40 protein-coding genes and 1 tRNA gene (1 of these 41 running past the window's edge) are annotated in these 57,671 nt (G+C 72.9%); 15 read left to right on the top strand and 26 right to left on the bottom strand.

Annotated elements, in window-relative coordinates; genetic code table 11:
• From WME89_RS04435 to WME89_RS04385, 11 genes are all read right to left on the bottom strand, one after another.
• Positions 1-239, bottom strand: partial view of a hypothetical protein gene (locus tag WME89_RS04435; protein WP_438008012.1) — the start only. It extends 1,351 nt beyond the left edge of the window; only the first 239 of its 1,590 coding nucleotides appear in the window; the start codon lies at positions 237-239; its stop codon lies off the left edge, out of view.
• 20 nt (positions 240-259) lie between these two features.
• Entirely contained in the window at positions 260-1,453 is a 1,194-nt protein-coding gene (locus WME89_RS04430) for a PEGA domain-containing protein (RefSeq protein ID WP_438008011.1), read from the bottom strand.
• 349 nt (positions 1,454-1,802) lie between these two features.
• Positions 1,803-3,377 (bottom strand): hypothetical protein, encoded by a 1,575-nt coding sequence (locus tag WME89_RS04425; protein ID WP_438008010.1) that lies wholly within the window; start codon positions 3,375-3,377, stop codon positions 1,803-1,805.
• Positions 3,378-3,409: 32 nt separating this feature from the next.
• A complete protein-coding gene (locus tag WME89_RS04420) occupies positions 3,410-4,531 on the bottom strand; it encodes a PEGA domain-containing protein (protein WP_438008009.1) in 1,122 nt (373 codons plus the stop codon).
• Between the two features lie 14 nt (positions 4,532-4,545).
• Positions 4,546-5,094 (bottom strand): hypothetical protein, encoded by a 549-nt coding sequence (locus WME89_RS04415; protein ID WP_438008008.1) that lies wholly within the window; start codon positions 5,092-5,094, stop codon positions 4,546-4,548.
• 236 nt (positions 5,095-5,330) lie between these two features.
• Entirely contained in the window at positions 5,331-6,035 is a 705-nt protein-coding gene (locus tag WME89_RS04410) for a PP2C family protein-serine/threonine phosphatase (RefSeq protein WP_438008007.1), read from the bottom strand.
• Between the two features lie 908 nt (positions 6,036-6,943).
• On the bottom strand, positions 6,944-8,422 hold the full coding sequence (locus WME89_RS04405; RefSeq protein WP_438008006.1) for a PGRS family protein: 1,479 nt from the start codon (positions 8,420-8,422) through the stop codon (positions 6,944-6,946).
• Between the two features lie 125 nt (positions 8,423-8,547).
• The gene (locus WME89_RS04400) at positions 8,548-9,651 is read right to left on the bottom strand and encodes a PEGA domain-containing protein (protein WP_438008005.1); all 1,104 of its coding nucleotides are present in this window, start codon (positions 9,649-9,651) and stop codon (positions 8,548-8,550) included.
• Positions 9,652-9,668: 17 nt separating this feature from the next.
• Entirely contained in the window at positions 9,669-10,640 is a 972-nt protein-coding gene (locus WME89_RS04395) for a hypothetical protein (protein WP_438008004.1), read from the bottom strand.
• Positions 10,641-10,663: 23 nt separating this feature from the next.
• Positions 10,664-12,913, bottom strand: coding sequence for a protein kinase domain-containing protein (locus tag WME89_RS04390; protein WP_438008003.1), 2,250 nt, complete (start codon positions 12,911-12,913; stop codon positions 10,664-10,666).
• Positions 12,913-14,214, bottom strand: a complete 1,302-nt coding sequence (locus WME89_RS04385; protein ID WP_438008002.1) for a serine/threonine-protein kinase — start codon at positions 14,212-14,214, stop codon at positions 12,913-12,915. Before WME89_RS04385 ends, WME89_RS04390 begins: the two co-directional genes overlap by 1 nt.
• Positions 14,215-14,520: 306 nt before the next feature.
• On the opposite strand from WME89_RS04385, the gene WME89_RS04380 reads away from it, so the two are divergent.
• The 6 genes from WME89_RS04380 (at position 14,521) to WME89_RS04355 (ending at position 22,074) form a co-directional block, all read left to right on the top strand.
• Positions 14,521-14,841 carry a hypothetical protein gene (locus WME89_RS04380; protein ID WP_438008001.1) on the top strand — a complete coding sequence of 107 codons (321 nt, stop codon included), beginning with the start codon at positions 14,521-14,523 and terminating at the stop codon, positions 14,839-14,841.
• The gene (locus WME89_RS04375) at positions 14,838-15,527 is read left to right on the top strand and encodes a sigma-70 family RNA polymerase sigma factor (RefSeq protein ID WP_438008000.1); all 690 of its coding nucleotides are present in this window, start codon (positions 14,838-14,840) and stop codon (positions 15,525-15,527) included. Before WME89_RS04380 ends, WME89_RS04375 begins: the two co-directional genes overlap by 4 nt.
• A 238-nt stretch (positions 15,528-15,765) precedes the next feature.
• Positions 15,766-16,590 carry a hypothetical protein gene (locus tag WME89_RS04370; RefSeq protein ID WP_438007999.1) on the top strand — a complete coding sequence of 275 codons (825 nt, stop codon included), beginning with the start codon at positions 15,766-15,768 and terminating at the stop codon, positions 16,588-16,590.
• 709 nt (positions 16,591-17,299) lie between these two features.
• Positions 17,300-18,127, top strand: a complete 828-nt coding sequence (locus WME89_RS04365; RefSeq protein WP_438007998.1) for an electron transfer flavoprotein subunit beta/FixA family protein — start codon at positions 17,300-17,302, stop codon at positions 18,125-18,127.
• 45 nt (positions 18,128-18,172) lie between these two features.
• The gene (locus WME89_RS04360; RefSeq protein ID WP_438007997.1) at positions 18,173-19,144 is read left to right on the top strand and encodes an electron transfer flavoprotein subunit alpha/FixB family protein; all 972 of its coding nucleotides are present in this window, start codon (positions 18,173-18,175) and stop codon (positions 19,142-19,144) included.
• A gap of 182 nt (positions 19,145-19,326) precedes the next feature.
• Positions 19,327-22,074 carry an ATP-binding protein gene (locus WME89_RS04355; protein ID WP_438007996.1) on the top strand — a complete coding sequence of 916 codons (2,748 nt, stop codon included), beginning with the start codon at positions 19,327-19,329 and terminating at the stop codon, positions 22,072-22,074.
• 429 nt (positions 22,075-22,503) lie between these two features.
• On the opposite strand, the gene WME89_RS04350 is transcribed toward WME89_RS04355, so the two are convergent.
• Positions 22,504-22,577 (bottom strand) — tRNA-Pro (locus WME89_RS04350).
• Between the two features lie 434 nt (positions 22,578-23,011).
• On the opposite strand from WME89_RS04350, the gene WME89_RS04345 reads away from it, so the two are divergent.
• The gene (locus WME89_RS04345; RefSeq protein WP_436625099.1) at positions 23,012-23,620 is read left to right on the top strand and encodes a response regulator; all 609 of its coding nucleotides are present in this window, start codon (positions 23,012-23,014) and stop codon (positions 23,618-23,620) included.
• A gap of 201 nt (positions 23,621-23,821) precedes the next feature.
• Here WME89_RS04345 and WME89_RS04340 read toward each other — a convergent pair whose 3' ends face one another.
• On the bottom strand, positions 23,822-24,496 hold the full coding sequence (locus WME89_RS04340) for a thioredoxin family protein (protein ID WP_438007995.1): 675 nt from the start codon (positions 24,494-24,496) through the stop codon (positions 23,822-23,824).
• A gap of 77 nt (positions 24,497-24,573) precedes the next feature.
• On the opposite strand from WME89_RS04340, the gene WME89_RS04335 reads away from it, so the two are divergent.
• Positions 24,574-25,785: a chorismate-binding protein gene (locus WME89_RS04335; protein WP_438007994.1), complete on the top strand. Its 1,212-nt coding sequence runs from the start codon at positions 24,574-24,576 to the stop codon at positions 25,783-25,785.
• A 118-nt stretch (positions 25,786-25,903) separates the two neighbouring features.
• Here the strand turns inward: WME89_RS04335 and WME89_RS04330 are convergent, their stop codons facing one another.
• The 4 genes from WME89_RS04330 to WME89_RS04315 all read right to left on the bottom strand — a co-directional run bounded on the left by WME89_RS04330 (position 25,904) and on the right by WME89_RS04315 (position 30,074).
• Positions 25,904-27,364 carry a protein kinase domain-containing protein gene (locus tag WME89_RS04330; protein WP_438007993.1) on the bottom strand — a complete coding sequence of 487 codons (1,461 nt, stop codon included), beginning with the start codon at positions 27,362-27,364 and terminating at the stop codon, positions 25,904-25,906.
• Between the two features lie 156 nt (positions 27,365-27,520).
• The gene (locus WME89_RS04325) at positions 27,521-28,678 is read right to left on the bottom strand and encodes an AgmX/PglI C-terminal domain-containing protein (RefSeq protein WP_438007992.1); all 1,158 of its coding nucleotides are present in this window, start codon (positions 28,676-28,678) and stop codon (positions 27,521-27,523) included.
• Positions 28,650-29,621 carry a DnaJ C-terminal domain-containing protein gene (locus WME89_RS04320; RefSeq protein WP_438007991.1) on the bottom strand — a complete coding sequence of 324 codons (972 nt, stop codon included), beginning with the start codon at positions 29,619-29,621 and terminating at the stop codon, positions 28,650-28,652. Before WME89_RS04320 ends, WME89_RS04325 begins: the two co-directional genes overlap by 29 nt.
• Positions 29,622-29,771: 150 nt before the next feature.
• The gene (locus tag WME89_RS04315) at positions 29,772-30,074 is read right to left on the bottom strand and encodes a hypothetical protein (protein WP_438007990.1); all 303 of its coding nucleotides are present in this window, start codon (positions 30,072-30,074) and stop codon (positions 29,772-29,774) included.
• A gap of 62 nt (positions 30,075-30,136) precedes the next feature.
• Between WME89_RS04315 and WME89_RS04310 the strand changes: the two genes are divergently transcribed.
• The 5 genes from WME89_RS04310 (at position 30,137) to WME89_RS04290 (ending at position 34,922) form a co-directional block, all read left to right on the top strand.
• On the top strand, positions 30,137-30,925 hold the full coding sequence (locus WME89_RS04310) for a rhomboid family intramembrane serine protease (RefSeq protein WP_438007989.1): 789 nt from the start codon (positions 30,137-30,139) through the stop codon (positions 30,923-30,925).
• 136 nt (positions 30,926-31,061) lie between these two features.
• On the top strand, positions 31,062-31,616 hold the full coding sequence (locus WME89_RS04305; RefSeq protein WP_437653875.1) for a hypothetical protein: 555 nt from the start codon (positions 31,062-31,064) through the stop codon (positions 31,614-31,616).
• Entirely contained in the window at positions 31,606-32,565 is a 960-nt protein-coding gene (locus tag WME89_RS04300; protein WP_438007988.1) for an MlaE family ABC transporter permease, read from the top strand. Before WME89_RS04305 ends, WME89_RS04300 begins: the two co-directional genes overlap by 11 nt.
• Positions 32,566-32,592: 27 nt before the next feature.
• On the top strand, positions 32,593-33,039 hold the full coding sequence (locus tag WME89_RS04295) for a hypothetical protein (RefSeq protein ID WP_438007987.1): 447 nt from the start codon (positions 32,593-32,595) through the stop codon (positions 33,037-33,039).
• A gap of 188 nt (positions 33,040-33,227) precedes the next feature.
• On the top strand, positions 33,228-34,922 hold the full coding sequence (locus WME89_RS04290) for a phytoene desaturase family protein (protein WP_438007986.1): 1,695 nt from the start codon (positions 33,228-33,230) through the stop codon (positions 34,920-34,922).
• A gap of 18 nt (positions 34,923-34,940) precedes the next feature.
• On the opposite strand, the gene WME89_RS04285 is transcribed toward WME89_RS04290, so the two are convergent.
• The 5 genes from WME89_RS04285 to WME89_RS04265 form a co-directional block, all read right to left on the bottom strand.
• Positions 34,941-35,357 carry a YkgJ family cysteine cluster protein gene (locus WME89_RS04285; protein WP_437508988.1) on the bottom strand — a complete coding sequence of 139 codons (417 nt, stop codon included), beginning with the start codon at positions 35,355-35,357 and terminating at the stop codon, positions 34,941-34,943.
• 178 nt (positions 35,358-35,535) lie between these two features.
• Entirely contained in the window at positions 35,536-41,385 is a 5,850-nt protein-coding gene (locus tag WME89_RS04280; protein WP_438007985.1) for a hypothetical protein, read from the bottom strand.
• Positions 41,382-46,121 carry a hypothetical protein gene (locus WME89_RS04275; RefSeq protein ID WP_438007984.1) on the bottom strand — a complete coding sequence of 1,580 codons (4,740 nt, stop codon included), beginning with the start codon at positions 46,119-46,121 and terminating at the stop codon, positions 41,382-41,384. The genes WME89_RS04280 and WME89_RS04275 overlap by 4 nt, the downstream gene beginning before the upstream one ends.
• A gap of 429 nt (positions 46,122-46,550) precedes the next feature.
• Complete coding sequence (locus tag WME89_RS04270; protein ID WP_437623700.1) at positions 46,551-46,847, bottom strand: polyhydroxyalkanoic acid system family protein; 297 nt, start codon at positions 46,845-46,847, stop codon at positions 46,551-46,553.
• Between the two features lie 54 nt (positions 46,848-46,901).
• Positions 46,902-47,498, bottom strand: a complete 597-nt coding sequence (locus WME89_RS04265; protein WP_437623699.1) for a peptidylprolyl isomerase — start codon at positions 47,496-47,498, stop codon at positions 46,902-46,904.
• 363 nt (positions 47,499-47,861) lie between these two features.
• On the opposite strand from WME89_RS04265, the gene WME89_RS04260 reads away from it, so the two are divergent.
• Both WME89_RS04260 and WME89_RS04255 read left to right on the top strand, forming a co-directional pair.
• Positions 47,862-52,172, top strand: coding sequence for a tetratricopeptide repeat protein (locus WME89_RS04260; protein ID WP_438007983.1), 4,311 nt, complete (start codon positions 47,862-47,864; stop codon positions 52,170-52,172).
• Positions 52,173-52,210: 38 nt separating this feature from the next.
• Entirely contained in the window at positions 52,211-52,699 is a 489-nt protein-coding gene (locus WME89_RS04255; protein ID WP_438007982.1) for an N-acetyltransferase family protein, read from the top strand.
• A gap of 156 nt (positions 52,700-52,855) precedes the next feature.
• On the opposite strand, the gene WME89_RS04250 is transcribed toward WME89_RS04255, so the two are convergent.
• The 4 genes from WME89_RS04250 to WME89_RS04235 all read right to left on the bottom strand — a co-directional run bounded on the left by WME89_RS04250 (position 52,856) and on the right by WME89_RS04235 (position 57,592).
• Positions 52,856-54,985, bottom strand: a complete 2,130-nt coding sequence (locus tag WME89_RS04250) for a DUF4082 domain-containing protein (protein WP_438007981.1) — start codon at positions 54,983-54,985, stop codon at positions 52,856-52,858.
• 113 nt (positions 54,986-55,098) lie between these two features.
• On the bottom strand, positions 55,099-56,145 hold the full coding sequence (locus WME89_RS04245) for a glycoside hydrolase family 26 protein (RefSeq protein ID WP_438007980.1): 1,047 nt from the start codon (positions 56,143-56,145) through the stop codon (positions 55,099-55,101).
• Positions 56,142-57,035: a hypothetical protein gene (locus WME89_RS04240; RefSeq protein ID WP_438007979.1), complete on the bottom strand. Its 894-nt coding sequence runs from the start codon at positions 57,033-57,035 to the stop codon at positions 56,142-56,144. The genes WME89_RS04245 and WME89_RS04240 overlap by 4 nt, the downstream gene beginning before the upstream one ends.
• Positions 57,032-57,592, bottom strand: coding sequence for an RNA polymerase sigma factor (locus WME89_RS04235; RefSeq protein WP_438007978.1), 561 nt, complete (start codon positions 57,590-57,592; stop codon positions 57,032-57,034). The genes WME89_RS04240 and WME89_RS04235 overlap by 4 nt, the downstream gene beginning before the upstream one ends.
• Positions 57,593-57,671 lie beyond the last annotated feature (79 nt).

The raw sequence follows: 57,671 nt of genomic DNA, 5'->3' as shown, positions 1-57,671 counted from the left end.
CTCGCGCTCGCGAACACCGCGCACTCGTCGCTCACCGTGCTCGCAGCCTTTGTCGGATCCGCCTCGCACGCGGGGTTCGGGATCCCGCCGCCCGTACCTTCCCACAGCCCCCGGTGGTGCTCACACGTGAGCGTGAACTCGCAGTCCTCCGCGACGTTGCTCCACACCGTATCGCAACCGGCGGAGCAGAGGACGAACCCCAGGGAGCACAGCTTCCAGCGCAATCGATTCTTCTTCATCGCATCCTCGTATCGGCTCTTCACCATGCCCCCTGCACCGTGATCCCTCCGTAACCGATACGCGCTTCGGGCAGAGCACGCACCTTGCCCGACGCCACGGTCGCCGAACGCGGCCACAGCGCGTAGGTCACGGCTGCGATGGCCAGCACGCCCGACGCCGCGTAGGCCACGGTGGCTGCACGTCCGAACGTGTCGACGCGCGATGCCGTCTCCCGCAGCTCAGAGCACGCTTGTTCGTAGGCGGGCGGCGCATCCGGGCAGCCACCGCCGGCCTTGAGGATCGCATCTGCCTGCGCGCGCCCATCGGCGCTCGCATCGTTCGACGCCACCGTCATCCCGATCCCCACGCCGAGCCCCACCGCGCTCGCCGCCCCCAGCGCGATCACCGGCACCCAGTTCCGCTCTTGCGGCCGAGGTGGTGGTTCCACCGGCGCCCCGGGCGCCAGCCCTGCCGCAGGTGCGCCGGCCCCGGTCCCCGCGCCGGGCGCGCTCCCCTCCGCCGCCCTCGCAACCGGCGCGCCATCCCGCGCTTCGCTCTTCGCCGCCGCCATCGCCAGCGCCACTTCCGCCGACCCTCCCTTCGCCACCTTCACCGTCTCGTTCGCCGGCGCGTACCCCTCCAGCCTCGCCTCCACACGGTGCTCGCCGGCATCGACAAACACCTCTCCTTCCAGCGGCGCCCGGCCCACGGCCTTGCCGTCCACCAGCACCTCCGCTCCCGCCACCCCCACCGTCACCCTCACAGCGCCCACCTGCGCTCGCGACTCCGCCAGCCTCTGCTCCGCCGTCACTTTCAGCTTCGCTGCCGCCTTCATCAACGGCCAGTGCCTCAGCGCGAACGAGAGGTACTGCGCCGCTTCCCTGTGCTTCTTCAGCTTGTATTCCGTGTTCCCGAGGTTGTACGCCACGTCGAACGTCGGGTTCAGCTCCCACGCCGACTCAAGCGCCGTTTCGACCTCCAGGAGCTTCCTCGACCCCACGAAAAGCGACGAGCTACGTTGCTCGCACCACGCAGCTCGCGCTGGTGTGAAGAAGAAGCAGAACAGAAGCACGGAGAGAAGATGGCTGCCCACCCCCGGCCCGTGCTCGGCCCTTCGGGCCTGCGCGCGGTCCGCCCCTCCCACGCCCCGCGCGTAGCGCGGGACGGGAGGGGTCGCCTGAGCACCGGCGGCTCCCCAGACGGCGCTGCGGCGCGTCCGCTCGGCCGCGGCCATGGCTGACATCTCTCGTACATCCCAAAAGCGATCTGCTGCCGGGCTGCCTTCAGCGACCGTCGGATAACATCCGCAATCGCGGCCCGACGCAGATGGGTGCAGCAGATCGACGGTCCGTCCGCCCGCGCCTTGGGCATTCCACACCATGGTGGAAAAGTTGTAAGCGCCGAGCAGCCCACCGTGCCGCGTCTCCGCGACAAACCGGTCCCTACCACCCCGGCGCGGGGTGCGTCCATTCATTTCTTGTTCTCTCCTTCAGCTCAGCAGCTCACGGACCGTCGCTCTCGTTCTGCGGCCGATTGCATTCCGATGAACGCTTCGGAATTACCTCGCAACAGCACAACGTGACTCACTGCCCGCAGCTCGCATTGGCGGCGAAGTCCCAGCATTCGCCGCTCTCACCAGATTTGCCGGCGTTCCCGCCCGGCGCCGTGCTGCCGCCATCGCCGGCTGTGCCTGCGATGAAGTTTGCCAGTTCCACGGCCGCGCCCAGCGCCGCGACATAGGCGATACCCACTGCATGCCCGCCTCGCCCGCCGCCGCCGGGGCCGCCGGCTCCGCCTCGGCCACCGTCGCCTCCCTTGCAGCCGGGGATCGAGGGGGGGTTATCCGACGCTGCGCCGCCTGCAGCGCCGGCGCCGCCATTGGCCCCGTTCTGCCCGACCACTCCGCCTCCGCCCTTGCCCGCCGTACCCACCTCGACCGTCACCTCCGTCAGCACAAGCTTCGTCCCCAGGCTCACGATCCCGATGCTCGACCCGCCGGCCTTACCGCCGCCTCCACCCCTGCCGCCGCAGCCACCGGCGCCGCCGCCGCCGCCGCTCGCGCCCACTCCATCGACGAAAGTCGAGTTGAGCGAGCAGAACATCCCCGCCTTGGCTCCGCCGCCGCCACCGCCCCCTTGACCACGACCGCCCGTCATGCCTTGGTCGCCGTCTCCGCCGCTGAGCCCGGCGAGCGTCAACGTCGTGTCGTTGCTCGCGGGGCCGGGCGCACCGGGCGCACCGGACGCACCATCTTCTCCACGCCGGCAGTTGCCCGCTGCATCCGTCTGTCCAACCCCACCGAGCCCGTACTCCTCGGGGGTTTCTTCCGGCAACGGTGCGCCGTCCTCCCCGCGCTCTCCGTTCCCCTCCTCTATCCCCGTGATGCCCCCGGTCCCACCGTCTCCGCCGCGCGTCTCGCCGTCCTCGCACGTCGTCGCGCCCGCGGTCCCGCCAATGACCAGGTTGGTCGCCGCGCACGCATCCGACGCGCTCATCGCCTCCGCGCTCGCGCCCGCCACGGGCGCTTCCGTCGGTGCTGTCCCGTTCTCGCCTGCCATCCCATCGCCCGCGATCACGTCCACCTGTGCCAGTTCCGCTTCGACGTCCGCCACCGCCACCCCGATCGACGATCCGCCCGCCACCGTCGCGCTCGCCGCGCGAATCGCGAAGCTCCGCACCTTCGCTCCGCTCGCGGCCTCCGACATCGTGAGCGCGATCTGGTTCGCAGGCGCTTCGATCGCGCTCCGCGCCCCCTCGCTCCACGTCCACCCCGCCTCGCAATTGAAGCCCCCGATTACCTCCACCCCGGCCTCAACCGTCACGCTCTCCGCGAACGCCCCGCTCGTGCACGCCAGCACCCGCTTGCCGTTCGCCTTCGCGACCGCTTCCCCGAGCGACGCGTACGGACTCGCCTTCGTCCCGTCTCCCCCAGGCGTCGCGCTCGCGCTCGCGAACACTGCGCACTCGTCGATCACCGTGCCCGCGTTCTGCGTCGGGTCCGCCTCGCACGCAGGGTTCGGCGTGCCGCCTCCCGTGCCTGATGGATAGAAATGATCACAGGTGACCAGGAGTTCGCAGTCTTCCGCCAGATGGCTCCAGAAGCTATCGCAACCGCCGACCGCCAAGACGAACGCCAACCCGCCGAATGTTCTGCGCATGTTCCGCATGTGCCTTGCCTTCCGGAAGTCCATCACCAAGCCCCCGTCACTGCGAAGCCCGCTCCATCGGGATGCACGACGGGCAGCGCCGTGGCGTATGCAGAGGGTTTCGGCTTCGGCCAGAGAACGTACGTTGCCGTAGCGATCGCCAATGCGCCCGACGCGATGAACGCCACGCGTGCGACGTTCCCCAGCGTGTCGGCGCGCGATGCATCGTTCCGGACCTGTTCGCATGGTCCAGACCACGACGACTCCGGCTTCACGCACTGTCCGCGGCCCTGAATGATCGCAGCGCTCTGCTTGTGGGCGTCATCGCTCGCAGTATTCGACGCAACCGTCGTCCCGATCCCCACCCCCAGCCCCACGGCGCTCGCCGCGCCCAGCGCGATCATCGGCACCCAGCTTCGCTGTTGCGGCGGCGATGCCGGCTCCACCGGCTCCACCGGCGCTACCGGCGGCTTCTCTGCCGCGCTCGCACCAGCCCCCGCGCCCGGCGCCCCCCTCTCCGGCGCCTGCGCGACCGGCGCGCCCTCCCGCGCATCGCTCTTTGCCGCCGCCATCGCCAGCGCCACTTCCGCCGACCCTCCCTTCGCCACCTTCACCGTCTCGTTCGCCGGCGCGTACCCCTCCAGCCTCGCCTCCACACGGTGCTCGCCGGCATCGACAAACACCTCTCCTTCCAGCGGCGCCCGGCCCACGGCCTTGCCGTCCACCAGCACCTCCGCTCCCGCCACCCCCACCGTCACCCTCACAGCGCCCACCTGCGCTCGCGACTCCGCCAGCCTCTGCTCCGCCGTCACTTTCAGCTTCGCTGCCGCCTTCATCAACGGCCAGTGCCTCAGCGCGAACGAGAGGTACTGCGCCGCTTCCCTGTGCTTCTTCAGCTTGTATTCCGTGTTCCCGAGGTTGTACGCCACGTCGAACGTCGGGTTCAGCTCCCACGCCGACTGGAGCGCCGCCTCTGCCTCCGCGTACTTTCCGTCCGAGTACAGGCGCAAGCCTTGTCGGTACGATGCATCGGCGCGCTTCGCCGCTTCGGCGGCGCTGGCAGGCGCTTCCTGCGGCGCCGCAGGCTGCGCGACGGCGATGTCGGGGGCGGCGATCAGGGTCGCGGCAGTGAACAACACAGCAAGCGATCGGCAGTTCATCATCATGGCTCCACGCGGTTTCACTCCATCACGTCATCGGCGAGCGGCCGTTCGGTCGGCACTGGGGCGACCGGCGCGGGCGGCGCCGAGTCTGCCGCACGCACCGGTCGCGCGGGTGCCAGCGGCGCGGGCGCAGGCGGTTCGCTCTCCGCCGGGGTATCTTCAAGGCCTGGCTCGATCGCCTCCGGCGGTGCCGGCGCGGCCGCCGGCGGGACCTCCGTGGCGACCGGCGGCGCCAGCGCGCTCCGCGCCGGTGCCCCGCTCGACGGCGGCGCTGGCTCCTGCTCTCTCGGCGGCGTCTCTCGCAACAGGAGCGCCGCCAGCACGAACGGCATGCTCACCGCGAGCACCGCAAGCAACACCATCAGCCATGTCGGCATCCACGGACGGCGCCTCGCGGTCGCCTGCGCGCTGGCCGGCGTCTTCGGCGTCGCCACCGGCGGCGGCGTAAGCGGCAGCAACGACGACGGCAGCAGCGCCTTGTCGATGTCGATCGGCGGCAGCGCTCGATCCGCCCACTGGCTCGGCGCCATCGCCCCCTGCTGCGCCGCCGCGCTCCGTGCAACCACGGCACCAGGCATCGCCGCTCCCTGTGGCGCCGCCGCGCCACAGGAGAGAGAACACGAAGAAGAACAACAACAAGCAAGCGAGGATGCCCACCCCCGGTCGGTGCTCGGCGCTTCGCGCCTGCGCGCCGCCCGCCCCTCCCAGGTCCCGCGCTACGCGCGGGACGGGAGGGGTCCCCCGCCTCCGCCTCATTGCCCTCTCATGCTTGCACACCGCTCCTCCTCGTGGTTTCCACCCCTCAGCGGTCGCCGACACGCGCCAGGATGCATGTCACCTGATCGGGCTCGCCGTGCTCATGAGCACAGTCCATCAGAAGGCTCGCCGCGAGCCGCAGCTCATGCTGCGCCGCAAGGATGCCGGAGATGCGGGGCTCCGGCACCGAGCCCCAAAGACCGCCCGAGCACACGAAAAAGATGTCGCCTGGCTCGGTGCTCTCGACCTGGGCTTTGGTTTCCACCGCAGCCTCGCATCCGAGCGCGCGCGTCGCTTCATTCGCGTGTTGGATTAACATGGCCAGCGCATCCGGCGAGATGGATCTGTCCAACATTCCACCGTCAACAGCGGCGTTCTCATACATTCGCCGCTCCAGCTTCCCGCCTCGGAATCGGTAGACGCGCATATCACCAAGATGCGCCATGTACGCCGCTCCCGGCACGAGCAGTACACCGACAAAATCCGTTCCCACGCCACTCCGTCCCGGCTCCGGGCAAGCGCCCTCCAGACGGGAATGGCTTGTCCGACGCGGGCTCATCATCAGCCGCACTTCGTCCCAGCACCGCGGCGCAGTCATCTCACCAGCACACATGCCGTCCACACTGCCTGCCTCGGCAACTGCATGCACCACCTCAATGGCAGTACGGGAGGCGACCTCTCTGCCAACCCTACCAGAAACCAGGAACATCCCCAGACAAGGCAACGCACCAAAGCTCTCCTCGCTGCTCATACGGCGCCTCGACACAGGGGCTTCCGCTCCTGCCTCGATGGCGAGCGTTGGGCACACCATCCTCCACCTCGCACGCTCGCCACAGGGACGAGTCGAGTCAGGGCGCGCCACGCCCGCGGTGCGCCCAATCCTGATCTGTCGCCCAGCATACGGCGCCCCCGCCCGTGCGTCGTGAGCGCGCCTGGGTCATCAACGTCTGCTCGCTCGCCCCGGCACTTCGCGACGGCGCCTTTGCTCACGCGCTCATGATTCCTTGCGCTCGACACGCGGCGAGCGCAAGAGCTTCAGCACCTTCAGCTTGCCGCTGCGCTCGCTCCGCGCTTTTCGACCACCCGCCCTGGGTGGGGTCTTCGCCCAGCCAGCGCTCCGCAACAGCTTCGGTCGGGCCCCCGACGGTGGCGCGAGATCCTCCACCGCCTCTTCGCGCACCGCTCGCTTCGCGATGCAGTGCTCGCAGCACCGCTCTGGATCCCACGGGATGTCATCGAGGCCGAGCTTCCGTACCCACTTCCGCTCCCACTCCCCGAGCCCGCTCAGGCTGGGGCGCCTGCGAGAGGGAGGGAGGTCATCTTCGCGTGACTTCCGGCGCATGGGCAGGCGGGCTCCATCGGATCGGGCAGCGCCGATTCTGCCGATGTTAGAAGAGCTCGCCAAGCGTTTCTTCCAGAAATCGATACCCTTTCACTGGTTTACAGTCATCCATTAGGAATTGTCACAGAATCGCACGGGTATCCTCACTTTCCACAGCCCTTGCCTTTGCCAGACATCCAGCGCCCCTTGCTCCCGCCATGCACGCCACCCGGGGATGGCACCTCTCCCCTGCGATCTCGTCTCCTACGACCACCATCTTCTCCCTCGGCGGCGCGGGCGGCGCTCTCGACGACGCCGCCCGCTACCTCACCGCGCGCTCACGGAAACTCCTGCTCCGCCGCCGTTACGCCGTCGGCGCCCGCATTCTCCGCAACGTTGCTGCTTCCGCCGGGTCCCCCCGCCCCTTCCGTGCCGGGTGTCAGCGTCGTCTGCCCCTGCTGCTTCACCCCCTCGCCTCGGTACGCGATCGCTAGCGACGGCCCGCCGAGGCCCCCTCCTCCCGGGCCACCGTTGCCTCCCTGGCCTCCCTTCCCTCCGTCGCACGCGTTCTTCGAGCCGCCGACGCCCATGCCGCCAACGCCGCCAACGCCGCCGGCTCCGCCCGGTTGAAGGTCGCCGCCGGCGCCTCCCTTGCCTCCGTTGCGCGCCTTCAGCACGCAGTCCTTCAGCGTCACCTTCCCCTCCACACTCGCCAGCGCAATGCTCGCCCCGCCGGCTCCACCTCCTTGCCCCGGCAACCCGCCGCAGCCGCCAGATCCACCGCTGCCCCCGCTCGCTCCGGCACCTTGCAAGCTGCCGGGGCAGATCGCCGCGCCGCCTCTCGCACCCCCTCCTCCGCCGCCGCCTTGCCCGGGTGTGCCAGTTCCACCGACGCCGCCGCTCACGCCCGCGTAGCCAGACGAGCTCAGCGTGCCGAGGCCGCTTGCGGCGACACCGGCTTCGCCGGGAGGGCCGTTCGCGCCCGCATTGCCGCCCCCCTTGCTCGCGTCGCCAGGCGTCACCCCGCAACTCCAGCTAAGGCTCATCGTCGCTGGTTCTCCGGCACCACCTTGCCCCTCGACCCCAACTTGGCCAACGTCGCCGCCGCCTCCGTTAGTTGCATTGCCATCACCGCCGCTGCCCCCGATCGACAATTCCCCGCCGCACTCGTTGACCACTTGGGCGCCGCCGGACAGAGTCACGTCTGGTCCGGGCGTGCCATCAAGATCGCTGCACGCATCTCTTCCGGCGTTCCCCGGGGGCGCCTGCGCCGGCACCTCGCTCGGCGCATCCTCTCCCTCCGCGCCGTCCGCTCCGTTGCCGGCGATCAGCTCGCACCGCACAAGCTCCGCCTCCGCACCATCGACCAGGATCGCGATCGACGACGCTCCCTGCGCCTGCGCATCCGCCGCGCGCACCGAGACGTCCTCGATCCTCACCGCCCCCTCGCCTCGCATCACCTTCAGCGCGATTGCCTCCTCGCCGGGCGTCACGACCGTCTTCGCCGTCTCGCCGATCCAGCGCCACCCGTTCGCGCAGTCGAGCCCGCCGAAGAGCTTGGTACCAGCCGGGAATTCGACTGCTTCCTTGAACGTTTCGGCGCACGCGTAGACCCCCGCGCCCTTCTCGACAGCGCGCCGGAGCGCTTCGGCGAGCGTTGCGACGGGCTCGGCCTGGGTCCCCGCACTGCCGTCGTCACCAGTCGAAGCCACAAAGACGCCGCACGCGTCATCCACGGTGCCGTCGATCTCGCTCGGGACGCACCCGGACGGCACGACCTCGCTGCCCCTGCCCCGGTACTTCTCGCAGGTGAGCATGAGCTCGCAGTCGTTCTCGATGTGGTACCAAAGCCCATCGCAACCACTTGACACCAACGCAGCAGCGGCAGTTGATCCAAGCAGGACTCGCCCAACCCTTGTCATCGATCGTCCTCCGGCTCGGCTCACCATGCGCTCACCATTACAAAGCCGACACCATCGACGCGCGGCTCCGGAAACACAAACAGTGCTGTCGCTTTCTCCGCACTTTCCCCTGGCCATAGGGCATACGTCACCGCGGCGGCTGCGAGCACGCCCGACGCAATGTAGCTCCCCAGCGCGATGTCCCCCAGGCGACCGGCGCGCTCACCTTTGCGATGAAGCTCGGCGCATTGTCCTGCGAAGGACGGTGATGCCAAGCACCCGCCGCCCGCCGTGAAGATCGCGTCCTGTTGAGCGCGAGCTTCCGAGTTCGCACTGTTCGACGCAACCGTCGTCCCCACCCCCACGCCGAGCCCCACCACGCTGGCCGCACCCAGCGCGATCACTGGCACCCAGCTCCTCTCTAGCGGCCGCTGTCGCTGCGTTTCCGACGGCGTGCGCGGCTGCTCCGCCACAGGCGCACCGGTCGCCGCGCTCCCCCCTTCGATCCCGTTCGCGACCGGCGCCGCCTCCTTCACATCGCTCTTCGCCATCGTCATCGGCAGCCTCACCTCCGCCGTCCCTCCCTTAGGCACACTCACCGTCTGGCTCGCCGGCGCATACCCCTCCAGCCTCGCCTCCACGCGGTGCTCGCCCGGCTCTACGAACACCTCTCCTTCCACCGGCGCCCTGCCCACGGCCTTGCCGTCGACCAGCACCTCCGCTCCCGCCACACCGACTGTCACCGTCACCGCGCCCACCTGCGCTCGCGACTCCGCCAGCCGCTGCTCCGCTGTCGGCTTCAGCTTCGCTACCGTCTTGAGCAGTGGCCAGTGTCTCAGCGCGAACGAGAGGTACTGCGCCGCTTCCCTGTGCTTCTTCAGCTTGTGCTCCGTGTTCCCGAGGTTGTACGCCACGTCGAACGTCGGGTTCAGCTCCCACGCTGACAGCAGTATCTCCTCCGCTTCTTCGTACTTCCCGTCCGAGTAGAGGCGGCCCGCCTTCTGGACGAGCGTGTCGGCGCGCCTCGCCGCATCGGCGCTCGCAGAGGCTTCCTGCGGCGCCGCAGGCTGCGCGGCGGCGAGGTCAGGGGCGGCGATCACAGTCGCCGCAGTGAGCAACAGACCAAGGGTTCGGCAATTCATCATCACGGCTCCACTCGGGTTCACTGCATCCAATCTTGGTCGAGCGGCTTCTCGGCCGGCAGCGGCGTCACCGGCGCCTGCGGCAGTCGCGGCGCCGCACGCGCCGGCCGCGCAGGTGCCGGCAGCGCAGGCGCCGGCGGACCGCTCCCGGTCGCCACATCGTCGAGGCTTGGCTTGACCTCCTCCGGCGGTGCCGGCGCTGACGGCGGCAACAGCTCCGAGGCTTCCGGCGGCGCCTGCGTGCTCCTCGCGGGTGCCCCGCTCGACGGCGGCGCTGGCTCCTTCTCGTTCCCCGGCGTCTGTCGCCTCATGATCGCCAGCGTCACGAACGGCATGCTCAGCGCCAGCACGGCGAGCAGCGCGATCACCCACCACGGCATCCCCCGCCGCCTCCCTGGTGTCGCCTGCGCGCCGGCCGGCGGATCCGGTGTCGCCACGGGCGGCGGCGTGACCGGCAGCAACGACGACGGCAGCAGCGCCTTGTCGATCGGCGGCAGCCCTCGGTCCGCCCACTGGCTCGGCGCCATCGCGCCGCCCTGCGGCGCCGCCACGCTCTGCGGAACCACGGCACCACGCGGCACCGCCGCTCCGTGCGGCGCCGCCGCCGCCGCGCCACCGTACAGCGGCACCGCCGCTCCGTGCTGCGGGGTGATCGCGCCGTGCTGCGAGGTCATCGCTCCTTGCGGCACCGCCGCTCCGTGCGGCAGCGGCGGCGGCCCTGCGCCGCGCGGCGCCGCCGCTCCGTGCTGCGGGACCACCGCGCCCGGCGCCACCGCCTGCCCCCTGGCCAGCGCCGGCACCACCGGGAACTGGAACAGCGGCTGCCCCGTCGGCTTCTGCTGCTGCATCTCGGACAGCGCCCGGTCCAGTTCCGGGTTGTTCAGCGCCTGCTGCAGCTTCCGCTCCGCCACCGCCGGATCCGCCTCGCGCCGGATGCTCTCAAGATCCGGCAGGTACTGCCGGATGTCGTCGCTGTCCTTGTTGCTGCTCATATGAAGACCTCTCTCCTCAGCGACTAGAACGGCCTGCACCCGGCGGCCGGGCACGGGCCTGCTGGCTTCGCGCCCCCTGCATTCGCAGGCGCTGCCTTCGGCCCCGGCGCCGCCTGCTTCCGCCGCTCGGACAGCACCCGCAGAAACGATGGCTTCTGCCGCGTCGGCATCGGGTAGATGTCCTCGTCGTCCTCCGCCTCCGCAGGTGCAGGTGCAGCCTTCACCAGCGCAGCCTTCCCCGGTGGCGCCTTCGCCCCCTGCTGCTCCTTGGAAGGCGCCTCGGCTTCCGCAGCCGGCCCGGCCTTCCCAGGTGCTCCGGCTTCCGCAGCTTCCTCGGCCGCGCTCACCTTCGCCGCGCTCGCCGTCGCCTCCGGCGCCGGTGCTGCGGGCACCGCCACCGGCGCCGGCGCAGCGGTGCTCGCCGCGGACGTCCCGCTCATCGACACGCTCCCGGCCGGCACCGCGGAGGCCGCCGGCTCTCCCGTGGACGGCTCCGATGCTCCGCCGCTCATCGCTCGGATCCCCAGCGCCGCGCCCACGCCCACAACCGTGATCCCCAGCGCCAAAAGCGGCGCCAGCACGTACACGCGCATCGCTCGCCGCGGCTGTGCGATCATCGCCGCCGGCGTCTCTGTCTGCAACGACCCCGCCGGTCGAGCGCTCGGTGCCGTCACCGCGCTCGGCGCTGGCGGCGGCGCTGCAGCCGGCAGCGGCGCCGATGCCGCTCGCTGCGTTCCCATCAGCGCCAACGGCGGCGTGACGTGCTGCGCCGCGACCTCCAGCGGCGGCATCGCCCTCGGCGTCTCCATCACCGGCAGCGGCGCCGGTGCCGCCCTCTGCGACTCCATGACCGGCAGCGGCGGCGGCCCGGCATACGCCTGCGCCCTCACCTCCCGCAGCGGCGGCGGCTCCGCGTACGCCTGCGCCCTCACCTCCCGCAGCGGCGGCGGCCCTCCTCGGGGCGCCATCCTCTCCGCCCACGTCCCTGCCAGCCTCGCGGTCGCCTCCCGCGGCCTCAGCGGCGGCAGCATCGACGGCAGCGGCTCGGTGTACCCCACCCCGCGCCCGCGCGGCACACGCGCCGGCTCCCGCGACGCCGGCGCGAACGGCAGCGGGCTCGCCGGCGCAACGAACTGCTCCAGCGGCGCCGTCTCTCCGTGCACCACCCGCCGCGCCCTCTGCTCTTCCCGCTCCCCGCTCGCTCGCCCCATCCCGCCCCCCTCGCTCTCACCGCGCGCCCGCGCCTCGTCCGTCTCCTCCTCCCCCGCCTCGCCCGCCGTCGGCGCGCTGTCCTCCAGCTCCACCCCGGCGAACGCCGCCTGCCGCTCCGCCTTCATCCGCTCCTGCGCCAGCCGCCGCGCCAGCACGTGCCCTGCCGGCACCGTGTCCCTCAGCAGCGACCGAAGGTCCCGCGCCACCTCATCGAACCTCGCATACCGCTCCTCTCGGTCGATCGCGATGCACCGCGACACCACCGGCCACACGAACTCGGGGCAATCCGGCACAATCTCGTGCACCGGCTCCGGCGCCGCCACGAGGTGCCCCGTCAGCGTCTCCTCCGCAGTCGCTGGCTCGCTGTCGTCCAAAAACAGGTGCTTCCCCGTCAGCACCTCGTAGAAGATCGCCCCGAACGCGTAGATGTCCGTGCGCCCGTCCGGCTTCGGGCGCTCCGCCTTCCTCGACGTCGCGTACAGCATCTTCACCTGCTCCGGCGAGATGTACCTCACCGTCCCGACGTCCGGCAGGTCGTCCGTGTTCATCCCCCCGTCCGCGAACTTCGCTATCCCGAAGTCCAGGAGCCACACGTGCCCCTTCGCCTCCTCCTTGGCCCCCACCATGATGTTCTCGGGCTTCAGGTCACGGTGCCATATCCCCTTCGAGTGCACGAACGTCATCGCGTCCGCCACCTGCAGCATCACGTGCATCGCGCTCAGGAAATCGAGCCGGTACGCCTTGTTCAGCAGCTTCCTCAGCGTCCGCCCCTCGAGGTAATCCATCACGATGTACGCGACATCGGCCGGCGACACGCCCGCCTTCCTCATCCTCACGATGTTCGGGTGCTTCAGCTTTGGATAAAACCGGCACTCCTGACGGAACCGTATCGCGAAGTCCTCTCTCTTCACATGCCGCGGCGACATGCACTTGATCGCCACAACGTCTTCCGAGTAGTCCTCCACCGCCTTGTACACTTCACCCATCCCACCCGCGTCGATCACCTCCGTGATCCGGTAGTCCAGGAACACGTCCCCGGCCTTCAGCGCCTCCCGCCCCATCACCACATCCCCAGGCTGCGCAGCACCAGGGCCGCGATCAGCGAGAACACCACCGTGCTCGCCGCTGTCAGCGCCGCGAACAGCCGCCCGTCGACCGGCTCCTCCGCCTGCCCCGCGTCCGCTGACCCGTGTGCGCGAGCCCCTGCCCCGCCAGCGCCGGCCGGCATCGCTTCGAACCACGCCCCGATCTCCGGCTCCCACGCTGCCGCCGCCTCCCCTCTGCCAACCCTTCCGCCGGCCGCCGCACCTGGCACCGGCGCTGCTCCCCCTGATCCCGCCACCCCCGCGCTCCCTTCCGCCCCCGCCAGCCCCGCCGCGATCCGCCCGAGCTCCTCCGCGAACGCCTCGGCGCTCTGGAACCGCTCCTCCGGCCGCTTCGCCAGCGCCTTCAGCACGGCCCGGTCCAGCGCCGGCGGGATCGCCTGGGCGGCGCGCAGCGACGGCGGGCACGGCGCCTCCCGGACGTGCGCCTCCAGCACCTCCAGCGCGCCGTCGAGGTGAGCGAACGGACCCTGCCCCACCAGAAGCGTATACATCAGCAACCCGGCGGCATACACGTCCGCCCGCGCGTCGACCGGCTGGCACCGCGCCTGCTCCGGCGAGGCCGTCCGAGGGGTCCCGACCAGCAGCCCGGCCTCGGTCGGATACGCAGGCCCCGGCACGGGGAGCGGCGACCGCACCCTCGCCGCGCCCTCGACGACGCCGCGATCGAGCAGCTTTGCGACGCCGCGATCCAGCACCTTCGCGACGCCGCGATCCAGCACCTTCGCGACGCCGAAATCCAGCACCTTCGCCACCCGGGCGCCGCCCGGCGCCGCCGCGCCCGGCGCGCACAGGAACACGTTGTCGAGCTTCACGTCGCGGTGCACGAGCCCGACCCGGTGCGCCGCCGACAGCCCGGCCAGCACCTGCCGCACCAGCTCGATCGCCTCGGCCACCGGCAGCGCGCCGCGCCGCTCGAGCTCCTCCCCCAGCGTCGTCCCCTCGAGCCGCTCCATCACGAAGTAGGGATGGCCTGCCGGCGTCTCCCCCAGATCGAGGACGGCCACCACGTGCGGCGACGAGACCGCCGCGAGCGCCCGCGCCTCGACCCGGAGGCGGTCGGCGAACCGCGGATCGTGCGCGAGCGCGCGGCGGACGAGCTTCACCACGACCCGCTTCCGGAGGGCGCGGTGCTCCGCCTCGATCACCTCCCCCATGCCCCCGCGCCCGAGCGCCCGGAGCGCCCGGTATGGCGTGCCTTCCAGCGCGTCCGCCCCGTCGCCGAGGTGCCCTGAGCTGTCTGACGTGCGGCGTGCCACCGGCGGGGTCTCCTGAAGTGGAAATCACGAGCTCGGGGCCGGTTCGGACAAAGAAAACGCACCGGCGCTGCCGATTCTTGAAAAGCGATGCGGTCTCAAGTAGTTGCCGAGCAACGGAAGGCTCGGACACGGGCCCCCCGACCCGCGCCGGCCGGCTCCCGAACCGTGCGGGCTGGCGCCGCGCCCCGGGCGGCGCAACAAACGACCCCGGCGCGTCGCTTTCTCTGTCCGAACCGGCCCGCGGAAGGTGATTTGAGAGAAGAAAGGGCCCCGCACCGCGCGCGGGCCCCGCCACGCGAGGTCACCATGACGCAGAACCCTTCCGAGCACGACGACCTGGACAGCGCCGACGGCGAGGATCCCCTCCTGGCGTCCTGCCTCGACGACGCGCTCGGTCCCTACCTCGGGGCGCTCTCCCCCGAGGAGATCGAGGACTATCGCAGGTTCCTCACGGTCTTCATCACGACGCATCCAGCGGCGGCGCCGCTCTACGACCGCCTGCGGGCGAGGCCTCCTGTCCTGTCCGAGAGCGGCGAGGTGGCCCGTGAGGGCGCAGGCGCGGAAGGGTCGATGGCGAATACGGCGGCGGTGGAGCCCGGCGACGGGACCTTCGGTGGGCGGCGGTGACACGGAGCCAGCGCCCGCCTCCACCTCACCCGGACCACGAGCGCGTGCTGGAGGCGCTGCCGATGGCCCGCCACGTCGCGCGGACGACAGCGCGGGTCCATGGCGTGCGGACGCCCGAGGGCCTGGAGGATTGCGAGCAGGCGGCCTATCAGGCGCTCCTGGAGGCCAGCCCGGGATACGATGCGACGCGCGGCGTCCCGTTCAGCGTCTATGCCTGGAAGAGGGTCGCCGGCGCCGTCATCAGGCTGCTCACCCGCGAGGCATCGCAGCGGCGCGCCGGCCTCGACGCCGCGCTCGACGCCGCCGAGTCGATGCGCGACGAGAGCGACCCGTTCGGCGATGACGATGCCGATGCATTGAACCAGCTCAAGGCCCAGTGCCGTGAGCTCGTCTTCGCGCGCTTCGTCGCGGATACAGGCGAGCGGCTCAGGGCGCACCCGGAAGACGCCATGACGCGCGCCCGGGCGCTCGAGGCGCTCAGGACGGCGCTCCGCGGCCTCGACGAGCGTGAGGCGCGCCTCATCGAGCTCCGGTACTGGCAGGACCTCTCCTGGGCCAAGGTCGCCGCGGAGCTCGGCGTCCACGAGAAGTACGCCCTGCGCATGGACGAGCAGCTGCGGAGACGGCTCCGGGGCGATCTGCGGGCCAGCGATGTCGATACGCCGCCGCCGAGCGAACGGCCGTAGGGCGACGGGCAGGCTGCACCGTCGACGCGATACGGGAGCCAGCAAACGAGGCGGCACGACGGCTGGCTGGCGGCGGCGGACGGCCGCGGTACAAGCCGGCGGAAAAACTGCCGCAGTGATGGTGGAGAGGGCACATTCACGTCGAGCGAGCGGCCTTCACAGACAGCGCTCGGCCTGAGACCCTGACCGGTGGTGCATTCCCCGGCGAGCGTCGCCGGAGGACAACCAAGGAGGCACCATGGCGCTCAAAGACCTCTCTCCTCGTCAGATGGTTCAGATCACGGCCGCGTGGCTCGACCCGGAGCGCGAAAGGCCGCGCCTCGCGTCGCTGAAGCGGTGCGCCCCGCTCATCGACGATATCGAGGCCGCGCACGACGGCGTCTTGAAGTCACACCGCAGGCAGAAGAAGACAAACGACGAGCTCACCGAGATCCAGCAGAGGCAAGTCGCGATCGATCAGGTCCACGATCGCAAGGCCCGCGGCGCCCACGCGGTGCTCACCGGTTTTGCCGATCTGGCCGACGATCCCGAGGACGCCGCCATCTACCTCGAGATCCGCGATCAGCTGTTCACGGACGGGCTCAGGTTCATCTCGGCGAGCTACAGCGATGAGGCGGGCGAGGTGAAGCTCGCGCGCGACCGGCTGACGCCGGAGTCGAAGGCGGCGCTCAAGGCGCTGCCGACGCCAGGAGGCAACCTGCTCAAGGCGGTGCAGGCGTGGTTCGCCGCGGGCGACGAGCTCGGCAAGCTCGACGCGCAGCGCGTCCACCTGGAGGCGCAGGACAGGCCGGACACGGCCGACTCGCGCGGCGGACAGCTCCGGGCGCGCAACCGCTGGATCAAGGTGGTTCGCAGCGTCCTCCAGATGCTGGAGCTCGAGGCGGCCGACGCGGAGACGACGCGCCGGCTGCTCGCGCCGCTGCAGCGGGAGGCCGCCAAAGCCGAGCGCCGGCGCTCGAGCGGCAAGGACGAGGCCGAGGCGGAAGGCGGCGCGCCGCCCGACGCCGGCGGCTCAGGCAAGCCCGCGATCGACGAGGAAGCGTCGGAGGTCGGCGTGGATTGACGTGGCGGCCTCCGCCAGAGCCTCGTGACGGACTCGATCCGTTACGCACCCCCCGCCCCCAGCCTTCGTGACGGACTCGATCCGTTGCGCACCCCCCGCCCCCAGCCTTCGTGACGGACTCGATCCGTTGCGCACCCCCGCCCCCAGCCTTCATGACGAACTCGATCCGTTGCGCACCCCCCGCCCCCAGCCTTCATGACGAACTCGATCCGTTACGCACCCCCGCCGTCAGCCCCTCTCAACGGATCGCATCCGTCACGCACCCCCGCCGTCAGCCCCTCTCAACGGATCGCATCCGTCACGCACCCCCGCCGTCAGCCCCCCTCAACGGATCGCATCCGTCACATCCCCCCGCCGTCAGCCCCTCTCAACGGATCGCATCCGTCACGCCCCCGCCAGCAGCCCTCTCGCAACGTATCGCACCCATTCCTCCCCCCGCCGCGAGGCCCCTCACAACGGCTCACCACCCTCCCTTCCCCACCGCGAGCCCCCTCACAGCACATCCATTCATCCCAGCAGAACCGCCGCGGTCGCTTGACGCACCACGTCGGGGCTGCCATGACCGGATTCCTCCGCCTCGGCCGTGCTATTCCAGTCGGGCTCGCCGGGTCCACACGCATGGGTCCGCCGGCCCGTCTGTCGCGTAGCGCGCCCCCGCCCGGGCGGACTACGCTCTGCGTTACCACACAGCAACAGGAGCCACCGAGCCGTGAAGATCCTCGTTCCGCTCAAGCGCGTCGCCGATCCGGATAACGCGAACAAGGTGAAGATCCCTGCGTCAGGGGACAAAATCGAGACGACCGGGCTCGAGTGGAAGCCGAACCCGTTCGACGAGTACGCCCTGGAAGCAGCGCTGCGGCTGACCGAGGACGGCAAGGCGCCGAAGACCCGGGCGGGCGAGGTCGTCGTCGTCACCTTCGGGCCGAAGGAGACCGAGCAGACCCTCCGCGCCGCGCTCGCGACCGGCGCGGACAAGGCGATCCGCGTCGACGTCACCGACGACAAGCTCGACGGCGACCTCGTGGCCCGCGCGCTCAAGACGCTCGTCGAGCGCGAGAAGCCGGACGTCGTGCTCATGGGCAAGCAGGCCGTCGACGGCGACTCGAACCAGGTCGGCCAGGTCCTCGCCGAGCTGCTCGACTGGCCGCTCGCCACGTTCGCCGCGACCATCAAGGAAGAGAAGGGCGCGCTCCTCGTCGGCCGCGAGGTCGACGGCGGCGTCTCCACGCTGCGCGTGCGCCTGCCGGCCGTCGTCACCGTCGACCTCCGCATCGTCGCGCCGACCAGCGTCTACTCGCTGAAGACCGCGCCCGCGTTCAAGTACAACGACGGCGTGCGCTTCGCGGCGCTCCCCGCGATCATGGCCGCCAAGAAGAAGCCCCTCGCCGAGGTGAAGCTCCCCGATCTCGCCGCGGACCAGGCGCTGAAGGTGCAGTACCACGCGTTCCAGCCGCCCCCGGCGCGCAAGGCGGGCATCAAGGTGAAGGACGTCGGTGAGCTCGTCACGCGCCTCAAGAACGAGGCGAAGGTCCTCTGACGGACCGCAAGGGTCGAAGATACCGGTTGAGGACCAGGAGGGATCATGGCTGACGTTCTCGTGGTGGCCGAGGCCGCCGAAGGAAAGCTGAAGAAGACGACCCACTCCGCCGTGACGTTCGCCCGCCAGGCGGCCGCGGCGCTCGGCGGGAGCTACGCGATCCTCGTGATCGGCGACGCCGTCGGCGACGCGGCCGCGGAGGCAGCGACGCTCGGCGCCGCCAAGGTGCTCGTCGCGGAGTCGGGCGCGCTCAAGGACTACGTCGCGGAGCGCTACGTGCCGACCGTCGTCGCGGCGGCGAAGGGGTACACCGTCGTCGTGGGCACCGCGAGCGCCTACGGCAAGGACCTGCTCCCGCGCGTCGCGGCGCGGCTCGCGGCAGGGTTCGCGAGCGACATCTCCGAGCTGCTCGCCGAGGGCTCGACGCTCAAGTACAAGCGCCCGATGTACGCCGGCAACGCGTACGGGATCTGCACCGTCGCGACGCCGGTCCACGTCGTGAGCGTCCGGCAGAGCGCGTTCGCCGCCGCGGAGCCCGCCGGCGGGAAGTCGCCGCTCGAGCAGGTCGCCGTCGTCCCGCCGAGCGCCGCCGCGGAGCGCGTGGAGTTCGTCTCCTTCGACCAGGTGAAGAGCGAGCGCCCGGAGCTCGCCGAGGCGAAGGTCGTCGTCTCCGGCGGCCGCGCCCTGAAGGAGCGCTTCAACGAGGTCCTCGACCCGCTCGCCGACGTCCTGGGCGCCGCCGTCGGCGCGAGCCGCGCCGCGTGCGACGCCGGCTACGCCGCCAGCGACCTGCAGGTCGGACAGACGGGCAAGGTCGTCGCGCCGTCGCTCTACGTCGCCGTCGGCATCTCGGGCGCCATCCAGCACCTCGCCGGCATGAAGGGCTCCAAGGTCATCGTCGCCATCAACAAGGACGCCGACGCGCCGATCTTCCAGGTCGCCGACTACGGCCTGGTCGCGGACCTCTTCGCGACCGTGCCCGAGCTCGTGAAGCAGATCCAGGCAGCGCGGAGCTGAGCCTCGCGCGGCAGCTCCGCCGGGGTGCCCCCGGCCCTCCCCTCACGGGGCGCGGAGGGTACCCCGGCCCACCGGAAGAGTCCGTCCAGCAAGAAGTCCACGTCAGGCGACGTAAATTCCGTGTCAGGTCGCTCGCATAGCATCTTGTTCGCGTCCGGCTGCCGTGGGATCCCTTAGACGCCATGCCCGAACGTTCGGACATCCCGATCGTCACGGCGCTCGCTCAGGCCCGGGCATTGCTGTACGAGGCGGCCAGCGCCGCCGAGCAGCGACGGCTCATCGGCCCAGCGGTCGTCGAGATCGATCGCGCCATCGCGAGCCTCGACCCGACCGCGAGCGCCTCCTTCGAGCTCACGCCGCTCGCGGCGTCGGTGCCGCCGATCGACACCGAGATCGAGGCGCTGCGGCGCGAGGTCGAGCGGCTGCGCGCGATCACGAGGCACGAGCGCGGGCTGCTCGACGCGCTCCTCAGCGAGAGCCCGCACGGCATCATCGTCTCCGACGCCCAGGGCAAGCTGATCCTCCAGAACCGCGCCTCCGAGCGGATCTGGGCCGGCAGCTCCACCGCGGAGAACGTCGAGGGCTGGGGGCGCTACCGCGCGTTCCACCCCGACGGCCGGCCGTTCGCGGCCGAGGACTGGTCGATGGCGCGGTGCCTCACGCGCAGGGAGACCGTGCCCGCGGAGGAGGTCCACTTCCAGCGGTTCGACGGCACCCACGGGATGATGCTCGGGAGCTGCGCGCCGCTCCTCTCGCCGGAGGGCGAGCTGCTCGGCGCGGTCTCGATCTTCGCCGACATCACCCAGTTCAAGCAGCTCGAAGCCGATCTGAACGTCAGCAGGACGAAGTTCTCCACGACGCTGAAGAGCATCGGCGACGCGGTGATCTCGACCGACGGCTCGGGGCGGATCGACTTCATGAACGCCGTGGCCGAGAAGCTGACCGGCTGGTCGCTCGACGAGGCGAGGGACCGGCGGCTCTCGGAGGTCTTCCGGGTCATCTCCGAGCAGACGCGCGACGACCTCGACAACCCGGTCACCGAGGTGCTGCGCCACGGCGGCATCATCGGGCTCGACGACACCACGCTGCTCCTGCGCCGGGACGGCTCGGAGCTCGCGATCGACTCGAGCGGCGCGCCGATCCGGAGCGACGAGGGCGAGCTCGTCGGGCTCGTGCTGGTCTTCCGGGACGTGACCGAGAAGCGGCTCGCCGAGAAGCGCCGGTACTTCATCGGCGAGGCGAGCCGGCAGCTCGCGCTGTCGGGGCTCGAGTACGACACGACCCTGGCCAACGTCGCGCGCCTCGCGGTGCCCCACATCGCCGACACGACGCTGGTGGACATCGTGGAGCCGGACGGCTCGCTGACCCGGCTCGCGGCCGTGCACGCGAGCAACACGAAGCAGGCGCTGGGGAGGGACCTCTCGGCCCGCTACCCGACCGACCCCGAGGTGCCGCGCGCGGTGCACGCGGTGCTCCGGTGCGGCGAGTCGCTCCTGCTCCCCGAGGTCGAGGGCGCGGCGTGGCAGCGCAGCGCGCCGCTCCAGCCCGACGACGAGTGCTGGTCCGGCGCGCACGATCCGGCCTACCTCGCGCTGCTCCGCGAGCTCGGCGTCCGCTCGGCCATGATCGTGCCGCTGCGCGCCCGCGGCCGGACGCGCGGGGCGATCACGCTGCTCTCGACCGAGCCGGGCCGGCGCTACGGCGTCGACGACCTCGCGCTCGCCGAGGAGCTCTGCAACTTCGCCGCGCTCGCGCTCGACAACGCCCAGCTCTACCGCGAGTCGCAGCAGGTCAACCGCGCGAAGGACGAGTTCCTCGCCACGCTCTCCCACGAGCTCAGGACCCCGCTCACCGCGATCCTCGGCTGGGCGCGCATGCTCCGGCAGGGCTCGCTGAAGCCGGACACGCACGTCCGCGCGCTCGAGGCGATCGAGCGCAACGGCACGCTCCAGGCGCAGCTCGTCGAGGATCTCCTCGACGCCTCCCGCATCATCACCGGCAAGCTGCGGCTCGACGTGATGCTGATCGACCTGCCGCCGATCATCAACGCGGCCATGGACGCGGTCCGCCACGGCGCGGACGCGAAGGGGATCGAGCTCGCCGTGCAGCTCGACCCGAACGCGGGGCCGATCTCGGGCGACCAGACGCGGCTGCAGCAGGTGGTGTGGAACCTCCTGTCCAACGCGATCAAGTTCACCCCGCGCGGCGGCAAGGTGTCGATCCAGCTCGTCAAGTCCGAGGGGCTGGCCCGCATCCAGGTGAGCGACAACGGCCAGGGCATCGTCCCCGAGTTCCTCCCGTACGTGTTCGACCGCTTCCGGCAGGCCGACAGCACGAGCACGCGGCCGCACAGCGGCCTCGGCCTCGGGCTCGCGATCGCCCGCCACCTGATCGAGCTGCACGGCGGCACCGTGCGGGCAGATAGCGGGGGCGAGGGCAAGGGCGCGACGTTCACGGTGGACATCCCGCTCGCGCCGCGCGGCGCGATCGCGGCGCTGCGGAAGGTCGAGGGGCTGAGCAGCATCGCGGCCGAGTCGGAGCCGACGCTCCAGGGCGTCCGCGTGCTCATGGTGGACGACGAGCCGGACGCGCGGGAGCTCGTGACGACGGTGCTGGAGCGCAAGGGGGCGAGCATCACCGCGGTCGCGACGGTCGAGGAGGCGCTGTCGGCGATCGCGCGCGAGAAGCCCGACGTCATCCTGAGCGACCTCGGGATGCCCGGGGAGGACGGCTACAGCCTGATCCGGCGGCTGCGCGCGCAGAGCCCGGAGCACGGCGGGCGGATCCCGGCGGCGGCGCTGACGGCGTACGCGAGCGCGCAGGACCGGACGCGCGCCCTGCTGGCGGGGTTCCAGTCGCACGTGCCCAAGCCGATCGAGGCGTCGGAGCTCGCGGCGGTGATCGCCAACCTGGCGGGACGCACGGGGTAGCGGCGGGCTGCGTCGCGCCGGCCAGGGGTGATCCCGGTCCGCATGACGCGAGGGTGTGCCGGGCTGCCCGGCCGCCCTCGAACGAGCGCGCTTCCGCGCAGCCAACCGCCCCGGCTACCAGGGACCGCAGCGGGCGAGCAAGGGCTCCCCGGGCCTGCCGCCCTCGAACGAGCGCGGCTCCGCGCAGCCAACCGCGCCAGCGCCCAGGGACCGCAGTCGGCCAGCAAGGGATCGCTCGGTCCACGGCCTTCGAACGAGCGGCGCGCTCGGACAGGCAACGGCGCCCGGCCAGGGCGCCGTCGCGACGGCGGTGAGCCCCGCCGGCAAGCGCCGCATCGCAGTGGGTGGTCAAGGAGCCAGCCGGAGGGCCGCAGGGGCGGCCAGGGCCGCCCTGCGATGATTCCACCTGCTGGCGTGTCGAAGAAGTAGTCGGGGCGAGAGGATTTGAACCTCCGACTCCTCGGTCCCGAACCGAGTGCGCTACCAGGCTGCGCTACGCCCCGTACGCTGCTGCGAGAGCAACGCCCGCTGTACAGCGGGCGCGCAACATCGCCAAGAGCGCGCCTCTTGTCAAGATGAAATCGCGAAGGGCACGCCAACACACCCCGCGCTCGCGCCGCACCGACACGCCCCCCAGCACACCGCACGCGACAAACCCCGGAGATTCACCAGCCTCTGCGCCCGTCGCCCCGGACGTTTCACGAGGCCAGGAATCGGTGGATCGCAAGAAAAAACTCCCGTCCCCACCTTGCTCAGGCCGTGTTAAAGTGTCACTGGAATCCCGATGTTGCCGAGACATTGCAGAGAGCGAGGCCCCTGTGGCGCCGGTGAGGTCCTCGCCCGCTGCTCGGGCAACGTCGAGCAAGGGACCGCCCACGCGGCCCCTTCCAGAACGGATCAGGACGGCCGGCAGCACCGGTCGTGAGAGGAGGAACAGGTGGCAATTGAGCTTCCCGCAGTACGTATCCTGATCGTCGACGACGACCGGGCGATCTGTGACTACATGCAGACGCTGCTCGAGCGCGACGGTTATCAGGTCAAGACGCTGGGCGACCCCACGACGGTCGAGGACGAGGTCCGCGCGGGCGGCTACCACCTCATCATCCTCGACCTGATGATGCCGAAGCTCGACGGCATCGAGGTGCTCAAGCGTATTCGCAAGGTCGACAACGACATCGCCGTCGTCATCTTCACCGGCTTCCCCAATCTAGAGAGCGCCGTCGCGTCTATGAAGCTCGACGCGGTCGACTACATCAAGAAGCCGTTCAACGTCGACGAGTTCCGCGAGGTGCTCGCCCGCGTGATGCGCAAGAAGGGCCTCGCGCGGACGCCGGAGGAGCAGCTCCACCGCGTCATCGGCGACACGATCAGGAACCTGCGCAAGGACAAGGACCTCACGCTCAAGCAGATGGCGCGCCGCACCGGGCTCAGCGTGTCGCTGCTCTCGCAGATCGAGCGCGCCGAGTCGTCGGCGTCCATCTCGTCGCTCTACAAGATCGCGGTCGCGCTCGAGTCGCGCATCCAGGACCTCTTCGGCCACTACTGAGCTCGTCGACCGACGAGCGGCGATGTCAGAGCCGCCGCGCGCGGGCGCGCGGCTCCGACATCGCCATCTCTCCGGCCCGCGCGCGGCTCCGACGTCGCCATCTCTCCGGCCCGCGCGCGGCTCCGACATCACCATCTCCCCGGCACACGCTCGGCTCCGACGTCGCTGTCTCCCGCGCGCGGGAGAGACGCCCCGCCCGGTTCAGCGCCGCGCGGCGCGCTCGATCGCCGCGTCGAGCTTGTCGATCGCGAGGCCCGCGATCGCGTCCACCTGCGCGCCGCTGGTGTCATAGACGATCACGTAAGGCAGCTTCGAGACCTGCTTCAGGTAGCGCCGGGCGAGCGGGGTCTCCCAGTCGACGATGTCGAGCTTGCGGTAGGCGACGTCCTGCCGGACATCGAGCACCTTGGCCATGTGCGCGTCGAGCTTGCGGCACGGCATGCACCAGCTCGCCGCGAAGTCGATGACCGTGACCTTCCCCCGGACGACCTGAGCGCCGAGATCCGGGATGTCGGCGCCGCCGTCCGCGATCGTGCGGGCGTCCGCCCCCTCGGGGTACGTCGCCCAGCCGAGGTACTCGCCCTTGCCGCCGCCGAGCACCGCCTCGAACCCCTCGCCGGCGGCGAGCTGCTTGACCGTCCCGGTGACATCGAACGACGGCGACGCGGTGACGGCGAGCTCGGCGCGGCGCCTGTCGAACGCGGCCGAGTAGACGCCGGGGCGCTCGCGGAGATCCGCGACGAGCTCGGCGCCGCACTCCTCGCAGTCGATCTTCCGCAGGGAGACGACCGTGGTGCGCGCGCCCTCCGGAGCAGGGTCGACGCCGCCGCAGGCGGCCAGACAGAGGAGCGATGAGAGAGCGAGCGCGCTTCGCATCGTGAGGTGCCAGGAACATTGCCCTCCTTCGCCGGACGGCGCAACGTCGTGTAGGCTGGGCCGCGATGAGCTCCCTCGTGACTCGCACCCTCCCGGCCGATCACATCACGCCGGTCCGCGCCTACGCCGCGCTCCGCGCCCAGTCGCCTGGCCGTTCGTCGTTCATGTTCGAGTCCGCCGTCTCCGGCGACCGCTGGGGCCGCCACGCGATCCTCGGGTACCGGGCGCGCTCCGAGACCTTGCTCCCGAGCGGGCACGACCCGTTCGCGACGCTGGCGGAGGAGCTCGGGCAGCCAGGGGCGCCGGACGCATCGGGCGATCTCGCGGCCCGCATCTGCCAGTCGTGGGTCGGCTTCCTCTCCTACGATACGGTGCACCAGCTCATGGGCATCGAGCCGTGGCCCGAGGAGACGTACCTCGGGCGCGTGATGAAGGAGGCGACCGTCGTCGTGTTCGACAGCGCGGCGCAGACGATGACCATCGCCGGCCGGTCACAGGGCGCCGTGAACCGCTGCGCCTGGGAGCTGGCGCACGGGCCGGAGCAGCAGAGCCTGCCCGCGCTCGATCCGGACGCCGTGCCGGAGCACCTCGAGACGCCGGTGACGGACGAGGACTACGCCGCGAAGGTGGCCGCCGCGCGCGAGCGCATCGCGGCCGGCGAGGCGCAGGAGGTCGTGCTCGCCCGCAGGTTCCGGGCCCCGCTCCGGGGCGCGGATCCGTTCGACGTGTACCGCGCGCTGCGGCTGCTCGCGCCGTCGACGCACCACTACTTCCTCGACTTCGCGGAGTCGCCGTTCGCGCCGGGGCTCACGATCGCGGGCGCGTCGGGGGAGACGCTCGTGCGCATCGAACGGGAGCCGTCGGCCGGGCAGCGCGTGGCCGACGTGTCGCACGCGTCACCCGTCGCCGCGCTGCGCGCCGCCTTCTCGGGCGGCAGCGCGATCGGCGCGCCCGCTGCGCGCGCGAGCGCCATCAGCCGCGCGCTCGAGGTGGGCCCGCGGTGGGTCTACGGCGGCGCGATCGGGTACTTCGGGCTGGAGGGCGCGGAGATCGCGCGCGCGCTCGGCGCCGTGTGGATCGACTCGGGGTACTTCGAGCTGATGACCGGCGCGCGCGTCGGGGACGGGAGCGAGCCCCGCGCCGAGGCCGCTCGGACGCGCCGCGATGCGCGCGGGCCGCTGTCGGCGATCCGCGCGGCGCAGGACGCACGCAAGGCGCACGACCTCGCCGAGGAGAAGAGGGCCGCAGCCGAGAAGGCCGCCGAGGACGGCGCGGTCCGAGACGCGTAGCGCGTCGCCGCGGTGCGCGGCCGTCCCTGGTGTCGCGCGCGGCCGATGCGCGGGCGCTCGCCGCGGCCGATGCGCGGGCGCTCGCCGCGGCCGATGCGCGGGCGCTCGCCGCGGCCGCTCAGTCGCTGACCAGGCTGTGGCGCACGCGACCGCTCGTGGCGGCCGGCGCTGCAGGGGAGCCGTGCCGAGCCGGACGAGGCAGCGCGGAGGTCGGCGGCGCCAGCACCGCCGCACGGGCGCTGCGCTGGGGTGACGCGAGGGGCGCGCGCCGCGAGGAAGCGGAGGTGGAGGCGACGGGCGCAGGGTGCGGCGCCTCGACTCCGACGGCGCCAAGAGACGCCGCGAGCACGGCCGCCCTGGCGCCGGTCGCGGCCGTCATCGCCAGCGTCGGGCGCTCCAGACGCGAGGTCGTCGCGAGCGTCGCCACGCCGAGCACCGCGAGGACGCCGGCCGGGATCAACCACCGCCCGCGCGCGGGCGGCGCGTCGCTCCCGCGCGGCACATCGGAGCTCTCCGCGCTGAGCTGGGTGTCCGGGGCCGTCCTGCGGACAGCGATCGGCGTCGCGAGCGCAGACTCAGGCCCCGCGGGAGCGCCAGCGGCCTCCGCCTTCGATCGCGCGAGCGCCGCGGCGAGCGCTCGCCCCGTCGCCACCCCGGGGACACGCGCCGGCGCGGGCGGACGCAGCAGACCGGAAGACGGAGGCGGCGCGAGCTCCGCGACGCGGACGAACGAGTCGACCATCTCCTCCACCGACCGGAAACGCCGGGCTCGGTCGCGCGAGAACGCCTTCTCGAAGAAGCCGTCGAGCGCGGACGGAAGCCGCGGCACGAGCTGCGTCGCCGAGGGGGCCGGCGCGAGCAGGATCTTCGAGGCGACGACGCTGGCGATGTCGCCTGGAAACGGGAGGTGGCCGGTCACCGCGCGGAACAGGACGGCGGCCAGCGACCAGAGATCGGTCTGCGCATCGAGGGTCCGTTCCGACCTGATCTGCTCCGGGCTGAGGTAGTGGAGCGGGCTCGCGCTCACCTCTTCCGCCACCTCGCCCACGAGCCGCGGCGCGATCGGCCTCGAGAGCGCGAAGTCGAGCACCTTCACGATCTCCTCGCCGCCTTCCTGCGCGAGGAAGAGGCTCTCCGGCCGGAGGCTCTGGTGGAGGAAGCCCGCGGCGTGGGCGCGCTGCAGCGCGTCCCCGGCGTGCACGGCGATGCGCGCGGCCTCCTCGAGCGAGAGGCGGCTGCGCCGGAGCAGGCGCGCCGCGAGATCCTCGCCGGAGAGCAGCTCCATCGCCAGGTAGAGCGCGCCGTCCTCGATGCCGTGGTCGTGCACGCGCACGACGTGCCGCGACGCGAGCCCGGCGGCAGCGCGGACGCAGCGCTCGATCCGGAGAAGGTCCCCCGTGGCGCCAGCCTGGTCGGGGGAGAAGAGCTTGAGGGCGACGCGCGCGGCCAGCTGACGATCGCGCCGGTCGCGCGCGACCCAGACCGAGCCTCGGTCGCGCCCGACCCGCGCGCCAGGACGCACGAGCTGCCGCTCCAGCAGATATTTCCCCCCAACGATGGTGCCCGGTGAGATGTCCATTTACCTGAGCCTCCTCCCCCACTGAAAAGTTGCACATAGACTCCAATGCGCAATTTCTCGCGGCACAGTTCGCTTGCGCGGCCGCCTTGGCCGTGCATGCGCTGTGAGCGTTCGCACCGGGGGGAGCGCGCCGGGAGGGGCGCGCGCGCGGACGGGCTAGCGATCCGGGCGCGGCAGGTCGGGCGAAAGACGGAGCGGCATCACAAATCGCAGGTCGCCGCCCGCAGGCGCCGGGAACGTCATCGCGCGCGCGCGCCGGAGCACGCAGCGGGTGAGCCGTTCGTCCGGGAAGCGCGACTCGACCTCGAAGGCCTCGTCGACGGCGCCGCTGTCCGTCACATGAAAGCGGATCGCGAGGCGGCCCCAGAGCTCCGGCGCGCCCGCGAGGGCCGCTTCGTAGCAGCTGCGCCACGCGGGCAGGGCCTCGGCCGCCGCGGCCGAGATCGCCTCGGGCTCGAGATCGCCCGGGCCGGGAGCGAGGACGGACGGCGGAGGCTCGACCGGATCGTCGCCCGGGTAGACCTGCAGCGTGGCCACCACCGTGGAGCCCGCCTTGGCCCTGGGCAGCGAGAGCGATCTCGCGCGCTCGGCGAGGCACGAGACGACGTCCGGCGCGGAGAGCGTGGACGCCGTCGCGCGCGCGCCCGTCACCTTGCCCGCGCGGCTCACCGTGAGCCGCACGGTGGTCTCGCCGTGCAGCGACGGATCCCGGTACGCGCGCAGCCGGTAGCACGAGTACACGTGGATCCAGAGCTGCCGCCGGGCGATGCGCTCCACCTCGCGCGCCTTGAGCGGTCCCTTGACCTTGACGATGTCCACGATGATCCGCGGCAGCGGGTGCCCCTCGGCCGCGGGCGGCGGCGCCGGAGGATCTCCCCTGCCCCCGGCGTTCCAGCGGTCCCGCTCCGCAGCCTCGGCCTGGCCGCGGGGCACGGGATGCTGGCCGAGCTTGTAGGGCGGCTCGATCTCGATCGAGGGCCGCAAGCTGGCGTCGCTCGCGCTGCTCGCGCTGCTCGCGCTGCTCGCGCCGCCCTCGGCGGTCGCGGCGGGTGGGGGCGCGGCGGTCGCGGCCGGCGCGGCCGGCGCGGCGGGCGCGACCGGGGCGGCCGGCTCGCGCGCACCGAGCGAGGCGACGGCGGGCGCGGGCGCGGCCGCCCGGACGGGCGCAGCCTGGACGGCGGGCGGCGCGGGGGGCCCGGAAGCGCGCGGCGCCGCGGCGGTGCACGCGGTGAGCGCGACGGCCGCCGCGACGATCGCGAACGACCGCGGTGAGGCCGGCTCGCGCTCAGAACCTGAGATCGCCGCGCGGCGCATCCACCTTGCCGTCGAGCAGATCGATCGCCTGCGCCACCTCGGGGTCGTCGACGGTCGGGACGTGCACGAGGAACTTCACGTAGAGATCCCCCGGCTCCTTGCCCTTGCGGGCGATGCCCTTGCCGCGCAGCCGGATCACCTGGCCGGTCTGGGTGCGCGCCGGGATCTTCAGCGTCACCTCGCCGTCGGGCGTGGGGATGCGGATCTTCTCACCCCGGTACGCCTCGCCGAGGGTGACGGGCACGTCGAGGTGGAGATCGTCCCCCTCGCGCTTGAAGAACGGGTGCGGCGTGACGTGGATGTTGAGCAGCAGATCGCCCGCCTCGCCGCCGCCCACGCCCGGGCTGCCCTGACCGCGGATGCGCAGGCGGCTCCCCTCGGCGGCGCCAGGGGGGACACGCACCGTCACGGGCTCCGGCTCGTCGGCGCGCTGGAGCTGGAGCGTCGTGCCCCGCACCGCCGACACGAAATCGATGGTGAGGTCCTGCTCGACATCGCCGCCGCGGCTGCGCATCGGCTGGCCGCGGCGGCCCGCGCCGCCGCCGCCGCCGCGCGCGCGACCGAAGAGGTCGCCGAGGATGTCGCTGAAGTCGCCGCCGCCGCCGGCGGCGTTGCCGAAGATCTCCTGCACGTCGAAGTTGGCCGGGCCGCCGCGGCCCCCGCCCGCAGCGCGGGCGTTCGCGTAGCGACGGTAGGCGCGCGCGCGCTCGGGATCGAAGTTCTGCGAGAGGCTCTCCTCGCCGAACTCGTCGTAGAGCGCGCGCTTCGTCTTGTCGCTCAGCACCTCGTGGGCCTGGTTGATCTCCTTGAACTTCTGCTCGTTGGCCTTCCCGGGGCTCTTGTCCGGGTGATACTTCATCGCGAGCTTGCGGAACGCCTTCTTGATGGCGTCCTCGTCCGCATCGCGCGAGACGCCGAGCACGGAGTAGAGATCACGAGCCATGGTCGTCCGTCATCGTTCTGGGCTGCGAGAGATGCAAGGGATGCTGGCCGCTGACGGCCCGCATCGTGCCGAAACCTAGATCTCCCAGCCGTTTTCGTCCACTGGTGCAGTGGCCGGCGGCGGCCGGGCAGCGCGTCGCGGCAGGGCGCCTCAAACGCTCACCCGGAATGTCGTACCGGTAGGACAGCCGGCAACCTCGATGCGGTCGCTCGCGAGCTCCCGCCGGAGGGCGTCGCCGCGCGCGCGGCCCTGCGCGGCGAGCCGCTCCCGGAGCGCCGGCGCGGCGCCCTCGCCGGACGGGCCGGGGAGCGCGGCGAGCCGGGCGAGGGGCGCGCCGAGGCGACGCGCGCGGCGCTCGGGCTCGACCACGCCGACGACGAGGCCATCGGGGCGCCGCAGGACGAGCGGGGCGAGCTTCCGGTTCAGCGTGCCGTGCAGGCGCAGCTCGGACATCGCCCCGGGTCTATCAAGGCAGGCGGATGCTGTCACGGCCCCGCGTGCTTAAGTAAAACGCGATGCTGCCCGTCCGTGACCAACTGCCCACCCGCAAGGTGCCGGTCGTCAACTACCTGCTGATCGCGCTGAACCTCCTCGGCTTCTTCTGGATGCGGTCGATGATCTCGGCCGGGCTGCCGCCCGAGCGGCTGCTCGGCGCGTGGGGCCTCGTCCCGCTGCAGCTCCTCCGGGAGCCGGTCGACGCGTGGTGGACGGTCTTCAGCAGCATGTTCATGCACGATCCGACGGGGTGGGCGCACCTCGGGGGGAACATGCTGTTCCTCTGGATCTTCGGCGACAACGTCGAGGACGCGCTGGGCAGCCTCCGCTACGCGGCGTTCTATGTGCTGTCCGGCGTCGCGGCCGCGGGCGCGCAGATCTTGATCGACCCCGGCTCGACGATCCCGATGGTGGGCGCCTCGGGCGCGATCTCGGGCGTGCTGGCCGCGTACGCGTCGCTCTACCCGCGCTCGCCGATCACGGTGCTGAACCCGATCTTCCTCCTGTGGTTCATCTTCGGCCTGTTCCTGGAGCTCCCGGCGTGGCTGGTCATCCTCGAGTACTTCGTGGTGAACCTGCTGAACGGGCTCGGCTCGATCGGCGTGCGCAGCGGCGGCGTCGCGTTCTTCGCGCACCTCGGGGGGTTCGTCGCCGGGCTCTTCCTCGTGCGCCTCTTCATGGTGGGGCGCTCCCCGCGCCAGCACGAGCGCTGGCAACACTGGCGAGCGACGCCCCGGCGCTCGTCGGCCGGCCCGCGCCGCGCCGCGCCGTGGGACCCGCCGCGACGGCGAGATCCCTGGGGCTGGTAAGGGGCGCGCGGACGCGCCGCGCGGTGGGCGCCGGACGGCGCGACGGCGCGCGGGCAGGCGGCGAACCTCGATGGAATGGCCAGGGCGCTCGTGGTTCGCCCATGATGCAAAAGCGTGATAGCGTCGGCCCGCAGCGATGCGACGACCCCTCCGAAGGCGCCCCACCGCCGCCGGTTCTGCGACCGCGACAGCGGCCCGCCGAGCCTGGCTCCTCGCGCTCGCGCTCGCCGGCTGCGGAGGTCCGTCGTTCGACGGGACCGTCTACCGCGGCCAGGACGTGGCGTTCCGCGTGCCCGCGGCGCCGGCGAGCTGGCGGCAGATCTCGGTGTCCGACGCCGCCGTGGCGTACCGCGACGACGCGAACGGGGCGACCATCGCCCTGAACGGTCGCTGCCGGAACGAGGAGGACGTCCCGCTCATCTCGCTGACCAACCACCTCTTCCTGCACTTCACCGAGCGCGAGGTGCTGAAGCAAGAGGTCGTCCCGTTCGACGGCCGCGAGGCGATGCACACCGTCCTCTCGGCGAAGCTCGACGGGGTGCCGAAGGTGTTCGACATCTGGGTGCTCAAGAAGAACGGCTGCGTATACGACATGCTCCTCATTGCAGATCCCGCCCGCTACGCCGCCGGCGAACCTGCGTTCACGCGGATGGTCCGCGGCTTCTCGACCCTGCCGGCCGATGACCACTGAGCCCAAACGGACGCCCCAACGGACCACGGAGGCGCCGCCGTCCTCCTCGACCGGCCAGGGCCCGAGCAGCCTCGCCCCGAACAGCCTGGCACCGAACAGCCTCGCCCCGAACAGCCTGGCACCGAACAGCCTGGCACCGAACAGCCTGGCACCTCCGCCGCTCCCTCCCCTGCTGGCCAAGATCAACGACACGGCCGTCGGGTTCGTCGAGCACCTCGGGCAGTTCGGGCGGATGACCTGGGGGGCGGTCAGGGCCCTGTTCGAGCGGCCGCTCGAGATCCGCTCGACCATCTACCAGATGGAGTCGCTCGGCGTGCGCTCGGCCGCCATCGCGTCCGTGACGGCGCTGTTCGTCGGGATGGTCATGGCGGTGCAGTTCGCCATCGGCCTGCAGAAGTTCGGCGGCATGGAGTACACGGGCCGCATCATCGGCCTGTCGTTCTCGCGCGAGCTCGCGCCGACGCTGACCGCGGTCATCGTCGGCGGCCGCATCGGCGCCGGCATCGCGGCCGAGGTCGGGTCGATGGCCGTGACCGAGCAGATCGACGCGATCCGCGCCCTCGGCGCCAACCCGGTGAAGAAGCTCGTCCTGCCCCGGCTGCTCGCGAGCATCGTGGTGATGCCGGTGCTCGGCGCGATGGCGCTCGTGCTGGGCTTCGGCGGGGCGATGCTGATCTGCGCGACCGAGTTCGGCATCCCCGCCGGCTTCTTCCTGAGGACGGCGCTCAGCTCCGTCACGTTCATGGATTACTTCAGCGGGATGTACAAGACGCCCTTCTTCGGGGCGATCATCGCGCTCGTCGGGTGCCACTTCGGCCTGATCACGCGGGGTGGAACGGAGGGCGTCGGCCACGCGACCACGCGCACCGTCGTGGTGACGTCGATCACCATCCTGATCGCCGACTTCTTCCTGACGAAGATGGCCATCATGTTCTTCCCGAGCCGGTGATCTCGGCCGGTCCGGAAGGCGCCCCCCATGCCGCCGCCGACGTCACATCGCCGACTGGCCCTCTTTCTGACGACCGCGGCGGCCGCGCTCCTCTGCGGGGCCGCGGCGTGCCAGGGCGAGGCGGGGAGCCAGGGCGCTGACGCGCGGAAGGGCGACGCGGGCGCCGCGCTCGCGGCCGAGGGCACGCCGGCGCCGCGACGCCCGACGCGGTACTACCACCTGCGGCGGACGGACGACGGCTGCGAGCTGTTCTGGATCGACGGGGACCTCGTCTCGGCATCCCAGACGGTCACGTGCCCGCCCGACCTCCAGGTGGGCGAGCGCCTCCGACTGACGGGCAAGACGTGCATGCGCGAGTCGGCGCAGACGCCCGCGCGCGCCGTGCCCGTCGTGTGCCCGCTGCCGCTCACGAACATGGAGAAGGCAGACAGGGCGCCGCCCGACGCCGGAGCGCCGCCAGACGGCGGTACCTGAGGCGAGGGCACGGGCCAGCGGCCTCACGGCGACGTCGGGCCCGGCGCGCGCTCCGTGCCGCCTCGCCGCCCGGCTGCGTCAACCTGGAGAAGGAGCAGAGAGGGCGCCGCGCGACGACGGCGGGTGTGCGCGCGGGCAGGCGCGCAGCCGAGCTCCTCCTCGGAGCATCAGAGTCCGAGGGGGGACACATGAGGGACGCGGACACCGTCGTCATCGGATCGGGGCCCGGGGGGCTGACCGCCGCGCTCGCGCTCGCGCGTGCGGGGCAGAAGGTGACCGTCGTCGAGCAACACTACCTCCCCGGGGGGTGGACCCACAGCTTCTCGCTGAATGGATACCTGTTCAGCCCGGGGGTGCACTACATCGGCGAGCTCGGGCCCGGCGGCGCGGTGAGGCGGCTCTACGAGGGGCTCGGCCTCTCGGGAGATCTCGAGTTCTGCGAGCTCAACCCGGACGGCCTCGATCACCTGATCGTCGGCGACGAGCGGTTCGACGTGCCGAAGGGCTTCGAGCGGCTGCTCGCCCGGCTCACGGCGCGGTTCCCGCACGAGGCCGCGGGGATCGCGCGGTACTTCCGCGTCATCCGCGGGCTGAGCGACGACCTCGCGCGCCTCGACACGATGCTCGAGTTCCCGAAGGTGCTGCTCCTGCCGTTCAAGGCGCCGAGCCTCGCGCGCTGGGGGCTTTGCACCCAGGAAGACCTGCTGGACTCGACCATCCGCGATCCGCTGCTGCGCGCGTTCCTGGCCGCGCAGGGGGGGGACCACGGCCTCGCGCCGTCGCGCGTGGCGCTGCCGATCCACGCGAGCATCCTTTGCCACTACCTCGAGGGCGGGTACTACCCGCGCGGCGGCGCCAAGCGCATCCCGCTCGCGATGACCAGGGCGCTGCGGCGGCTCGGAGGGCAGGTCCGGATGCGCGCGCGGGCGAGGCGGATCCTCGTCGAGCGCGGGCGGGCGGCCGGGGTCGAGCTGGAAGGCGGCGAGATCCTGAGGGCGGCGAACGTCATCTCGAACGCGGACCCGGCGATCACCTACGGCGAGCTGCTCCCGCCGGAGCTGACCGCCCGCGAGCGCCGCAAGATCCGGCGCACGGAGTACTCGACCAGCCTGCTCAGCGTGTTCTGCGCCGTGGACATGGACCTCCGGTCGATGGGCTACGATTCAGGCAACTACTGGTGGTACCGCGGGAAGGACGTGGGCCGCATCTACGAGCGCATGGAGTACCAGCTGCCGCGCGGCGAGGTGGACGGCCTGTTCCTGACCATCACGACGCTGAAGGACCCGGGTCACAGGACCCGGGGCGATCACCACACGATCGAGATGTTCACGTTCGTGCCGCACGCCCCGTTCGCGCGCTGGAAGGAGACCCGCACGGGCGAGCGAGGGGCAGACTACGAGGAGCTCAAGGAGTCGCTCGGAGATCAGGTGATCGCCGCGGCCGAGCACATCATCCCCGGCATCTCCCGCGCGCTCGCGTTTCGCGCGGTGGCGACGCCGCTGACCAACGACTTCTACTGCGCGTCGTACCGGGGCGCCGCCTACGGCACGGCCAAGACGCCGTGGCAGCTCGGCCCGCTGTCGTTCAGCATCGGGACGAGGATCCCGGGGCTGTACCAGTGCGGCGCGAGCACGCTGAGCCACGGGGTGGCCGGCGCCTCGGTCTCGGGGCTGATGGCGGCGCAGCGGATCGTGGGCGCGGCGCGCGTGGAGGACCTGCTCGGCCCGGCGGACGGCTCGCTGCGGGTCTACCCGGCCGACCGGCCGGAGGCGTGGCTGCACCAGCGGACCAGGACGGACAGCGCGGCGCCTGCCGGCGTGAACGACGCGACCGACGTGGAGGAGGCAACGGACGTGGACGACGAGCTCAACGAGCCGGGGTGAGGCGCCGCGCCGGAGGAGCTAGCCCGCCGGGGTCCGCGAGCGAAACGTGATCTGCACGAGCGGCATGACGTTGGGGTCGTCCTGCGTCTCCCGCTCGAACTGCAGCATGTCGTAGTAGCCGCACCGCGGCCTGCCGGGGTAGTCGCGGCAGACCTCGGGCCGCGCCTCGTAGATGGTGCAGCCGCGGGTCGTGAGATCGAGGAAGCGGCAGACGCGGCCGAGCAGCGGATCGGACTGCCGGCGGAGGATGCGCTCCTCGTTGTAACGCTTGGTGAAGCGCTGCGCGGCGGCCTCGACCGTGAGGCCGAAATGGCGGGCGAGCCGCCGCAGGTCGCGCGGCGTCACCTCGACCCGCTCGTAGATGGAGCAGCAGTAGGCCGGGCACTTCGAGCAGTCGTAGGAGACGCGGCGCTTGGCCTTGAGGGTCGTGGTCATGGCTCGTGAGGAATGTGCAGCCGATGCTGGATGCGAGCGGCGGCGCGCTGGCCTGCGGGCGGCGGAGCATACGCGGCCGAGCGAGCCCCCGCGACGGCGAAGTGCTCGCGACGACGCGCCCTCAACATAGCGCGAAGGCGCGCGACGACGAGCGCGAGGAGCGCCCGCGCCCCGTCGCTCACTCGTTGAACCCGAGCTGCTCCCGCGCCTCGGCCAGGCCGTCGCTCACGGCGAAGACGATGAGGTCGCGCGCCTCCGCGTTGCGCCCGATCCAGGTGATGCGGTCCTTGCCCGCGGCGGGCGGCGCGTTGGTGTGGCCGCCCGACCAGGCGATGCCCGTGAGCGCAATGTTGAGATCGCCTACCGCGAGGAAGGCGGCGCGGTTGCCCCAGCCGTTGATCGCCGTGTTGAGCGTCGAGGCGCGGTTGCCGATCGAGCCGATGACGTCGGCGGCGAGCACGCCCAGCTTCGGATCCGGACCGCCCGACATGGTCCGATCGATGCGGCCCTGGTACTCGCGGAGACGCGCGGCGTCCGCGCCCTGCGGCGACCACGACGGGGAGAACGCCTTCAGGTAGGCCGCGAGCAGCGGCCAGAGGTCGATCGGCGCCGTCCGCGAGAAGGCCGAGGCGTTGGTCTGGAGGATCTTGACGGCGCGGTGGATGAGGAAGAGCCGGACGTCCTCGCGCGGCGAGGCGACGAGCGACTGGCCGAGGACGATCTTCGGCGGGCTCGACGACGCCGGCACGCAGACGGTGCCGAGCGCGCCCGTCATGTAGACCTGGAGGCCGGGGAGGCCGTAGGCCGCGCCGATGCCGCGGGCCAGGTCGGTGATGTCGGCGTGCTGGGGCGGCAGCGGCGTCGCGCGGATCGAGTCGAGATCGAACGGCACCGCGGTGTCGAGCAGCGGGCCCGTCTTGAGCAGGAGCTCGCGGAACGCCGGGGTCATGAGCTCCGGCGCGAGGTGGTTGTCGAGGCGGGCCGCGCCGGCGGCGTTGCCCGCGCCGCCCATCGCGGCGTCGCGGCCGTCGAGCGCGGCGACCGTGGCGCGCGCGATCCGCGACGCGCCGGCGCGGCCGCGGAGCTCCGCGACCGTGGCGACCGTCGAGAAGAGGTACGGCTCGAAGCGGCCGGTGTTGAGCGCGCGGCGCGCGTCGGCGATGGCGCGATCGAGCAGGACGTTCGCCGCGGGGAGCTGCTCGGTGCGCTGGTAGAAGCGGGCCAGCGCGCCGAGCGCGAAGTCGTCCTTCGGCCACGTCTTGCGGGCCGTGAGCAGCGTGGACTCGGCCTTCTTCGCCTCCCCCATCGACTCGTAGATCTCGGCGAGCTCCGCGGTGCGGCGGCACTTCTCCTCGGGCGCCTCCGCGGCGCTGATGAGGAGGTTCTGCTGCTCCAGGGCGCGGGCGCCGTCGCCGGCGCGCTTGTAGAGCGCGACGAGGCGCTCGCGCGCGCTCACGTCGCCCGGCGAGCGCTTCAGGATCTCCTGGTAGGCGAGCTCGGCGCGCTCCGCGTTCGGGAGGTGCTCGTCGTAGAGCTCGCCGAGGCGGAGGTAGATCGCGACCTGCTTCGCGGGGTCGGGCACGAGGCGCGCGAGGCGGATCCACGCCTGCTCGGCGCCGGTCCAGTCGCCCTCGCCGGCGCAGACGTCGGCGAACGCGGACAGGGCCTCCACGTGATCGGGGTTCGCGTCGAGCGCGGCGGCGAGCGCCCGCTTGGCGGCCGCCGCGTCGCCGACGTCGGCGAGCGCCCGGCCGCGGAGGACCTCCATCTCGACGCGCTCGGCCGGATCGGTCACCGCGTCGAGGCGGCGCTCGAGCAAGGCGGCCAGCTCGGCGCGCGCCCCCTCGGCGATGTAGATCGCCTTGAGCCGCGAGAAGACGTCGGCGTACGACGGATCGACCGTCGCGACCGCCTCGAGGACGTCGCGGGCCCGCGCGGCGTTCTGGACCTTGTCCTGCCAGAGCACGGCCGCGGCGTAGAGGGAGTGCGCGCGCCCCTCGGAGCCGACGCTGGCACCCGCCGCGGACTCGAGCGCCGCGGCGGCGGCCGCCGCGTCGCCGCCGCGCTCGAGCGCGTCGGCGACGTCGAGGTGCGCGACGAGGTAGTGCGGGACGAGCGTGATCGCGTGCCGGAAGAAGGCGACAGCGTCCTCGATCGAGCCGGCGAGGAGCGCGTCCTTGGCGGCGCGCACCGAGAGGGCGGCGGCCTCGGACGGGCGATCGGTGCGCTCGATGAGCTGGCGATCCGCCTCGATCGCGAGGGCGTGGTCCGCCTTCGAGCGGGCGTGGGCGGCCATCTGGCGCAGCGCCCAGATGCCCCGCGGCTCGTTCCGGTACGCGATCTGCACCGGCTCGAACGTCTCCTCCCAGGGGAGCACGCGCATCCGCAGCCGCGCCGACAGGAGCGCGTGCGCGATGGCCTCCGGGCCGTCGAGGACGCGCGCGACCTCGACGGCGATCGGCTCGAGCTCCTCGTCGCGCCCCTCGCCGATGAGGTAGGAGGCGACCTTGCGGAGCGTCGGCAGGTGGTGCGGCGTCTCCTCCAGGATCGAGCGGCGCCAGAGCAAGGCGCTGCCGGCGTCCCTGCGCCCGAGCTCGTCGAGCTCCGCGAGGCGCTCGTAGACCTCGAGGCGCTCGGCCGCGTCCGCCGCCTCGCGGGCGCGCGGGATCAGCGCGTCGACGAGCTCGCCGGCGCCGTGGCCGCCGACGGCCGCGCGGTAGAGGGCGATCGGCGCGAGCGCCGCGTCGCCCGCGGCGATCGCCTGGCGAGCGCTCGCGGCGGCCTGCCCGAGATCGCCGGCGCGCTCGTACTCGAGGGCGGCCTCCAGCGCGAGGCGAGCGGCCTCGACGCCGGCCGCGGCGCGGTCGTCGCGCGCGCCGTCGCCGGAGGCGCGGTCTTCGCCCGCGTGGAGCGCGCGCAAGAGCTCGGTGGCGCGCTCGGCGCGCCAGCCGGCGCGGTCGGCCGGAGGCTCCGGCGCGAGCCGCTCGAAGAGCTCGCGCAGGCCGATGTCCTGCGGGCGCGAGCGGTGCGCCGCCTCGAGGAGCGACGCGGCCGCCGCGGGATCCGCCTCGGCGACGAGGAGCGCCTCGCGGACGAGGTCGTGGGCGCGCTCCAGCGGATCCGCCGCGCTCTCGCGGCGGATCTTGAGCCACTCGAGGAGGCCGTCGCGGTCCACCCGGGCGCGCGCGCTGCGCTCGCCGAGGTGGAGCGCGATGGGGAGCTTCGGGTCGATGCTCGCGGCGCGGGAGAGCAGGCGCTCGCCCTCCTCGTTGTCGCCGCCGTCGAGCAGGCGGATCGCGGCCTCGGTGACGAGCACCGCGGCGCGCGGCCCCTCCTCGAGCGTGAGCGCGTGCTCCGCGAGGATGCGCGCGGCGCCGACGCCGCTCTCCTGCGCGGCGCGGGCGCGCGCGGCGCCCTCGTGCTGCGGGTCCGCGGCGCGGGCGCGATCGAGGTCGCTCATCGCGGCCCGCTGATCGCCCGCGATCTCGGCGAGGACGGCGGCGGCGAGCGCGCTGTCGCGCTCGGACGCGACCTCGCGGAGCGCGGCGACGCTCCTGGCGACGCGGGCGCCGCGGTCGCCGTCGAGGTCGAGCTCGAGCGCGAGGGCCCGGAAGAGCGGGCTCTCGGGCGCGTTGTCGCCGTAGGTGAGCACCGCGCGAGAGAACGCGTCGCTCGCGTCGATGCCCTCGGCGGTGATGGCCTCGCGGGAGAGCGCGCGGCCGAGGACCGCGGCGGCGCGGGCGCTCGGGCCGCCGATGGCGCGCACGCCCGTCGGCGCGGGCGCCTCGTCTGACGGCGCCCTGTCGCTCGCGCTGGCGGGGTCGCTCAGCGCGGCGCTCGCGGCGGCGCAGAGCGGCGCGAAGTCCGGATCGCCGGCGAGGGTGTCGAACCACGGCTCTACCTCGGCCGCGGAGCCGCCGGCGAGCGCCGCGAGGACGACGTGATCGGCCGGCGAGAAGGCGCCGCCGGCCCCGCCGCCCTCGAGCGTGGCGGAGCGGGCAGCGGAGGCGTCGCCGAGCTCGATCGCCTGCGCCGCGAGGGCGCGGCGCGCCTGGCCGCCGTGCGAGCCGGACGTGACGCTGCGGAGCGCGTCGAGCGACGCCGGGCGGGTCTCCTTGCGCGCGGCGCCCAGCGCGGCGGTGAGCCAGGCGGCGGCGGGCGCGAGCGAGGTGCCGCGCAGGGGCTCGAGGCTCGCGAGGCCCTCGGCCACGTCGCCGGCGCGGAGCAGGGCGCGGGCGCGGAGGAGCGCCTCGTACGGGGTGGCCGGCGCGGCGCGCGCGCGGCGCGGGGCGCCGCGGTGCGCGGCGACCTGGGCGCACGCCGCGGCGAGCGGCGCGAGCTCGGGCGCGTCGGGGAGGCGGAACTTCGCGACCGTGGCGGAGGCCGCCGCGTCCGTGTCCGGCGCCGCGAGCGCCTCGCAGAAGCGCTGCACGTGCGCGCGCGGGTCGGCGGGGTGCGTCCGGGCCGCGAGCTCCAGGCGCTTGTGCGCGCCGTCGGGGTCGGCCAGCGAGACGCGGGAGAGCTCGGCGCCGAGCACCAGGTTGTGGCAGCGCGCGGCCGGCGTGCCGAGGATGCGGGTCTCGGCCTCGAGCGCGTCGAGCGCGGCGGGCAGGTCGCCCTCGCGCATGAGGAGCCCGCGGAGCTGCCGGTGCGCGAAGATGAGGCCCGGGGAGAGGTCGCGCGCCTCGGCGGCGACGGCGCGGGCGGTCGCGTCCTCTCCGGCCATCACGTAGAGCTCGGCGACGGGGAGGAGCGCGCGCGCCCGGGCCGCCGGGTCCTCGATGAGCTCCGCCTCGGCGCGGAGCCACGCCGCGCGCGCCGCCCAGACATCGCGCTGCTGCGACTGGACGAGGATCGCGCTCGCGTCCTGCTCGCCGGCGAACACGGACGCGGGCGGCGGGATCGAGGGCAGCGGCGGCAGGCTCTCGGGCGCCGGGGCGGACGGGACCGAGCGCGGCGCGTCGAACGCCGCGGAGCGCGGCGCGTCGAACGCCGCGGAGCGCGGCGCGTCGAACGCCGCGCGGACCGACGGCCTCCGGTCCGCGACGCGCGTCTGCGCGAGATCTTCGTCGGCGTCGGCGTCGACCGGATCGTGCAGCAGGCTGGACTCGTCCACGAGCTCGCCAGGGTCGCTCTCGATGGCGGCCTGACCCCAGAGATCGGTCGTGCGAGACGGCTCGCCGGCGTACGGCCGGGTCGTGGGGCCGGGCTCGTCGAGGGCCTTCGTCTCCTCGTCGTCGAAGCCCCGCGTGGCCTCGTCCTCGAAGCCGATCGTCGCCGCGACCCGGCGGCTGCTGACGACGCTGGGCGGCGCGAACTCGAACGGGGAGTCGCCGCCGTCGGGGATGGGCGTCGCGCGGTCGCCCGGCTCGGCGGTGTCCTCTTCGTGCACCTCCTCCACGCGCCTGGACGTCGGGGGAAGCGGCGGAGGCGCGGCGGCCGGGGGCTGGGGGCGCGGCGCCGCGGGCCTGGAGGACGCGGACGGCGACGGGATCTTCGGCGTGAGGTCGGCGCCGAGCGACGCCTTCACGTCGCCCGGCCTGCCCGAGCGGGGCGGGGCCGCAGGGCGGGGCAGCGACGGGGGCCGGGGCGGCGCGGGCGGCGCGAGCACCGCAGGCGGCGCGAGCGGCGGGGGCGGCGCGGCGGCGCGGCGCGCCCCGGGCAGCGCGGGCGCCGAGGTCACGACGCCGTCGTCGGGGTCGTCGGCGCGCTGGTCCTCGAAGAGCATGTCCATCAGCGCGTCGCTCTCCCCGGCGCTCTGCGCGGGCCTCGCGGGCACCGGCACCGGCTCGCGGGAGAACAGCTGCTTCAGGCCGCCTTCGCCGGAGCGCTCCCCTTCTTCGGCGGCGCGGATCGACTTGATGAGCTCGTCGGGGATCTTGGCGAGGAGCGTGGCCTCCTCGACGTCGGCGTCCGAGACCGCCGCGCCGTACATCGCCGGCGGCGGGACCGTGATCTTCTCCTGCGACGGGGTGCCCTCGTCGCCGCCGCTGCTGGAAGAGCTCTTGGACTGCGGATTCTTGCTCACCGGACCCCCATCCCGAGCTTCTTCCGAAGCTCGAGGTAGCTCTGCGACAGGACGAACGCGACCAGCTCGCGCGCCCGCTCGCTCTCGGTGACGACACCGCCGAGCTGCTCGCGCGGGGTGCTGAGGATGTCCGAGAGGACCAGCGAGACGTCGCCCGCGGCGATGACGGCCATGCGGTCGATGCTCCTGCGCGCCGCCTGCGCCCAGCGGTGCGGGTCCTGCTGGCTCGACACGATGCGCTGGCACACCTCGACGATCGCCTTCCGGGTCGCGCGCGGCATCTCCTTGTGGATGGCGCGCGAGACCTCGCCGAACACGGCGTAGGGGGGCTGCGGGACCGCGAGGCCCGACTCGATGCAAGCCGCCGCGACGAGCGAGGCGACGGTGTTGTCGTCCCGGGTCCGGAGCGACGAGATGCCCCGGCGCAGCGCGAACGCCTCGCGCGCGATCGCCGAGCGCGAGGCGGCGTCGAGCGGCGTCGTGATCTCGGGGCCGAGCACGAGCGCCGGCAGCTGGCCGTAGACGCCGGTCGCGCCGCGCGGGCTCGGGCCGCCGACGTAGAGCTCGAAGTCGGTCTCGAAGCTGAGCGCGCCCATCCACTCGGCGACCGCCACGCGCAGCGGGTGGCCGCCGCGCGAGTCGATGCGGTCCTTCTTGCCCACGCCGAGCGACACGAGCGAGGGGCCGAGCGCCATGCAGATCGTCTCGGCCATCTTCGCGAACAGCTCGCCGACGGGCCCGGTGTCGAGCGGATCGGCGATCTCGGCCATGGCCTTGGCGTCGAGGGCGATCTGAGGCCGCGCCGGGACGCGGGCGTCGATCTTCCTGAGCTCCGCAGAGATGCCGTCGTCGCTCCGGCCGAGCGCGACGAGCGCGCCCAGCGTGGCCTGCCGGAGCGCCGCGTCCTGCCCGGCGCCCGCGATCTTCGCGAGGAGCGCGACGCGGTCGGCGTCGACCGGGTTCGACGCGAGCGCCTGGATCAGCGTCGACTTGGCGCGGCCGAGCACGCGAGTGCGGAACGCGGGCTCGTAGTCGGTCGTGAGGACGAGATCGATGGCCTCGCCGTCGTCCGGCGCCTCCTCGAGGAGCTTCGCGGCCGCCTTCTCCGCGCGGCGCGGCGCGCGGAGCTGGTCGCGGTAGATGGCCATCGCGAGACGCGCCGCCTCGATCCGGCCCGCGGGGCTGTCGCGCTCGACCATGAGCTCCTCGAGCAGGCGCGTGGCCTCCTCCCAGGAGCCGACCCGAGCGGCGACCCGGACGAGGCGCTCGCGGACGGGGAGCGTCGACAGCCCGGCCCGGTGCAGGCCGATCAGCACGTCGAGCGCCTTGTCGTGCTCGCCCCGCTTCTCGTACACGTCGACCGCCGTGATCCCGGACATGAGCCGCTGCTCGCCCGGCGCCTTGGCGACGCGCGAGAGCTCGGCGTAGAAGGCCGCCGCCTGGCCGAGGTCGCCCTGCGCCTTCGAGATGTCGGCCGAGAGCGCCAGCGCGCCGATGTGATCCGGCTCGAGCAGCGTCACGTTCTCGAGCGCGGCGAGGGCGTCGTCGAGCTTGCCCTTCTTGCGGAGCACGCGCGCGCGCTCCCAGAACAGCTTGCAGATCTCGAGGTCGTTGTCCGCGACGCCGAGCCGCCGCTCGATGATGTCGAGCAGCCGGTCGTCCTCGTTGCGCGCGCGCACCCGGCGGAAGAGCCGGTCGAAGGCGACGCCGCGCCGCGGGTCGCGCGTGAAGGCGCGATCGAACGCGATCTCCGCGTCGTCGTGCGCGTCGGTGTGCTCGAGGAGCAGGAGCCCCGCGCCCTCCCAGAAATCGGCGCCGCGCGCGTCGTCCTTGCAGAGCGCGCCGAGCTGCGCCGAGGCGAGCGCCGTCGCGACGGGGTCGCGCAGCGCCTCCGACGTCGCGCGGACGCCCTCCCAGGCGGCGATGTCGTCCGGCCGCCGCTCGACGACCGTGCGGAACGAGGCGAGCGCCCGCTCGTGATCGCCGGCCGCGAAGTCCGACCAGCCCGCGAGGCCGAGCGCGGTGAGCTGCGCGTCCTCACCGAGCGCGTCGCCGAGCCCGTGCAGGGCCGCCGCGCGGCGCCGCGGATCGCAGCCGGGCAGCGCGAGCTCGAGGTTGGCGAGCTGCGCGGGCGCGTGCTCGCCCGAGAGGAACGGCCGCGGCAGGTTCGGCTGGTCGAGGGCGCCGACGATCGCCGCCGAGGCCTCCATCGCCGCCCGGGCCTCGCCCTCCATGTGCTGCGCGAGGGCGCTCCGCGCGGCGACCTCCGCCTCGCGGTCCTCGGCGCCGAGCGCCGCGCCGAGCCACTCGAGCTCGGCGTGCGGGCTCGGGTCGGCGGCGGCCCACGCCGCGGCGCGCGCCGCGGTGCGCGCGCGGTCCTGGTCCAGGGTGCGCGCGAGGCGGAAGCGCTCGGCGTGCGCGATGGACGCGGCGCCGTCGCCCCGCTCCTCGATGTAGTCGAGCGCGCGCTCGACGGCGCTCCGCTGCTCGAGGGCCGGCTGCCAGAGGAGCCGCCCGAGCGCAGCGGCCAGGGCGAGATCGTCGCTCGCCTGCGACTCGAGCGCCTCGAGCGTCGCGAGCGCCTCGTCCGGGTCGCCGCCCTCGGCGGCGCCGACCTCGAGGCCGAACCGCGACAGCGCGAGCGCCGCCGGATCCTCGCCCGCCTCGCCGGCGACCTCGAGGGCGCGGCGACGGCTCTGGAGGTCGTCGACCTCGTGGCCGCGGAGCGCCCAGGTGAGCACCGTCGCGCCCGCCCGCGGCGCCTTGCCGCGCGCCGCCTCGAGCTCGTCGACGGCGCGGCCGCGCTCGCCGGCGCGCCAGAGGAGGATGGCCGCCTCGATGTGCAGCGCCGCCGAGAGATCGGCGTCCTCGATCGCCGAGGCGCAGGTCGCGAGCGTCGCGGCCGCGGCCGTGGGGGTGCCGGCGCGCCGCTCCAGCTCGGCCAGGAACACCGCGACGACCTCGTCGGCCGCGGACTGCTCGAAGAGCGCGCGGAGTCGGCTCCGCGCGCGGTCGAGCTCACCGACGCGCGCGCTGCGCAGGGCCGCGACGAGCCAGAGGCCGCGGGCGGTCTCCTCGCCCTCGACCTCCGCGAGCGCCTCGATCACCATGGGCGAGCGCCGCTGGCCGGCGGCGCCGGGGTCGTCCCCGGGCTCGCGCCGGCTGCGGACGAGGTCGACCGCGAAGGCGCCGAGCGCCCGCCCGAGCCACGCGTTGGGCGCGGCTCCGCCGTCGTCCGACCCGGAGGCGGCGAGCTCGGCGAAGGCGCCCTCGGCGCCGTCCGCGTCGCCGCGCAGCAGGCGGCTCCGGCCGATCTCGAACCACAGGCTCGCCTTCTCGCCCGGGTCGACGCCGGTCGAGAGCAGCCGCTTCGTCGACTCCTCGTACCAGGCCGCGTCGCCGCGGAGCGCCGCGAACGACCGCCCGAACCGCGCGAGGAGGCCCGGGTGGACGCCGGCCATGCCGGCCTGCGACAGGGCCGCCTTCGCCGCGCCGACGTCGTCGGTCCGCACCGCCCAGACGTAAGCCGCGAGGAGCAGCGCGCGCCCGCGCGCGTCCTCGCTGCCGTACGACGCCGCCATCGTCTCCAACGAGGCAGCGAACGCGGACGGCTCCTGGCCGTCTCCGAGCAGGTCGATCTCCAGCGCGCGCGCCGGGATGCACTGCGGGTCGGCCGAGAGCGCGCTCCGGAGCGCCGCGAGCGCTGCCTCGCGATCGCTCGCCAGCGCGGCCGCCTCGGCGATGCGCAGCCACAGCGCCGCGGCGCCGGGCCCGCTCGCGCCGCGCGCGATCTCCTGCTTGGCCAGGCTGGCGGCGGCCTCCGCCTCGCCGGCGGCCTCGAGCGCGGCGATGCGCGCCCGCCCGAGCAGCGCCGACTGGGGCAGCCGCTCCGCGGCCCGCTCGAGGAGCGACGCGAAGCCGCCCGTCCCCGCCCGCTGCGTCAGCTCGGCGGCGCGGAGCCACGCGTCGGCCGCGTACTCCGGCTTGCGCATGTACCGCGGGACGCCGTTGGCCTCGCCGCTCGCCTCGTCGTCGAGCGCGTCGGCGATGAGCTCGGCCTGCCCCTCGAGGGCGCGCGCGAGCGCGCCGAGGTCCTCCTCGCGGCGCGCGATGGCCTCGAGCGCGAGCTGCGACCGGAAGCGCGCCCGGCCCTCCAGCGCCGCGGCCGCGTCGAGCAGCTCGTAGGCGCGCTCCACGTTCTCGGTGGCGGCCGCGAGGTCGGCGAGCTCGATGAAGAGCAGCCCCTTCCACGTCGCGTCGGTCGCGAGCTCGGCGCGGGCCTCGATCGCGCGCATCCGGCCGGGGAGGTCGCCCTCCTTGGCCGCGATGAGCTCGAGCTCGAGCCACGGCGTCGCGTCCTCCGGGTTGCTGAGCGCCGCCTCCTCGAGCGCCTCCTTGGCCGCCGCGAGGTTCTGCTCGTGGTCCTGCAGGTACGCGGCGCGCTCCCAGAACGCGCGCGCCCGCTCCTCGGGCGTGGCCGCGGCGCGCGTGAGCGCGTCGAGCAGCTTGCCGAGGTTCTTGATCGACTTGCGCCGGGTGAGGATGCGGACGAGCGCCTCGAGCGGCTCGCGGAACTGCGGGTCCGCGTTGAACGCGGCGAGGTAGTCGCGCGCGGCCGTGGGCTCCTCGCCCAGCGCCTCCTCGAGCGCGCCGAGCTCGTGCAACAGCAGCGCCTGGAGCTGTCGCTCCGGTTGGTCGCCTTGCTCCGCGCGGAGCCGCGCGATCAGGGCCGTCATGCTTTCCACCTGCCCTTCGGGTGCCTGGACCGTCATCTCGCCTGCGACGCCTCCGAAGGGGGTCTCATCTGTGCGCAACGCATGACGATGGCGGAGAGTAGCGAAACGAAGCGCGCGGAGTAAAGCTCGCCGGGCAGGGGGTGGGTCGCGCGGCGCCGCGCGCGCTCTGTCGAGGTGAGGCGAGGCGAGGCCGGCGCCGCGAGGCGCGGAGCGCGAGCGGCGCGCGCCCTCGCTCGCAGCGCGAGGCGCGGCGGGCGGGCGGCGCGAGGCGCTCGCGGGGTGGAGGTCGCTCGCTGGCGACGATGGGCGAGAACAATGAGGAAGGAGCGCGCGACGACGGCGCCGGCGAGCAGCGTGAGCCTCGCCGGTCGAGACGCCGGCCGCGCGAGGCGCCTGGCGCGCCCGGGACGCTGAGCCCGGCCGCCCTGATCAGGCCTTCTCGAGCACGGCCTCGAGCTTCTCGTTGACCTTCGACTCGATGGTGCCCTTCATCGCCCTCAGCAGTAACGGGAGATCGATCTCCACCTGCACCGCCGACGCCTCGACGCGCACGAGGCCCTTCGTCCCCTTGGCGGCGCCGCCAGGGGCCTCGAAGCGGATGAGATCGCCGTCCCACCGCCAGTGGAGGCCGAGCTTGTCCTCCATGCCCCGCGCGAGCACCTCCGCGCGCTTCCTGGCCTCTTCCTTGGTAAGCGAGTGCTGCCGGCGGATGTCGATCGTCGCCATACGGTTCTCCACGCTTCTCGCCCACGGCGACACGCCGCGCGCGGTACGCCTTATTTACTCGATCCGCCGCGTGATCCAAAAGCCGCGCGGCGTGTCGACCGGACCGCTCACGCCCCCCTTGGGGAGGCTGAAGAGCTCATACTCCGGCGCGGGCTCGAGCACACCACGCGGGATGAAGCCGAGATCGTCGGTCGACCCCTTGTCGCCCTTGTCGACCGCGGCCTTCCAGTCCGTCCTGGCGACCTCGGAGAGCTCCCTGGCGAGCGTCAGCGCGGCCTCCTTGGATCGCGCGGTGGGCGGCGCGCCCTGCGCTCCGCGGTACTGGACCAGCACCACGCCGAAGCGCACCTTCTTCGGCGCCTCGGTGGGCAGCCCGGGCGGCGCCTCCCCGGAGAGGAGCGTGACGCCCGCGTCGGAGCGCGTCGCTTGCTCCGGAGGGGCGACCTCCGGGAGGCCCTCGCCGCCGGCGTCCGTCCCCGCGTCGCCGTCGGCCGATGCCGTCGCGGCCGCGGGCGAGCCGGCGTCGGCGTCGGCGCCAGCGTCGGCGGGCGCGCTGGCCGCCCCGCGCCCCTTCGGGCCGCTGTTCGCGATGACGAACGCCACTGCGCCCGCAAAGAAGAGCGTGTAGATGACCGCCGTCGACCGCTGCATGGGCGGCAGCGCGTTAGCACAGGTGGAGGACGCTTGGCGAGGCCGCGTTGACGAAGCGCGCCGCATCGCGGACCTCGCGCCTCGCGCAGGCCGCCGCGCCGCCTGGCCTTGGCCGCTCCGGCGCGTCTGATGACGCGCTCCACGCCGGACGCGGGCACGGGGCATGCCCAATGCGCGGGACGCGCGGACCGACACACGGACGACGTGGTCGATTTGAGGAGGGTCCGTAGAAGAGGCGATCCAAGGACCACAAGCCCTGCTAGTAAGGAGAGCGGATGTCGGGGCATCCCGGCCTGTCGCAGGCCGAACGAGCGTGAAGGGGCCTGCGGAGGCACTCGCAGGGCCCGCATCGGGTCGGGGAGCATGATCAAGGTCGAGTGCGACGGATGTAGATCGCCGTACCAGGTCGACGAGAAGCGCGTTCCCCCAGCGGGGCTCAGGATGCGCTGTCCGAAGTGCGGCACGAGCCTGCTGGTGACGAAGGGGGGCGCAGCACCTGCGCCGACGCCCCCGCCTTCGCCAGCGCCGACGCCCGCGCCGCGGGCTGGAGCGGGGGGCCTTCAGCTCTCCGAGCGGAGCGCACCGGCGATGCACGACGACGCCGATCTCGATCTGCCCGTGGCCGCCCCGGAGGACGTCGCGTTCCCCGCTGTCGCGCCGCCCCGGCGTCCGGGGCCGCCGCCGGCGCCGACGCCTCCCCGCCGCGCGGCGCCGACGGCCCCCGCGGCGCCGACGCCGCTGGCAGCCGCAGCGCCGGCCCCGCCCGCGCCGCGCCCCGAGCCGCCGGGGCCGGAGGTCTTCGGCGAGATCGGCCTGCCCGACGTGCCGGATCGCCCGGCCCCGTCCGATCGACGCAACGCCAAGACGGTGCCGCAGCGCCGCGGCTTCGGCGAGATCGACCTCATGGTCGAGCTCCCGAGCCCGACCGACGTCGAGGCGCAAGGGCTCGACCCCGACGACCTGCCGGTCGTCTATGGCAACGTACCCTCCGCGCAGGTGGCGCTCCCGGCGCGCTCGCGCGCGGAGTCCCGCACCGCCCCGGCGACGCCGGCGGCGTTCGCGGACACCGATCTGCCGGCGCGGGTCGATCCGCTCCCTCCGAGCAGCCGGCGCACCCTCGGGTTCGGCCCGCGGGACTCCGGGTTCGGCGAGCGCGACTCGGCGCCGGGCTCGCGCGACGCGGGGTTCGGCGGGCGCGGCTCGGCGCCGGGCTCGCGCGACGCGGGGTTCGGCGGGCGCGGCTCGGCGCCGGGCGCGCGCGACGCGGGGGCCACGACGCAGCCGCTCGGCCGCGGGCGCACCCGCGGGATGGGCGACGTCGCGCCGCCGCGCGTCGCCCCGGAGTACGACTTCGGCGACCTGGACGACGACGCGCCCCCGGCGCCGCCGGCGCGCACCAGCAGCGGCTCGATGTCGTTCGGCTTCGGCGAGCTCGAGCTGCCGCTCGAGGGCGACGGCGAGGCCGATCTGCCGTCGTCAGGCGACCTGCCCATCGTCGCCGGCGATCTGCCGAGCTCGGTCCCGGGCGTCATCGGCATGCCCTACCCGTTCTCGGACGCGGGCCTGCCCGTGCCGGCCTCCGCGCCGCTCCCCTCGCCGGTTCGCGCCGGGCTCCCGACGCCCACCGCGGCAGGCCTCCCGGCCCCAGCCACCGCGGGCTATCCCGCCCCAGCCACCGCGGGCTATCCCGCCCCGGCCACCGCGGGCTATCCCGCGACGGCCCCCGCGGGCTTCCCCGCCGCGGCGCCCGCGGGCTTCCCCTCGCGGGCCGGCGGCCCCGGCCTCCCCACGAGGGCGACCGGCACCGGCTTGCCCGCCGGGCCGGGCACCATCGTCGGCGCCGAGCTCTTCGACGAGGCCCCGCCGGACTACGACGACTCGCGCGTCGGCGCCGCATTCCAGGCGCCCGGGCCGCGCCCGCTCCCGCCGACGGCGCCCGAGCCCCCCAGCAGCGGCGCGATGCCCCCGGCCGACTTCGGCGACGAGATCGCCCTCGGCGAGAGCGTCTCGCAGAGCCCCGCCGGTGCCGCGCCCGCCGTCTACGATCCGTCCGACCGCTCCGCGAACTTCACGCAGACGCAGGTGGACGCCGACGATCGCGGCATCGAGCTCAGCGAGCCGCACCCCAGCGTCGGCGACGAGGTCGATCTGACCGGCGCCGGCACCGAGATCGGCGACCTGAGCGCCGGGCCGGACGCGCAGGCCGACAAGCCCGCGCCTGCCCAGGAAGCGCCGCCGCAGAAGTCGAAGATCAAGCGCTACGTCGTCGCGGCGCTCGCCGTCGCCGCCGTGGGCGGCGGCGCGCTCGCGCTCGTTCCGGACGTCGGCGCCTTCGGCGTGAACCTCATCAGCGACCGGCTCAACGTCTTCACGTACGAGGCGGCGCTCGCCGATCTGCGCAAGCGGACGCAGGCCGCCCTCGCCGAGGACACCGCCTCGGCCGCGAACGGCGCTCTGAACGACGCGAAGTCCACGCGCACCAACGCCCCGCGCCACCGGGCGACCATGGCCTACGCCGGGTACGTCGCCTTCGCGCGGAGCGTCCGGTTCGGGCACCGGACCATCGACGACGCCTTCGGGAAGGAGATGGTCACGCTGGCGAGCTCCCACCCGAGCGACCTGCTCACCCTGGCCGTCGCGGCGCAGGACGCGGCCACGGGCCAGCTGCCGCGCGCGCGGCAGGCGACGCAGGCGCTCGGCGCCCAGCTCAAGGACGACATCGACGTCGCCGTCCTCGCCGCCGAGATCGAGCTCGCCGCCAAGGACGCCCCCAAGGCGACGGCGGCGTGGCAACGCGCGAACGACCTCCAGAAGAGCGCGCGCACGCTGTTCGGCCTGGCCCGGGCGCAGCTGCTCGCCGGCGAGGCGGCGAGCGCCGAGGCGAGCGCGAGGAGCGCGATCGAGGCCTCGCCGAACCACGTCGGGGCGCGGACCCTGATCGCGTCGCTCATCTGGCAGACCACGGCCCGCGAGCAGGAGGCGCTCGATCTGCTCGGCAAGGTCACCGGCGACGGCCCGGTCCGCGCCGCCGCGAGCGACCCCGAGATCGTCGACGCGTACACGCTGCTCGGCACCATCCACCTCTCCCGGTCGCGCATGAGCGCGGCCGAGCAGGCGTTCGCCGCCGCGGTGAAGCTCGACCCGCAGGCGGTGAGCGCGCTGATCGGCAACGGCGAGGTCCTCTACCGGTCGGGCCGCTACTCCGAGGCGCAGGCGCGCTTCGAGGGCGCGGTGCGCGCCGACGCCCAGAACCTCGCCGCGCACCTCGGCAAGGCGAAGACCTGGCTCGCCCAGGAGCGCATGAAGGAGGCGAAGGACCTCCTGAAGGGGCTGCAGAAGACGCACGCGGCGGATCCGCAGGTCGCGTACTGGATCGGGCGCACCGAGCTCGCGCTCGGCAACAAGAAGGAAGCGGAGCAGGCGTACCTCGACGCCGTGAAGTCGACCGAGAACCGCCCGGAGGTCGTCGACGCCTACGTGGCGCTGGCCTCGCTCCTGTCCAGCCTGGGCCGCAACGAGGCGGCGGCGGCGAAGCTGTCGGAGGCGACCGCGAAGTTCCCGGACCTGCCCGCGCTGCACAAGGCGAAGGCCGAGGTAGCGCTCCAGACCGGGAGGTACGAGGAGGCCCGGCAGGAGCTCGAGCTGGCGCTCGCGAAGGAGGACGACCTCGGCAGCCAGTTCAAGCTGGGCGTGGCCTACCGCCGGCTGCGTCGGTTCGACGACGCGGCGCGCGTGTTCGACAAGGTCACGGCGGCCGACAAGGACTACCCCGGCCTCGCGCTGGAGCGAGGGCTCCTCTTCGAGGAGACCGGCCAGAGCGAGCGCGCGCTGGAGATGTACGCCGACGCGCTCCGCAAGGCGCCGGACGACATCGATCTGAAGCTGCGCGTCGGCTCGACGCAGGTCATGGCGGGCCACGCGGTCCAGGCGGAGCCCATCCTGCGCGATGTGCTCAAGGGCAAGCCGAACTCCGCCGAGGCGAACCACTTCCTCGGCCGCGCGCTCCTGATCCGCGGCACGAACATGGCCGAGGCGCTGCGCTTCCTGGAGCGCGCCTCGGAGCTCGACCCGAACCGCGCCGAGTACCACCTCTACGTCGGCTGGGGCGCGAACGAGACGGGCCAGACGGCGCGCGCGGAGGTGGCGTTGAAGCGCGCGCTGGAGCTCGACGCGGAGCTCGGCGACGCCTACTGGCAGCGCGGCGTCCTGTTGCAGAAGCAGGGGGCGAGCCGGGACGCGCTGGCCGATCTGCAGATCGCGCTCGAGAAGCGGCCGTCGCGCTACGAGGCGTACGCCACGATGGCGCTCTGCTACCAGGATCAGGGCAACTGGGCGGCCGCGGAGGAGGCCTGGCGCAAGGCGATCGCGGCCAACGACAAGGTCCCCGAGTGGCACTACCGCCTCGGGAAGATCTACGCGTCGCGCGGCAACCGGGCCGGGACGGCGAGCGAGATGGAGCAGGCGGTCACGCTCGGCGAGGCGCCGGAGCGCTCGACGCCGCCGTGGCTGTTCGACGCGCACTTCCTGCTGGCGGAGGCGCTCCGCGCGACGAACGACCGCGAGAGGGCGGTCCGCCACTACCAGCGCTTCCTGGAGACGGCGCCGACCGACAACGCCTACCGGCGCGACGCGGAGCAGGCGCTGGAGAGCCTGGGGGCGGGCAAGGGACGCTGAGCGCTGAGCGAGCGGCCTTCGCTCGGCTATCCTGGCGGATGCACCCGGCCATCACCACCCGCCCCGCGAAGCGCGCCGACATGCCCGAGGTGGCGCGCTTCGCCGCGGAGCTCGTCCGGCTCCACCACGCCCTGGATCCGCACCGCTTCCTGTGCCTGGAGCCGATCGAGCCGGGCTACGAGCGCTGGCTCACCAGCGAGCTCGCGAACCCCGGCGCCGCGATCGTCGTCGCCGAGCGCGACGGCGCCGAGCCGGCGCTCGTCGGCTATGCCTACGGTCGCCGGGAGCCGCGCGACTGGAACAGCCTGCTCGACGCCTGCGGCGTGCTCCACGACGTCTACGTCGCCGAGCCCGCGCGCCGGCTCGGCGCGGGCGCCATCCTGCTGGAGGCCGTCATCGCGCGCCTCCGCGCGCTGGGCGCGCCGCGCGTCGTGCTCCACACCGCGACGCAGAACGCCCCCGCGCAGCGCCTGTTCGAGCGGTTCGGCTTCCGCCGCACGATGATCGAGATGACGCTCGAGCTCTGATCAGCGCGCCTCGTGCCCGCCGGGCGCTGGCCCGCTCCTGCGGGCGCACCGGGCGGCGCGGCCACGATGCCCCCCGGTCGAGCGCGTGGCGCGGCGCGGCCGGGGGAGCGGCGGGCCCTGGCGGAACTGGGCAGCGCAGGACGCTGCCCGTCCGGCTCACGGCGTGATCTTGTAGATGTGGTACGCGTACTCGGCCGCGAAAGAGTCCGCGAACGCGCCGCCGTTGATGGCGATGGTGCGGTCCTCGTGGAGCACCTGGACGGTGGAGCCCGCGAGGCCGGGCGGCAGCGTCAGCGTGTAGCTCCCGGTCGGCTTCGCGCGCCCGAGCATCGCGAAGATGTAATAGGAGCCGTTGTGCTCCTTGAGCATCGTGTCGAGGTTCGCGTTGAAGGAGTACGCATACGACTGCGTGTTGAGCACGGGCGCGAGGTCCTTGATGCGCAGGTTGGTCTCCTTGACCTTGGCGCGCTGCGTGGCGTAGCAGGGCTCGCGGAGCGCGTGCTGGGTCTCGCACGGGCCTCCGAAGCTGTGGTTGAAGTAGATGATCCCGCGGGCCTCGTGGATCAGGGACGACATCACCGCGCCGGCGACCTGGTCCGCCGTGATGCTCGGAGCCGAGTCCTCCGTGAAGGGGTGGCCGACCTCGATGAACGCCCAGATCGGCTGGCGCTTGCCGTCCATCCCGTCGAGGTGTCGCATCCTGTCCATGGTCACCCCGTAGTTCGCGGCGAGCCGGCACGTGGACGACGGGAGGCCGAGGAACGTCTGCATCTCGCCGCAGATGTTGGGATCTGTATACCAGTAGAGATCATTGGACACGACGTGTGTGTACGCGTTGACGAACTGCTGCGCTTCGCTGTCGCTCTGCCAGAGCATCACGCCCTTGCCGTAGTTCGCATAACGCACGCGCCCGTCCGATGGCGTGTCGTTCACCAGCGTCTGCATGACGGTGTAGCCGCACGACGCGCTCGAGGGGTTGCAGATGGAGCCCTCGCCAGGATAGTTGCCCGTCCACGCGGCGGAGCCCGCGCCGGCCCACATGTCCGGCTCGTCCGTCAGCATGTGGCCGACCGTCTCGCCGCTCTTGCCGCTGACCCCCGCGATGGCGAACATCCCGTTCTGCTTGATCAGCGGCATGTTGCTCGAGCCGGTCAGCTCGACATAGGTGTTGATCCCGGCGTCCTTGTCGAGATCGATGTCGCTCTGGCCGTAAACGCCCTCGAACCAGACGCCGATCGGGAAGAACACCGGGTTGTCCCAGGCCGCGGCATCGGTGTACGAATACGCGCTGTAGTAGGAGGGCCCGCCCTCCCACGCCACGCGTGGCAGGTTCAGGCTCCCGCCCCCGCCGGCGGGGTTGTTGACCGTCACGGCGCGCGAGACGCTCGCAGTGTTGCCTGACGTGTCCGTGGCGCGCACGGTCAGCGTGTGGCTCCCGTTGGTCAGCGGCAGGGTGTTCAGCGAGTACGTCCAGCTGCTCGTGCCGGTGACCGTGGTGAAGCCCCCGGCGTCCACCTGGAGCTCGACCTTCGAGAGCCCCGCGTCGTCGGAGGCGGTGCCCGTGACCTGCGCCGTGCCGGTGAGCGTGGCGTTCGCCGCCGGGGAGGAGATGGCGACGGCCGGCGTCGCGTCGCTCGAGGACCGGAAGAGCACGTCGACCCAGTAGTTCGAGCCTCTCCACGTGCTCGTCGGGAACCCGGAGGTGCCGTACTTGTAGACGCCGTTGCCGCCGGACTCGCCGTCCCTGAAGGCGTAGAGGGGGCCGCTCGCGCGGCCGGCGCTGGAGAAGTAGCTGTTGTTCGCCGAGTATCGCCCGTTCGGCGCGTGATAGCTCACGACGTAGGTCTGGTTCGCCTGGATCGGGACGGGCGCGTCGAAATGGGCCACCTGCCAGCCGCTCGCGCTCTCGTTCATGAACGTGACGGACGCGAGCGCCTGCCCCGCTGCGCTCCAGAGGCGCCCGGTGTGGGTCCCCGTGTTGCTGCTGCTCTTGTAGAAGCGAACCCCGGTGACCTGACCGGCGACGCTCGATCGGAACTTCACGCCGAGCTCGACGGCCTGAGTGTCGCTGTCTGCCAGGATGGCCGGCACGTCCGCGTCCGACCACAGGCTGACCTCCGCGCCGAGCACCGGCGCGGCGACCGTCGTGTCGGCCGGATCGAGCGTGGTCCCGGCGGGGTCATCCCCGAGGACGCAGCCGCTGGACATCAAGAGCACCGCCATCATCGAGGCTCCCAGTGCGGTGGTCAGCCTCCTTCGCGCGAACAGATCGATACGTCGAGCCATGATGAGCTCCTTCCGGTTTGGTTGCGTGGTCTCGCGCCGGCGGGCAGAGCTCCGCCTGGAGCGCAGCGCCGGCGCGGTGCTGTTACTTCACGATCTCGGGGCCGACCTCGGGGTCAGGGCCCCCAGAGCTTCTGGTAAAGGGCCGAAGCCCGGGGCGCTTCGACCGGATCGTGCAGAGACGTGCAGAACTCGCCCGCGTTCGGGTCGTTGTAGTACGTCTCGTACGCCATCACGTCGGCGTTGGCCGCGAACGTGTCGTGCATCTTCTGGATGAAGAACGGATTATCGCCGCCGGCGTCGCCGAAGCCGTTGCACGTGACGACCGCCCACTGGCCCACGCCCACGCGCTTCCCGTGAGCGCGCGCGAGCTCGATGACCGCGCACAGGCCGTCAGGGCCGTTGCACTGCTGGGTCCATGCAGCCTCGTCGGGAGACGAGGGCGTCATGTCGAAGGTGTCGACGCCGATGACGTCGACGTACTCGTCGCCCGGGTACGCCGCGGAGGCGTCGCCGCTCGCGGGGTTCTGCGTGCCGTGCGCGCCCCTCGACCAGTCGAAGAGCGCCCGAGGGGCCGCCTCGCGGACGGCCGTGACGACATGCTGATAGCAGGACACCCACGCGATCGGGTCGCTCGCGCTCCACTCGACGTCGTTCCCGTTGAACTGCCAGGCAAGGCGGATGATCGAGCCAGCGCGATCGTGAGCGACGAGCGTCGCGCCGAGGGTGCGCCAGTGATCGTCGTACTCGCCTCGCGCGCACGCCGCGAGGCTCCCGCCGATGCCGATCGGCCAGAAGGGGAGCGCGATGACGAGCTTGCCCGTGAAGCCTGCGAGCCCCTCCAGGACGCCGTCCGGCTGGGTGATGCCCGGCCAGCTCGTGTAATCGGTGATCGCGAGCACGACGTCCGCGGGGCGACCTCGGTATGACTCCCACGCGGCGATCCGATCGAGGTCTTGCGCGTTGGTGCCCGAGGGCCAGGGCAAGCCGGAGAGCGCGCCTCCCGGCTGTGCGCCGGGCTCACTCCCATCGAGGCCAACGCCATTGCTGCCGAGCGACGAGTATCCTCCCGCTTCACACCCGAGGCCGAGCAAGAGCGACGCCGCTGCCCCGAACAGGGGGCGGAGGTCGGCGGGCCGCGTGGAGGCTCGCCGCCGGTTCATTCGCGCCTCCCCTTTGCGTGCGCCGGGGGCGGCGGGGCATCCCCCGCGCACGCGCGCCGGATCCGCTCGCCGAGCGGGGAGCGCGGGTGCTGTCGCAGAAAGCGCTCGGACGCGGCCCGCGCCTCGGCCGTGCGGCCGAGCCGGCACAGGGTAAGGATGTGCGCCGCCGCCCGCTCCTGGCCGAGGATGCCTTCGGTCGGGTTCGCGCGGCGCGCCTCGAGCATCTCGAGGGCCTCGTCGTCCTTGCCCGCTCCCAGCGCGGCGCGCACGTCGCGCAGGAGCTTCGCGTCCTCCTGGAAGCCGTTGTCCAGCGCTCCGGCGGACGGGCTCGCGCTCCTCGACGACGCGGCCGCCCTGGGCGAGGGCGCCGGCCGCTCCTCGCGCTCCTCCGCGGGCCCGGGCGCGACGGGCGCTTCGTGCGTGGCGCTCTCGGCCTCGGCGAGCGAGCCCTTCATCCGCGCGACGATCGCGGCGCTCGTGCTCACGACGGCGCTCGTGGACAGGCGCGCCCCCAGCGTGTCGCTCCGCGCGGAGCCGCGCGTGAAGAGGTGCGCTGTCACGGCGACGGCCGCGATGGTCACCCCGATCGCGATCTTGCCGCCGAGCGTCCCCAGCCCGAAGCTCACGCCCGCCTTCACCGCGGGCGCGGGCGCGGCCGCGGTCGCGGCGAGCGCAGGCGCGGCCGCACCTGCGCTCGCCGAGGTCGCGGCGGCGTCAGCCGTCGCAGCGGCCTTGGCCGGGGCCAGGGAGGCGGCGCCCGCGACCCCCGCGGCGATGCCCAGCCGCTGGAGGAGCTGCGCGCGGTATCGCGCGTGCTCTTCCGGCGTGAGGCCCTCTTCGTGACGGGCCGACGCGATCAACGAACGCGCCTCGCGGCTCAACTCGCTCATCGGGGGCTCCCCATGTTCTGCTGCGCGCGGCGGCGCGAGAGGGCACGCTCGAAGGCCTGGCGCGCGGCGCGCAGGCGCGAATAGACCGTGTTCACGTTCAGCGAGAGCGTGTCGGCCATCTCCGGCACGCTCATCTGCTCGAGCTCGGCAAGCACGAAGACCTCGCGCTTGTCGTCGTCGAGCGTCTCGAGCAGGGAGTAGAAGAGGCGGATCTCCTCGGCTTGCGCGGCGCGCTCGAACGGCCCGTCCGAGCGCTCGGCGGCGAGGCTGTCCGGGTCCACGCCCGCCGCAAGGGCCTCGCGCTCCGGCTTCCTGCGGACGAGCGCGCGCCGGTAGTTCCGGGCAATGCGCAGCGCGATCACGAAGAGCCACTGCTTGACGTACGCATGCGCGTGAAACTCACCGAGCCGCCGGTGGACGACGACAAAGACCTCTTGCAGCGCGTCGGGGAGGTTCGACTCGACGACGCCGAGGCGGCGCAGCGACCGGTACACGTAGTCGGCGTAAGCGTCGTAGAGCGCCTCGACCGTGAGCTCGCCCGGGGCACGCTCGCTCAACGGCGGCGGGCTCGATGGGGCGCGAGACACGGGCGTCTCCGCGGTTTGACCGGCAGCGAACGAGAAGACCACGTGGAAC

The sequence above is a fragment of the Sorangium sp. So ce321 genome, from assembly GCF_051530195.1.
Classification (GTDB): Bacteria; Myxococcota_A; Polyangia; order Polyangiales; family Polyangiaceae; genus Sorangium.
Note: the sequence above shows the minus strand (reverse complement) of the source record. Positions and strands in the feature narration are given on the sequence as shown.

Bases quoted from the DNA above. Each gene is read 5' to 3' on its own strand.
- WME89_RS04430 (WP_438008011.1), bottom strand. From the start codon at position 1,453: ATGGCCGCGGCCGAGCGGACGCGCCGCAGCGCCGTCTGGGGAGCCGCC.
- WME89_RS04425 (WP_438008010.1), bottom strand. From the start codon at position 3,377: ATGCGCAGAACATTCGGCGGGTTGGCGTTCGTCTTGGCGGTCGGCGGT.
- WME89_RS04420 (WP_438008009.1), bottom strand. From the start codon at position 4,531: ATGATGATGAACTGCCGATCGCTTGCTGTGTTGTTCACTGCCGCGACC.
- WME89_RS04410 (WP_438008007.1), bottom strand. From the start codon at position 6,035: ATGAGCAGCGAGGAGAGCTTTGGTGCGTTGCCTTGTCTGGGGATGTTC.
- WME89_RS04405 (WP_438008006.1), bottom strand. From the start codon at position 8,422: ATGCTCACCTGCGAGAAGTACCGGGGCAGGGGCAGCGAGGTCGTGCCG.
- WME89_RS04400 (WP_438008005.1), bottom strand. From the start codon at position 9,651: ATGATGAATTGCCGAACCCTTGGTCTGTTGCTCACTGCGGCGACTGTG.
- WME89_RS04395 (WP_438008004.1), bottom strand. From the start codon at position 10,640: ATGAGCAGCAACAAGGACAGCGACGACATCCGGCAGTACCTGCCGGAT.
- WME89_RS04390 (WP_438008003.1), bottom strand. From the start codon at position 12,913: ATGGGGCGGGAGGCGCTGAAGGCCGGGGACGTGTTCCTGGACTACCGG.
- WME89_RS04380 (WP_438008001.1), top strand. From the start codon at position 14,521: ATGACGCAGAACCCTTCCGAGCACGACGACCTGGACAGCGCCGACGGC.
- WME89_RS04370 (WP_438007999.1), top strand. From the start codon at position 15,766: ATGGCGCTCAAAGACCTCTCTCCTCGTCAGATGGTTCAGATCACGGCC.
- WME89_RS04360 (WP_438007997.1), top strand. From the start codon at position 18,173: ATGGCTGACGTTCTCGTGGTGGCCGAGGCCGCCGAAGGAAAGCTGAAG.
- WME89_RS04355 (WP_438007996.1), top strand. From the start codon at position 19,327: ATGCCCGAACGTTCGGACATCCCGATCGTCACGGCGCTCGCTCAGGCC.
- WME89_RS04340 (WP_438007995.1), bottom strand. From the start codon at position 24,496: ATGCGAAGCGCGCTCGCTCTCTCATCGCTCCTCTGTCTGGCCGCCTGC.
- WME89_RS04330 (WP_438007993.1), bottom strand. From the start codon at position 27,364: ATGGACATCTCACCGGGCACCATCGTTGGGGGGAAATATCTGCTGGAG.
- WME89_RS04325 (WP_438007992.1), bottom strand. From the start codon at position 28,678: ATGCGCCGCGCGGCGATCTCAGGTTCTGAGCGCGAGCCGGCCTCACCG.
- WME89_RS04320 (WP_438007991.1), bottom strand. From the start codon at position 29,621: ATGGCTCGTGATCTCTACTCCGTGCTCGGCGTCTCGCGCGATGCGGAC.
- WME89_RS04315 (WP_438007990.1), bottom strand. From the start codon at position 30,074: ATGTCCGAGCTGCGCCTGCACGGCACGCTGAACCGGAAGCTCGCCCCG.
- WME89_RS04310 (WP_438007989.1), top strand. From the start codon at position 30,137: ATGCTGCCCGTCCGTGACCAACTGCCCACCCGCAAGGTGCCGGTCGTC.
- WME89_RS04305 (WP_437653875.1), top strand. From the start codon at position 31,062: ATGCGACGACCCCTCCGAAGGCGCCCCACCGCCGCCGGTTCTGCGACC.
- WME89_RS04300 (WP_438007988.1), top strand. From the start codon at position 31,606: ATGACCACTGAGCCCAAACGGACGCCCCAACGGACCACGGAGGCGCCG.
- WME89_RS04295 (WP_438007987.1), top strand. From the start codon at position 32,593: ATGCCGCCGCCGACGTCACATCGCCGACTGGCCCTCTTTCTGACGACC.
- WME89_RS04290 (WP_438007986.1), top strand. From the start codon at position 33,228: ATGAGGGACGCGGACACCGTCGTCATCGGATCGGGGCCCGGGGGGCTG.
- WME89_RS04285 (WP_437508988.1), bottom strand. From the start codon at position 35,357: ATGACCACGACCCTCAAGGCCAAGCGCCGCGTCTCCTACGACTGCTCG.
- WME89_RS04275 (WP_438007984.1), bottom strand. From the start codon at position 46,121: ATGACGGCCCTGATCGCGCGGCTCCGCGCGGAGCAAGGCGACCAACCG.
- WME89_RS04270 (WP_437623700.1), bottom strand. From the start codon at position 46,847: ATGGCGACGATCGACATCCGCCGGCAGCACTCGCTTACCAAGGAAGAG.
- WME89_RS04265 (WP_437623699.1), bottom strand. From the start codon at position 47,498: ATGCAGCGGTCGACGGCGGTCATCTACACGCTCTTCTTTGCGGGCGCA.
- WME89_RS04260 (WP_438007983.1), top strand. From the start codon at position 47,862: ATGATCAAGGTCGAGTGCGACGGATGTAGATCGCCGTACCAGGTCGAC.
- WME89_RS04255 (WP_438007982.1), top strand. From the start codon at position 52,211: ATGCACCCGGCCATCACCACCCGCCCCGCGAAGCGCGCCGACATGCCC.
- WME89_RS04250 (WP_438007981.1), bottom strand. From the start codon at position 54,985: ATGGCTCGACGTATCGATCTGTTCGCGCGAAGGAGGCTGACCACCGCA.
- WME89_RS04245 (WP_438007980.1), bottom strand. From the start codon at position 56,145: ATGAACCGGCGGCGAGCCTCCACGCGGCCCGCCGACCTCCGCCCCCTG.
- WME89_RS04240 (WP_438007979.1), bottom strand. From the start codon at position 57,035: ATGAGCGAGTTGAGCCGCGAGGCGCGTTCGTTGATCGCGTCGGCCCGT.